Source organism: Megasphaera sp. UBA4382 (assembly GCF_002391155.1).
In the GTDB taxonomy this organism is placed as follows: Bacteria; Bacillota; Negativicutes; order Veillonellales; family Megasphaeraceae; genus Megasphaera; species Megasphaera hexanoica.
In genome coordinates this window covers 1-43,571 of the sequence record NZ_DGRS01000071.1, presented here as the reverse complement: position 1 = coordinate 43,571, position 43,571 = coordinate 1, and the positions used below count along the sequence as shown (strand labels likewise).

40 protein-coding genes and 2 riboswitches are annotated in these 43,571 nt (G+C 48.9%); of the genes, 23 read left to right on the top strand and 17 right to left on the bottom strand.

Features of this window, described 5'->3' with window-relative positions:
• The coding region (locus B4H10_RS08600; RefSeq protein WP_292018644.1) for a hydratase at positions 1-1,964 on the bottom strand (1,964 nt) is incomplete at its 3' end.
• A gap of 313 nt (positions 1,965-2,277) precedes the next feature.
• On the opposite strand from B4H10_RS08600, the gene B4H10_RS08595 reads away from it, so the two are divergent.
• Both B4H10_RS08595 and B4H10_RS08590 read left to right on the top strand, forming a co-directional pair.
• On the top strand, positions 2,278-3,618 hold the full coding sequence (locus B4H10_RS08595; protein WP_292018643.1) for a citrate synthase: 1,341 nt from the start codon (positions 2,278-2,280) through the stop codon (positions 3,616-3,618).
• A gap of 2 nt (positions 3,619-3,620) precedes the next feature.
• Positions 3,621-4,616, top strand: coding sequence for an isocitrate/isopropylmalate dehydrogenase family protein (locus tag B4H10_RS08590; RefSeq protein ID WP_292018642.1), 996 nt, complete (start codon positions 3,621-3,623; stop codon positions 4,614-4,616).
• Positions 4,617-4,697: 81 nt separating this feature from the next.
• Here the strand turns inward: B4H10_RS08590 and B4H10_RS08585 are convergent, their stop codons facing one another.
• The gene (locus tag B4H10_RS08585) at positions 4,698-5,012 is read right to left on the bottom strand and encodes an MGMT family protein (RefSeq protein WP_236699646.1); all 315 of its coding nucleotides are present in this window, start codon (positions 5,010-5,012) and stop codon (positions 4,698-4,700) included.
• Positions 5,013-5,040: 28 nt separating this feature from the next.
• Positions 5,041-5,748: a purine-nucleoside phosphorylase gene (gene deoD / locus B4H10_RS08580; RefSeq protein WP_059076215.1), complete on the bottom strand. Its 708-nt coding sequence runs from the start codon at positions 5,746-5,748 to the stop codon at positions 5,041-5,043.
• A gap of 163 nt (positions 5,749-5,911) precedes the next feature.
• On the opposite strand from deoD, the gene B4H10_RS08575 reads away from it, so the two are divergent.
• A complete protein-coding gene (locus B4H10_RS08575; RefSeq protein ID WP_059076216.1) occupies positions 5,912-6,868 on the top strand; it encodes an NAD(P)H-dependent glycerol-3-phosphate dehydrogenase in 957 nt (318 codons plus the stop codon).
• A gap of 111 nt (positions 6,869-6,979) precedes the next feature.
• Here the strand turns inward: B4H10_RS08575 and B4H10_RS08570 are convergent, their stop codons facing one another.
• Both B4H10_RS08570 and B4H10_RS08565 read right to left on the bottom strand, forming a co-directional pair.
• Positions 6,980-7,729 (bottom strand): hypothetical protein, encoded by a 750-nt coding sequence (locus B4H10_RS08570; protein WP_059076217.1) that lies wholly within the window; start codon positions 7,727-7,729, stop codon positions 6,980-6,982.
• Between the two features lie 82 nt (positions 7,730-7,811).
• On the bottom strand, positions 7,812-8,345 hold the full coding sequence (locus B4H10_RS08565) for a DUF2148 domain-containing protein (protein ID WP_075581707.1): 534 nt from the start codon (positions 8,343-8,345) through the stop codon (positions 7,812-7,814).
• 213 nt (positions 8,346-8,558) lie between these two features.
• Between B4H10_RS08565 and B4H10_RS08560 the strand changes: the two genes are divergently transcribed.
• Entirely contained in the window at positions 8,559-9,881 is a 1,323-nt protein-coding gene (locus B4H10_RS08560; protein WP_234995433.1) for a hemolysin family protein, read from the top strand.
• A gap of 19 nt (positions 9,882-9,900) precedes the next feature.
• Here the strand turns inward: B4H10_RS08560 and B4H10_RS08555 are convergent, their stop codons facing one another.
• The 8 genes from B4H10_RS08555 to dnaA form a co-directional block, all read right to left on the bottom strand.
• Entirely contained in the window at positions 9,901-10,722 is an 822-nt protein-coding gene (locus B4H10_RS08555) for a hypothetical protein (protein ID WP_292018640.1), read from the bottom strand.
• A gap of 26 nt (positions 10,723-10,748) precedes the next feature.
• On the bottom strand, positions 10,749-12,668 hold the full coding sequence (gyrB, locus tag B4H10_RS08550) for a DNA topoisomerase (ATP-hydrolyzing) subunit B (protein WP_075581709.1): 1,920 nt from the start codon (positions 12,666-12,668) through the stop codon (positions 10,749-10,751).
• A gap of 75 nt (positions 12,669-12,743) precedes the next feature.
• Positions 12,744-12,989, bottom strand: coding sequence for an extracellular matrix regulator RemB (gene remB, locus B4H10_RS08545; protein ID WP_292018639.1), 246 nt, complete (start codon positions 12,987-12,989; stop codon positions 12,744-12,746).
• Positions 12,990-12,991: 2 nt separating this feature from the next.
• Positions 12,992-13,870 (bottom strand): DUF721 domain-containing protein, encoded by an 879-nt coding sequence (locus B4H10_RS08540; RefSeq protein WP_292018638.1) that lies wholly within the window; start codon positions 13,868-13,870, stop codon positions 12,992-12,994.
• The gene (recF, locus tag B4H10_RS08535; protein WP_292018637.1) at positions 13,863-14,951 is read right to left on the bottom strand and encodes a DNA replication/repair protein RecF; all 1,089 of its coding nucleotides are present in this window, start codon (positions 14,949-14,951) and stop codon (positions 13,863-13,865) included. Before recF ends, B4H10_RS08540 begins: the two co-directional genes overlap by 8 nt.
• 4 nt (positions 14,952-14,955) lie before the next feature.
• Positions 14,956-15,174 carry an RNA-binding S4 domain-containing protein gene (locus tag B4H10_RS08530; RefSeq protein ID WP_206084919.1) on the bottom strand — a complete coding sequence of 73 codons (219 nt, stop codon included), beginning with the start codon at positions 15,172-15,174 and terminating at the stop codon, positions 14,956-14,958.
• Complete coding sequence (gene dnaN / locus B4H10_RS08525) at positions 15,171-16,286, bottom strand: DNA polymerase III subunit beta (RefSeq protein ID WP_059076225.1); 1,116 nt, start codon at positions 16,284-16,286, stop codon at positions 15,171-15,173. Before dnaN ends, B4H10_RS08530 begins: the two co-directional genes overlap by 4 nt.
• A 221-nt stretch (positions 16,287-16,507) precedes the next feature.
• Positions 16,508-18,118 (bottom strand): chromosomal replication initiator protein DnaA, encoded by a 1,611-nt coding sequence (dnaA, locus tag B4H10_RS08520; RefSeq protein ID WP_292017677.1) that lies wholly within the window; start codon positions 18,116-18,118, stop codon positions 16,508-16,510.
• 430 nt (positions 18,119-18,548) lie between these two features.
• Here dnaA and rpmH point away from each other — a divergent pair, with 430 nt between their 5' ends.
• The 16 genes from rpmH to B4H10_RS08440 all read left to right on the top strand — a co-directional run bounded on the left by rpmH (position 18,549) and on the right by B4H10_RS08440 (position 35,028).
• Positions 18,549-18,683, top strand: a complete 135-nt coding sequence (gene rpmH, locus B4H10_RS08515) for a 50S ribosomal protein L34 (protein ID WP_059076227.1) — start codon at positions 18,549-18,551, stop codon at positions 18,681-18,683.
• Between the two features lie 87 nt (positions 18,684-18,770).
• Positions 18,771-19,130: a ribonuclease P protein component gene (gene rnpA, locus B4H10_RS08510; RefSeq protein WP_059076228.1), complete on the top strand. Its 360-nt coding sequence runs from the start codon at positions 18,771-18,773 to the stop codon at positions 19,128-19,130.
• Positions 19,127-19,336: a membrane protein insertion efficiency factor YidD gene (gene yidD / locus B4H10_RS08505; protein ID WP_059076229.1), complete on the top strand. Its 210-nt coding sequence runs from the start codon at positions 19,127-19,129 to the stop codon at positions 19,334-19,336. Before rnpA ends, yidD begins: the two co-directional genes overlap by 4 nt.
• 68 nt (positions 19,337-19,404) lie before the next feature.
• Positions 19,405-20,091, top strand: a complete 687-nt coding sequence (locus B4H10_RS08500) for a YidC/Oxa1 family membrane protein insertase (protein WP_369814267.1) — start codon at positions 19,405-19,407, stop codon at positions 20,089-20,091.
• A complete protein-coding gene (gene jag / locus B4H10_RS08495; RefSeq protein ID WP_059076230.1) occupies positions 20,088-20,939 on the top strand; it encodes an RNA-binding cell elongation regulator Jag/EloR in 852 nt (283 codons plus the stop codon). The genes B4H10_RS08500 and jag overlap by 4 nt, the downstream gene beginning before the upstream one ends.
• A 127-nt stretch (positions 20,940-21,066) precedes the next feature.
• On the top strand, positions 21,067-22,446 hold the full coding sequence (gene mnmE / locus B4H10_RS08490) for a tRNA uridine-5-carboxymethylaminomethyl(34) synthesis GTPase MnmE (protein WP_059076231.1): 1,380 nt from the start codon (positions 21,067-21,069) through the stop codon (positions 22,444-22,446).
• Positions 22,447-22,487: 41 nt separating this feature from the next.
• Positions 22,488-24,374, top strand: coding sequence for a tRNA uridine-5-carboxymethylaminomethyl(34) synthesis enzyme MnmG (gene mnmG, locus B4H10_RS08485; protein ID WP_059076232.1), 1,887 nt, complete (start codon positions 22,488-22,490; stop codon positions 24,372-24,374).
• On the top strand, positions 24,361-25,074 hold the full coding sequence (gene rsmG, locus B4H10_RS08480) for a 16S rRNA (guanine(527)-N(7))-methyltransferase RsmG (RefSeq protein ID WP_292017675.1): 714 nt from the start codon (positions 24,361-24,363) through the stop codon (positions 25,072-25,074). The genes mnmG and rsmG overlap by 14 nt, the downstream gene beginning before the upstream one ends.
• Positions 25,075-25,100: 26 nt before the next feature.
• On the top strand, positions 25,101-26,153 hold the full coding sequence (locus B4H10_RS08475; protein ID WP_292017674.1) for a D-alanyl-D-alanine carboxypeptidase family protein: 1,053 nt from the start codon (positions 25,101-25,103) through the stop codon (positions 26,151-26,153).
• A gap of 59 nt (positions 26,154-26,212) precedes the next feature.
• A riboswitch (ZMP/ZTP riboswitch) is annotated at positions 26,213-26,299 on the top strand.
• Between the two features lie 79 nt (positions 26,300-26,378).
• Positions 26,379-27,665: an L-lactate MFS transporter gene (locus B4H10_RS08470; protein ID WP_292018636.1), complete on the top strand. Its 1,287-nt coding sequence runs from the start codon at positions 26,379-26,381 to the stop codon at positions 27,663-27,665.
• A 236-nt stretch (positions 27,666-27,901) separates the two neighbouring features.
• Positions 27,902-28,666 carry a DeoR/GlpR family DNA-binding transcription regulator gene (locus B4H10_RS08465; protein WP_059076236.1) on the top strand — a complete coding sequence of 255 codons (765 nt, stop codon included), beginning with the start codon at positions 27,902-27,904 and terminating at the stop codon, positions 28,664-28,666.
• Positions 28,663-29,568 carry a 1-phosphofructokinase gene (pfkB, locus tag B4H10_RS08460; protein ID WP_292017673.1) on the top strand — a complete coding sequence of 302 codons (906 nt, stop codon included), beginning with the start codon at positions 28,663-28,665 and terminating at the stop codon, positions 29,566-29,568. Before B4H10_RS08465 ends, pfkB begins: the two co-directional genes overlap by 4 nt.
• A 35-nt stretch (positions 29,569-29,603) precedes the next feature.
• Positions 29,604-31,577: a PTS fructose transporter subunit IIABC gene (locus B4H10_RS08455; protein WP_059076380.1), complete on the top strand. Its 1,974-nt coding sequence runs from the start codon at positions 29,604-29,606 to the stop codon at positions 31,575-31,577.
• A 66-nt stretch (positions 31,578-31,643) separates the two neighbouring features.
• A complete protein-coding gene (locus tag B4H10_RS08450) occupies positions 31,644-31,901 on the top strand; it encodes an HPr family phosphocarrier protein (RefSeq protein WP_292018635.1) in 258 nt (85 codons plus the stop codon).
• A 62-nt stretch (positions 31,902-31,963) separates the two neighbouring features.
• Positions 31,964-33,595: a phosphoenolpyruvate--protein phosphotransferase gene (gene ptsP, locus B4H10_RS08445; RefSeq protein WP_292018634.1), complete on the top strand. Its 1,632-nt coding sequence runs from the start codon at positions 31,964-31,966 to the stop codon at positions 33,593-33,595.
• A 91-nt stretch (positions 33,596-33,686) separates the two neighbouring features.
• Positions 33,687-33,864, top strand: a riboswitch (cobalamin riboswitch).
• A 126-nt stretch (positions 33,865-33,990) separates the two neighbouring features.
• A complete protein-coding gene (locus B4H10_RS08440) occupies positions 33,991-35,028 on the top strand; it encodes a sirohydrochlorin cobaltochelatase (protein ID WP_395754073.1) in 1,038 nt (345 codons plus the stop codon).
• Between the two features lie 275 nt (positions 35,029-35,303).
• On the opposite strand, the gene B4H10_RS08435 is transcribed toward B4H10_RS08440, so the two are convergent.
• Positions 35,304-36,257, bottom strand: a complete 954-nt coding sequence (locus tag B4H10_RS08435; protein ID WP_113855163.1) for a LysR family transcriptional regulator — start codon at positions 36,255-36,257, stop codon at positions 35,304-35,306.
• Between the two features lie 159 nt (positions 36,258-36,416).
• Here B4H10_RS08435 and B4H10_RS08430 point away from each other — a divergent pair, with 159 nt between their 5' ends.
• Both B4H10_RS08430 and B4H10_RS08425 read left to right on the top strand, forming a co-directional pair.
• On the top strand, positions 36,417-37,670 hold the full coding sequence (locus B4H10_RS08430; RefSeq protein WP_292018633.1) for an NAD(P)-dependent malic enzyme: 1,254 nt from the start codon (positions 36,417-36,419) through the stop codon (positions 37,668-37,670).
• A gap of 219 nt (positions 37,671-37,889) precedes the next feature.
• Complete coding sequence (locus tag B4H10_RS08425; protein WP_059076243.1) at positions 37,890-38,696, top strand: basic amino acid ABC transporter substrate-binding protein; 807 nt, start codon at positions 37,890-37,892, stop codon at positions 38,694-38,696.
• Positions 38,697-38,779: 83 nt separating this feature from the next.
• On the opposite strand, the gene B4H10_RS08420 is transcribed toward B4H10_RS08425, so the two are convergent.
• The 3 genes from B4H10_RS08420 to B4H10_RS08410 all read right to left on the bottom strand — a co-directional run bounded on the left by B4H10_RS08420 (position 38,780) and on the right by B4H10_RS08410 (position 42,749).
• Positions 38,780-40,186, bottom strand: coding sequence for a sodium:solute symporter family protein (locus B4H10_RS08420; protein ID WP_170087335.1), 1,407 nt, complete (start codon positions 40,184-40,186; stop codon positions 38,780-38,782).
• A 250-nt stretch (positions 40,187-40,436) separates the two neighbouring features.
• Complete coding sequence (locus B4H10_RS08415) at positions 40,437-41,582, bottom strand: hypothetical protein (RefSeq protein WP_240937112.1); 1,146 nt, start codon at positions 41,580-41,582, stop codon at positions 40,437-40,439.
• A 60-nt stretch (positions 41,583-41,642) separates the two neighbouring features.
• Positions 41,643-42,749, bottom strand: a complete 1,107-nt coding sequence (locus tag B4H10_RS08410; protein ID WP_059076245.1) for a pyridoxal phosphate-dependent aminotransferase — start codon at positions 42,747-42,749, stop codon at positions 41,643-41,645.
• A 322-nt stretch (positions 42,750-43,071) separates the two neighbouring features.
• Here B4H10_RS08410 and B4H10_RS08405 point away from each other — a divergent pair.
• Positions 43,072-43,571: DUF6803 family protein (locus tag B4H10_RS08405; RefSeq protein WP_292018632.1), on the top strand; the 500-nt coding region annotated here is incomplete at its 3' end.

The window sequence follows — 43,571 nt, the reverse complement described above, 5'->3', positions numbered from 1 at the left end:
TCACGGGCAGAACCGTCACCGGGACGGGTACAGTAAATCATACTGCCGATTTCCGTCGTCTTCATGGAAGCTTTCGGAAAGTGCTGACCGATTTTTTCATAAACAGCTTTTATATCAGAATCTACTCCTGCCGGGCATTGTCCGGAAAGACGTGCCAGTTCCAGTTTCCGGACCTCTTTGGCCCGTCCTACGTATGCCGGATCCCGGCGGGATAAAGTAAATTCAGCCAGTCCCAGAGGATTGGAACGGTATGAACTCGTTTCGCCAGACGGAATCAGTTCGTCTGTCGTCGTGACCGCATCGGTGATTTTGGAACATACCCTGAGAAGGATATCATCAGCAAGCGGTTCCATAGCCGGCCAGTCTTTGATGTTCGGGCCATAAATGAGATCTGCACTGGTTTCCGCTTTGCCAAATCCGTGGTATACGCGGGCTGCATAGGCACTGTCATCATAGTCATAAGGAGGTACTTCATAGTCATCGGCATACACTTCAGCTGATGTGAGGACACCGCCATTGGCAGCTGTTGCCGCAATAGAACGGGCATCCATCAGCGCCACGGCAGAAAACTGTCCCTGACCGGGCTTACTGCCTTCACGGTTCGGGAAATTCCGCGTCGTATGACGGATACTGAGTGTATTATTAGCTGGCGTATCGCCTGCGCCAAAGCAGGGACCGCAGAACGCTGTCTTAAAGACAGCCCCCGCTGCCAGAAGTTCTGAAACGGCGCCTTTTTTTACGAGGTCCATATAGACCGGCTGGCTGGACGGATACACATCGAGAGAAAATACGCCATTGCCACACGACGCGTTTTTCAAAATGTGAGCTGCTGCCATGACATTGACATAGTTGCCTCCGGCACAACCGGCTATGACGCCCTGCTGGACATGCAACCGGCCATCGACGAGCTTATCGGTCAGACTGAAGGGAATATCCCTGTCTCCGATGAGTTCCTGTGCCCGTTTTTCTGCTTCCCGCAGAATATCACCGGCATTCTGATTGAATTCGTCGATTTCATAGGCATTGCTCGGATGGAATGGAAGGGCAATCATCGGTTTGATCGTTGAAAGATCTACTTCGACAAACCCATCATAATATGCCACATCAGACGGATTTAATTCTTTATACGCATCGGGACGCCCATGCTGGGTAAGATAGGCTTTCGTATCGTCGTCAGTACGCCATACGGATGACAGACACGTCGTTTCTGTCGTCATGACATCGACACTGTTGCGGTAATCCGTCGTCATAGAAGCGACACCCGGTCCGACAAATTCCATGACCTTATTTTTGACATAGCCGTTTTTGAACACGGCACCGACAATGGCAATCGCAATATCATGGGGCCCTACGCCGGGACGGGGACGGCCCGTCAGATATACGCCGACGACACCGGGATAGGCAATATCATAGGTGTCACAGAGAAGCTGTTTGACCAGTTCACCGCCACCTTCCCCCATAGCCATCGTCCCCAGGGCACCATACCGGGTATGGCTGTCTGAGCCCAGGATCATGCGGCCGCAGCCGGCCATTTTTTCCCGCATATACTGATGGATGACGGCAATATGGGGCGGTACATAGATTCCACCGTATTTTTTAGCCGCTGACAGTCCAAAGAGATGATCATCTTCATTGATCGTGCCACCGACTGCACAGAGGGAATTATGACAGTTGGTCATGACATACGGCAGTGGAAACTTCGTCATGCCCGATGCCTTTGCAGTCTGGATAATCCCTACGAAGGTAATGTCATGGGAAGCCATGGCATCAAATTTTATTTTCAGATGATCCATATCCGGAGCCGTATTATGCTGTTTTAAAATAGAATAGGCAATAGTCCCTTTCTTTCCTTCTTTTTTAGAAAGAGCATGACCGGCCAAAGTCTCTGCCCTTTTTTCTTCTTGTTCCGGAACGACTTCTGTCCCATGGATGAGCCAGGCACCACCGTCAAATAGCTTTATCATCGCCTTGATTCCTCCCTTATTGTACAATTGTTTGTGTTTGCTGATATTGAAATTAACGTAAATAATTTTCATATAGTGAAAATATTATTCGTTACGTCCATATTATATCATAATTATTCTTATCCTGCCTAGTGTCAGAAATGGGAAAATTATTTTCGTCATTCGTTTTACTTTTCCCGTAATTATGCTATAATAACTTATACTCTCAGAGAGCTTGGCGGAGTAAATCTATGAATGTATAAATATAAAAAATGATAAATATTTAAAAATTTTCATTTCGTTATTTATACCGTATCGGAAAGAGAGGAATTTCATGGATAAGAATATTTATCTGGCGCAATTTTATGGCAAATCACAAAACTACACACAGATTCCGCGTGACTGGTTCCCTAAATTTGGCGTCAAACGGGGTCTGCGTAATGAAGACCATACAGGCGTATTAGTCGGTCTGACCCGGGTTGCCGATGTCGTTGGCTATAAACGCGACGCCGAAGGCAATAAAATAGATTGTGACGGCATCCTGTACTATCGGGGCATCGATGTGCGTACTCTCATCGAACGGGAAGATTATCACGGTTTTCTCTATGAGGAAGCCTGTTTTCTCCTCCTTTTCGGCTATCTGCCGACACGGGAAGAACTCGATGCTTTCTGTAAAGTCCTGCAGAGCGGCTATGACCTGCCTGATGAATTTCTGGAAATGAACCTCCTGCGTCTGCCCGGCAAAAACCTGATGAATAAATTGCAGCATGCACTCATCACATTGTACAATTATGACCCCGATCCAGACAATATCGATGTCTATCAGACCTTGCGAAAAGGGCTCAATATTATGAGTAAACTGCCCTCTATTGCGGTTTACGCCTATATGTCCAAAGTACACTATTACAACAGGCAGAGTCTGGTCATCCACTATCCCCGCAAGGATTACTCGACGGCTCAGAATATTCTTTCCATGCTCCGCCTGGATGGCAGATTTACCGAAGAAGAAGCGCATCTTCTCGATATTCTCCTCTTTCTCCACGCCGATCACGGCGGTGGTACCAACTCGACCTTTGCCAACCTCGTCGTATCCTCTACCAATACGGATATCTATTCTGCCATGGCCGCTTCTGTGGCAGCCCTCAAGGGGCCCCGTCACGGTGGTGCCAATGTCAAAGTTTCCATCATGATGGAGCGCATCATCGATGCCATCGGCATTAAAGCGACCGATGCCCAGATGGAAGATGTCGTACATAAAATTCTGCAGAAAAAATTCAAGAATCACAGCGGTCTGGTCTACGGGTTTGGTCATGCCGTCTATACTCTTTCCGATCCCCGTGCGGAAATCATGCGTCACTTCTGCGGCATCGTCGCCAAAGAAAAGGGCATGGATGAAATATACAATTTCTACCGCCGCTTTGAAAAGGTAGCCATAAAGACTCTTTCCGAAGCAAAAGGGACCCATATGTGCAGCAATGTCGATTACTACAGCGGCTTTGCCTATCAGCTTTTGGGCATCCCCCGTGATTTGTACACGCCGCTCTTTGTCATCAGCCGTTTCGTCGGCTGGCTGGCTCATAATATCGAACACAAACAGTACGACGACCGCATCGTCCGCCCGGCTGCCAAGTACGTCGGCGAAATCTGCGAATACATTCCTATGGAGGATCGATAACCATGAAAACTATTACTGTATTTAAAGGCGATGGCATCGGCCCTGAAATCACTGATGCTGTCATAGATATCTTGAAAGCTGCCAAGGCACCGCTGGAATATGAATGTTTCAACGTAGGAGCTGCTGAATACGAACGGCACGGTGCCCTCGTACCAGATGACGCATTCCAGTCGTTTGAAAAAACACATATCCTGCTCAAATCACCAATTACGACACCTATTGGCACGGGATTCCGTTCCATCAATGTCATGCTGCGCAAAAAATACGATCTCTTTGCCAATATCCGTCCGGCAAAGTCCAATACGGCCGTCAAGACGCCATTTCCCAACGTTGATCTGGTAACATTCCGTGAAAATACAGAAGATTTGTATGCCGGCGTGGAAGAAAAGATAAGTGATGATGAAATGCATTCCATCAAGATCATTACCCGTCATGCCAGCAGCCGCATCATCCGCGCCGCTTTTGAATATGCTCTGTCCCACAACCGCCATAAAGTGACCTGTGTCCACAAGGCCAATATCATGAAACTCAGCGATGGCATGTTCCTGTCTATTTTCCGCGAAATTGCCAAAGAATATCCCCAGATTGAAAGTGATGACAAAATCGTAGATAACACGTGCATGCAGCTGGTCATGCATCCGGAAAATTTCGATGTCATGGTCATGCCCAATCTATACGGCGATATCATTTCCGACCTGACAAGCGGCCTCATCGGCGGACTGGGACTTCTTCCGTCCATGAATATCGGTAGTGACTATGCCATGTTCGAAGCCGTCCATGGCAGTGCTCCCGATATTGCCGGCAAACACATCGCCAATCCGACAGCCCTTCTCTGGTCGGCCTGCATGCTTCTCGAATACATAGGCGAAACAGACACGGCCAAAGCTATCCGCCGTGCCGTTGACGACGTGCTGGCCGAAAAGAAATGCCTTACTCCTGACCTGGGTGGAACAGCTAAAACGGAAGAATACCGCGACGCTATCATCGCCAAGTTCTAAAACAGAAGATATGATAAAAGCGATGTATCTGTAATGGCTATCATGACAGATACATCGCTTTTTTATATCGTGATTTTCTTTTTAAGTCATACCTTCATTCCATTGAAATATTTTCATATCTACACAGCCATTTTTCTTAAATACAACGCCTTCTTTCTCCAAAAGTTTCCTTTGTGATGAAAAAGAAGGTGCCAGTCTGCCGGCACTATTGACAACCCGATGACAGGGATATCTGCCATAATATTCCGCCATACTCAGGACTTTTCCTACCAGACGGGCATTATTATCTCTGCCAATGAGCCGTGCAATCTGTCCGTAAGAAGCGACCCGTCCTTCCGGTATTTCGCTGACCACAGAAAGGATTTCATAAATCAGGTCATCATGTAACATAGTCATATCACTGCCTTCTGCCGGACTAATCATCTCATTCGCTTACTGCCGTATCGAGGGCAATGCGGATCATGTCATTGAAGGAAGTCTGCCGTTCTTCTGCCGTGCAGGCAGCTCCCGTCAGGAGATGGTCACTGACCGTAAAAATACCCAGGGCATGGGCTTTATATTTTGCCGCCAGGATATACAGAGCTGCCGTTTCCATTTCTACGGCCATGATGCCATAATCGGTGAGTTTTTTATTATCGATTTCTTCATCATAAAACCGGTCTACGGAGACGATATTGCCGACGCGGACCGAAAGGTTATGTTCCCTGGCTTTTTCATAGGCTGTGCGGAGAAGGTCAAAATCAGCCAGAGGAGCATAGTTGATAGACGGGCCAAAGATATTCCGGATAATCGATGAGTCCGTCGTCGCTCCCTGGGCGATGAGAACATCGCGAAGCTGGATATCTTCCCGCATGGCACCGCATGTACCGACGCGGATCAGTTTCGTTACACCATAACTTTCCAGGAGTTCATGGACGTAAATAGAAATAGACGGAATCCCCATACCCGTTCCCATGACAGAAACACGCTGCCCTTTATAGGTGCCGGTATATCCCAGGATATTTCGCACCCTGTTAAAGCACCGGGCGCCTTCCAAAAAGGTTTCAGCAATATATTTTGCCCGCAAAGGATCTCCGGGAAGTAATATACGGTCTGCAATCTCTCCATCTCTGGCTTCAATATGTAAACTCATAATAAGGACTCCTTTCGTCGTTCAGAAATGTCTACATACGTATTGTATCATGAATCCTATGCCCTGCCTAATTTTAACCTGCTTATGATTCATGGTATAATATAAAAGCACAGGGATATATCCTGTTATGTCGAATATTGTATCATCCGGAGGTTTTCTCTTTATGAATATTACTGTCTTAGGCTGTGGCCGCTGGGGAACTTTTCATGCCTGGTATGCTCACCGCATTGGCCATAATGTCACTCTCTGGGGCCGTCCCGGTTCTCCCCATCTGGCAGAACTTATTTCACAACGTCAGAATGAATACCTTCATATGCCTCTTGACATTGCTCTTACGGCCGACCTAACCGCCGCCCTGGCCGGTGCCGATATCGTCATTATCAGTATCAGCGCCCAACAGCTGCGCAGTCTAGCCAAACAGATCAGGGCTACGCGCCTGACCCACATGCCCTTCGTCCTTTGCATGAAAGGATTGGAAACAGGGTCAGGTAAGAGACTTTCTACAATCATGAAAGAAGAACTGGGCGAAGACGCACGTACTGTCGTATGGGTGGGTCCGGGTCATGTACAGGATTTCCTTTCCGGTATGCCGAATTGCATGGTCATGGCATCAGATAATAAAGAACGGACACGGCGCATTGCCGATATTTTTAGCAGTCCCCTGATCCGCTTTTATTATGGCACGGATCTATTAGGCACGGAAATCGGTGCAGCCGCTAAAAATGTCTATGGCATCGCTGCCGGCATGCTCGACGGGTTCCACTACAGCAGCCTCAAAGGCGCTCTCATGGCCAGAGGTACCCATGAATTATCCCGGCTCGTCGCCGCTATGGGAGGCAGTGCCATGACCGTATACGGCCTGAGCCACCTGGGAGACTACGAAGCGACTCTTTTTTCCCAGCACAGCAATAACCGGCGGTTCGGTGAAGATTTTATTTTACAGAAACCATTTCATAAATTAGCCGAAGGAGTATATACCTGTGAAGCACTCATGGATTTATCGGCTCAATGGCAGGTAGAGCTGCCTATTACACAGGCTATTTATGATATCCTTTTCCAGCACAAAGATCCGGCAGAAGAACTGCGTACGCTCTTCCTTCGTTCCCAGAAAGAAGAATAAGTCCCGGATTACGGTCATAAAGAACAGGCTGTCGCATAAAGCAGTATTTGCTTCATGCAGCAGCCTGTTTTTATAATGCACAGAAACTATATCCAACGGTATACAAATATCTTATTCCGTCTTTTCTATAGTGACTGTCGTGCCATTGTCTGTTGTAACTTTGGATGTCGTATCCGGAGCCGTTTCTTTCTGTTCCGGCGCATTATGTTCCGCTATCGTCTTGGCATCAGCCGGACTGACAGGAGCAACGACCGGTGTAGGTGCTGGTTCCTGTGTAGAGGTATTCTGTGAAGCCTGTGCTGTTCCATCCACGGTAGTTGCTGTACCGCCTGCTACTGCCGCCGCTGCCGCCGCTCCATTGTCATCGGCTACGACACCAGCCCAGATAGAAATGATTTTGCCATTTTCTACACCGAAACTATATCCGCCAAACGCATTGGGCAGGGACGGATTGGGTTCCATAGCGTAATGATAGTAGGTGACGCCATTGACTTCCCCTTTTCTTTCGCAGGGGCCGTATTTTTCTGTAATGACGGCTTCATCCATACCGACGCCGACGCCAGCTGGTGTATTCAGTCCATTATGCCCTGAAGAAAGGACAGTAAAAACAGTGCTGACATCAGAAGGATTCGATGTAACGACAAAAGAATTGCCATAGGTGTAGGTTGCCTGCGTCGGCGTATCAAAATTCGTTGAATCAGGCTGGCCATAAAGGCTCTTCATATAACTGACAGCCGAGCCGGGACCGATGCCACCGACAAGGACCTGGTCATATGGTATAGCAGCCAGACAGACCGAGGCGCTCATAACGGCTCCTGTAACGAGAATACATACTTTTTTCAAAATCTGCTGAAACTTCATGATACTTCCTTCTTTCCCTGTATTTCAATCCGTATCTAGTATAGCAGATACAGAAAAAATGTGAACTATCAGTTTATACTTTTTACCGGTCAAAAAAGGGATCCTTTCCAGAAACGGATATGGCAATACCCAGCCACTTATATTCACAACCATAGGGCATTTCACCTGCCGCTTTTCCAATAGACGCATAAATCCGGCTGTCGGTCAGCTCCCGGTGTGCCGCCAGCGCAGCGGAAGACAAGGCAATGCCCAGATCGACATAGATATACGCACAATTGCCACCGGCTTCCCGGCAGCTGCTGCAATCGCCAAAATCACAGAAATTACAGTGAGCCAGGCCGCGGTAGCTTTTTTCAATACCGATGAGAACTACGGCGTCGGCCTGCCGTACATTGCCTGCATCCCGTCCATACCAGTGCTGCCAGGAATCACCAAAATATTTCTTTCCGATTTCTTCCATTTTATCAGCCAGCGCATCCTTTTCTTCTCCCGTAACGACCAGCGTATGGATACCATCAATATGCCGCGTTTTCGGCGCTGTCCTGGCTGCTGCACACATGCGGGCCGCCGTTTCCAGAACGGCTTTTTTTTCCATTTCATCCCCTGTATAAATCATCGCCTATCATCCTCCTTGAAATAATGTTTCTTTTTCTATCATACCAGAGTCTGCCCCGGCCTGCCAGTATAGACCAGAATAATGAAACGGAATGTTTCCGCTATCACCTTGCCTAAACAGAATAAACACGTTATAATACTCATCAAATACCCATATTTTGAATTTAAAAAGGAGTTGCTATCAGATTTGGATGTCTCGCTAGGGGAACAATTTATGGTCATCGTATTGCTCATCATCGGGAATGGCATTTTTTCTATGCTGGAAATGTCCATCGTCAGCTGTAGTCAGGCCCGTCTGGAGGCTTTGGTAGAGGAAGGAAACAATTCTGCCCGTATTGTCATCCGGTTGCGGGAAAACCCGAATAAAATGTTTTCTACCGTACAATTCGGCATGACTCTGGTCAGCCTGCTCACCGGTGTCTATGGCGGTACAGCCATGGCAGAGCCCATGTCCCACTCTCTCATAGACCTCTATCCGCCTATAGCTCCTTATGCCTACTCAGTTAGCCTGACAACGCTGGTCATTGCCATTACCTATCTGACATTGATTCTGGGAGAACTGGTTCCTAAACGTCTGGCTATTGATAATCCAGAACGGATTGCCTGTTTTCTGGCCCGCCCCATGTTATATTTTTCTTCTCTCTGTACACCGCTGGTATGGTTTCTGTCTGCTTCGACGGCAGCCGTTATGAAACTCATGGGGGCCGGTCATCCACAAAAGAAACCCGTCACAGAAGACGAAATCAAGCTGCTCCTCGAACAGGGAGCCGAGCTGGGTGCCTTTGCCAAAGAAGAGCCGGAACTGGTAGACCGCGTATTCCGTCTCGGCGATATGGATGTAAGCGATATCATGACTAACCGTACCCAGGTGGACTGGATTGATTTGGAAGATCCGGAAGAAACGGTCATCAGAGAAATGTTAGACTGCCATCATCTAATCATGCCGGTAGGGCGTGGGTCACTCGACGATTTTGTCGGCGTCGTATCCATTACCGATGTTTTTGGCAAATATCACGCTTCCGTCCTTAAACAGCATACACCGTCGATGATACAGATTCTGGAGGACAGCCTGCGCCGGCCTATCTATGTTCCCGAATCGATGGATATTATGAAAGTCGTCCAGACTTTCCGCGAACACGGTGTCCATGAAGCGGTGGTCCTCGATGAATATGGCAGCCTGAGCGGCATCGTCACGCTCCATGATATTCTGGAAGAACTACTGGGAATCATGCCTGCCGGTGAAGAGGAAAAGCAGGAAGAAGCCAACCGCATCATCCGCCGGGGCCCCGGCGAATGGCTCATGGAAGGTCTGCTCACAATCGAAGAATTTAAAGATTTCTTTGACCTCGATGAAGACCTTCCCGGAGAAGAAGACGATCTATACAAAACACTGGCCGGATTCGTTACGTATAAAATAGGCCGTATCCCTACCGAAACGGATACATGCAGTTGGAAAAACTTCACTTTTGAAGTCATGGATATGGATAATCTCCGCGTCGATAAAATTCTGGTAACAAAAAAAGAGACCGCTGAATGAGCGGTCTCAATTTTTTTTATCATACCCAGATTCCAATGCCGCCGTGGCCATGGTGATGCCATCCGCCGCCCCATCCGACACCGATACCGATGCCAATCGGCCTGCGTCCGGAATCGTGATTCGATGAATCAGCAGACTCAATGACTTTAACGGTCCGGGTAATGGTACGTACCGTGTTACCCATGCGTAAATCGATAACAAGGTCTGCCTTCCCTTCCGATTTAGACACGATATTCATTTTTTCAGAAATATCGGCTACAGAAGGATTCAGACTGGTAATTTTGATATCATAGGGCAGTCGTCCCGGCATGCGGACGCGCAGGATGCCATAGCTTCCCATCGGTATTTTACCTGGATATACCGTCACTTCTGCCTTATCGAGCAACTTTTCCGGCGTTCCCAGAATGAGTACGGCATCATCATTATCCTGTAATTTCCAGACACAGGAATCATCTTTAGCAACAAAATAACTGCCTATAAGGATGTGACTGTCCGTATCATATGCTTTGACACTATAGAAATAGTCACCGGTAAGATTTTTTTCTACCCGGTAATAGTATCGTCCCGTATCTTGTGGGAGTCCTGTCTTTTCACGGGAAATTCCCTCAACAGCTCCTGTGACGGCATCATATACGCGGCCTGATGTAACATAATACTTGTTTGTATTTTTCATATGTACAGCCGGATCGGTAATGACGACCGGCTGTATCTGTTCTGCCACAGACGGTGCTGCCACAGACGGTGCCGCCTCAGCCGGCAACACCGTACCAGACGCCAGCACAGAAAGCGTACAGGCGCACCACAGCGCTGTGCAAAGACTTACATGCCAAATTCGTTTCATCAGACATCCCCCCTCAAGGAAATCTCTTACAAATCCAGATTGCGGACTTTCTTTGCATTTTCTTCAATAAATTTACGACGCGGTTCCACCTTATCTCCCATGAGGACGGAGAAAATCTTATCGGCTTCTACAGCGTCTTCCAGGTGTACCTTGAGCATAGTGCGATTCGCCGGATCCATCGTCGTTTCCCAGAGCTGTTCCGGATTCATTTCACCCAACCCTTTGTACCGCTGTACGACAACCGAGCTGTCTTTTCCCAATTCTTCCAACTTGGCATTCATCGCTTCATCCGTATAGAGATACCATACCTGTTTTCCCTTGCGTACCTGGTATAACGGCGGCTGGGCAATATATACATGGCCCTGTTCAATCAGCGGTTTCATAAACCGGTAGAAAAATGTCAGAAGCAGTGTACGGATGTGGGCACCATCGACATCGGCATCGGTCATGATGATGATTTTATCGTACCGGCGCTTGGTAATATCGAATTCTTCGCCAATACCCGTTCCAAAAGCAGTAATCATAGACCGGATTTCATCATTGGCCAGTATCTTATCGAGCCTTGCCTTTTCCACATTGATAATTTTGCCACGGAGCGGCAGGATAGCCTGGAAACGGCGATCCCGGCCCTGCTTTGCACTGCCGCCGGCAGAATCACCTTCGACCAGATAAATTTCCGTCTGATCCGGATTCTTTTCCGAGCAATCGGCTAACTTGCCGGGAAGACTACTGATTTCCAATGCATTCTTGCGCCGTGTCAGTTCCCGTGCCCGGCGTGCAGCCTGACGGGCCCTCGATGCAGAAATCGTCTTATTGATGATATTTTTAGCTTCTGCAGGATGTTCTTCCAGATATTCCCGCAGTCCGTCTGATACGATGTTATCAACAATCCCCTTGACTTCACTGTTGCCCAGTTTCGTCTTAGTCTGTCCTTCAAACTGCGGTTCCCGCACTTTGACACTGATGACAGCCGTGAGACCTTCCCGGACATCGTCTCCGGACAGATTATCTTCATTATCCTTGATGAGTCCGGCCTGCCGGCCATAATCGTTGATCGTACGTGTCAGACCGGAACGGAATCCTGAAAGATGAGTTCCCCCTTCTTCAGTAAAGATGTCATTGACAAAGCTCAAGATATTTTCACTGTACCCGTCATTATACTGCATGGCGATATCGACAATGACTTTATTCTTTTCACCATCAATCTGGACAACGGTCGGATTAACAGCCGTACGGTTTTCGTTCAGGAATTCTACGAACGAGACCAGCCCGCCTTCATAGCAGTATACTTCCTGTTTTCCGTCACCGCGTTTATCCGTCAGGGTAATATGCAATCCCTTATTGAGGAAGGCCAGTTCCCGCAGACGTGTTTTAAGCGTATCAAAATCATAGACCGTATCAGGGAATATCTCCTTATCCGGTTTAAATGTGACGTGGGTACCTGTTTCTTCACCGGGGCGCAAGGGACGAACTTTCATCAGCGGCTGGTCGGTCACGCCACGCTTAAAGGAAATAGTATACAAATATCCATCCCGTTTGACTTCCACGCGGGTCCATTCACTCAATGCATTGACAACACTGATGCCGACACCATGAAGCCCACCGGAAATAGGATAACCGTCTCCGCCAAATTTGCCACCGGCATGGAGCACAGTCAGAACGACTTCGACAGCTGGTTTCCCCACTTTATGCATAGCAACGGGAATACCACGGCCATTGTCAATGACGCTGATGCTATTGTCTTCCCCGATTTCCACTTCGATATGTGTGCAATAACCGGCCAATGCTTCATCAATACTATTATCTACCACTTCATATACGAGATGGTGCAGTCCACGCAGACTCGTACTGCCGATATACATACCCGGCCGTTTGCGTACGGCTTCCAGCCCTTCCAGGACCTGGATTTGTTCCGCACCATACTTTATTTTCTTGTCTTCCGACATGCAATGCTCCTCCTCTTCTGTCCTCCTGTGATGACACAGGACCTGTAACATCTTATTATACCAGATTTCAGCCGTTCAATCCACACTAAACAGCTCTTCATACCGTTTGACCAGCGTAGAAAGAGACAGGGGTGAACCATACACAGCATCTTCCGTGACTACATATGTACCAATCTTTTCTGTACTATTTCCCACATATTCATACGGTTTATAGTACTGTATGAGCGGATTAGCTTTACTGGCACGGCTGGGATGAGCCTTGAACAGGGCGACGAGACGGCGTACATCGATCATCCGGTTTCCGCCGATATGAAGATACATAATCACTCCTTCTTTCTATAACGGTTAGCCAGGTTGCGGACATAATCATCGGTTAGTTCCACCGGCGTTTTCCTCGTGATGAACAAAGCCAGGAATAAATCATCTTCCGGTGTATCGCTATCGTAGTGGATCCGTTCAATGAGCTTATAAATACAGTCCCGCCGTACTTCATTGTACAGTTCTACGTACAGCCGGTCACTGCGTACGGCTCCTATCTCATGAACGAACTGATCCAGTGACAGCCATGGCATCTGGATCAACAGGTCGTGTACCAGCTTTTTCTTGTGCTGCCTGTCTTCGAGACGGCACAGGAGACATATCGTTTCTCCTTTTGCCAGCCAGCGGCCACAGCGCGGGCAATGGCGGAATCCTTCGGCTTCCATGGACAGGCGCCGTTTTTCCTGGGCAAAGCGCAGGGCTGCCATCTTTCCGCGGATGCGTTCCGGCAGGCGGCATGTTTCCTGCCTCACCATCTGCACATAATCATCGGATAAGACCACATCACGGATACGGCCCCGGGGATAGTCTGACTCCTCTTCTCCTTCAAGGGTTTCATACACGACCGGGGCCGGCTTTTTTCCACTGCGTACAAACCGCACCGACTGGACGAAATCTTCACCGATATAATCGTTAAGTTTCTTTTGTATTTCCTGACTGTACATAAAAAGCTGATTCATCCACACAGGATTGAGAACGCCTATTATTACGCAATTTTTATCTACGTCTTTAATATAAGAATATTTCGCAATTTGTTTACCTATAATCTTAGGCCAGTCCCGCTTTGCCTGAAAAAAGCGGAACGGTGTAAGCAGTTTATTTTCTTTGAGGACAGCCGGTATAGAAAGTCCGGCTTTTCCCATTTCATGGGTCCGCTTAACCATTGGCAGCCACCCTGCCTTGTTCAATACAGATAAAAGAACAATCAGCAACAGACCGGAACATATCCGGTTCCGTCGTCGTGATAAATGTCTGGATACGTCCTTTAACAAAGGATAATAACGCCTGACGGCGCTGACTATCCAGTTCACTCATGACATCATCCAAAAGAAGTACCGGATATTCCCCTGTTTCCGATTTCATATATTCCAGTTCGGACAGCTTCAATGCCAGAACAGCCGTGCGCTGCTGTCCCTGGGAGCCATATTTCTTTAAGTTGGCTCCGGCAATGGAAAATTCCAAATCGTCCCGGTGGGGCCCGACCGATGTAGACATGCGGTACCGGTCCTGTTCCAGATGGGACTGCAGCATATCATAATACCACTGGGCATCCCTTTCCCTACCGTCACCATAAGGCTGCACATAGTCAATGTCCAGTCCTTCCCCTCCGCTGAGGCGCTTGTGGGTAATCCGGGCCAGAAGGCGGATTTTATGCAAGGCCTGAAGGCGGCGCTGTACGATATCGGCTGCCAGGCTGGCAATCTGGCGGTCCCACTCTTCCAGGGACTGGACCTTTTCATACTTCATTCGCTTAAGCAGCAGATTCCTCTGGGCAACAGCCCGGTGATACCGGAGAAGAGTCTGACAGTACACCGGACTGACCTGTGATAATTCACGATCGAGAAACCGGCGGCGAAGAGCCGGTCCCGCCTTGATAAGCTGCAAATCTTCTGGTGAAAACAGGACCTCATTTAACGTACCGATCAGCTCTCTGCGCGATACTCTCGTCTTATTGACCCATAGTTCTTTCTTTGCTTCTTTGGAAAGAATCATTTTAATCTGCTGTATGACACCGCTGCGGCTGAAATTAAGGATCAGACTTGCCGTCTGCTGCTTCCATTGGATGAGGTCCGCATCGGCAAGTCCCCGGTACGATTTACCAATACTTGCCATATACAGCGCTTCCAGGAGATTCGTTTTTCCCTGGCCGTTTTTTCCGTGCAGCACGACAATCGATGGTGGAAATGTCACTCGTTCATCATCATAATTGCGGAAATGCAGCAGGCGGATATCATGAATCAGCATAGTTTTATTCCCCAATAAGTTTATACGTACCGATACCCTTTATCTCAACGATGTCACCGGAATGGAGCTGCTTCCGCTTGGCCTGGCATAATGCGCCATTGACAAAAATCCTCTTTTCATCCAGAAGCGGACGGATCTGTCCTCCGCTTTCTATGACATCAGCCCATTTTAAGAATTGGTCTAACTGTATCATATTAGTTTTAATTTCGATATTTTTTATCATTTTGCCCTCATTGGTGTAACGACAAATACACAATTCTGTTCATCTTTATCTTGTACCAGCATCGGACTACTTGTCTTCAGCTGGAGTACAATTTCTTCACTATGGCAGTGTTTCAGGATATCCAGGACAAATTTTCCATTAAAAGCGATGCGGATGGGTTCGCCTTTAATCTGGCAGGAAACACTGTCTTCAATCGTACCGTAATCGGGATGCTGGCTGGTCAGGCTGATCTGTCCGTCCTGAATAGCAAAATTAATGACATTATACTGGGCATCTTTTGCCACGATAGAAGCGCGTTCGACGGCTGCTGTAAATTCCTGGCGGTTCAGCGTCACCGTACTGGTAAACTGTGTCGGGATAACCCGGCGGTAATTTGGGAATTCCCCTTCAATCAGCCGGGTACGGATAAAGATATTGCCAAACCGGACAGTCATAAAATTGCGAAGCGCTACAATCTGTACATCCTGCGGTATATCCGTCGGCAGCTGACGGGCAATTTCCATGAGCAGCCGGCTCGGAATGACGGCTTTGAAAGGCTGTTCGACCGGCTGGGCCAGTTCGGCTGATTTGAGAGCCAGGCGATGAGTGTCTGTAGCCACCATATTGAGAGTCGTCCCGCTTACATCGATATGTGTACCGGTGAAAATGGGACGGGCCGTATCGGTAGAACAGGCATATGATGTATGGTCGATGAGGTCTTTCAGAGTAATACTGTCTGTCGTGAAAGAAGAAGTACCATTTTCAACAATGTCTACTTCATTAAAATCATCCGGATTGATTGTCAGGCATTCAAATTTCAGTTTTCCGCCTTTTAACAGGAGCTGGGTATCTCCATCTTCTTTGATCATCTCGATTTCATCACCAGGCAGACGGCGTGTCAGTTCGATGAGAAATGGATTAGCAATAAATACTTCGCCTGGTTCTTCAATGATGCCCGGTACTTCCGTACGGATTCCCATATCGTAATCATTGGCCTGGAATTCGATCATATCGCCGATGGCTTTGATGAGCAGGCCATTTTCATAAGAAATGTTATTACTTTTATCCTGGGCGATTTTTTGTACGGACTGGAGTCCTTTGTTGAGGTCTTCTTTTTTGAATCTGAGTTTCATGGTTGTCCCCTTTTCTATGATGGTGAGGTTAATTGAAAAATGAGTTAAAATCGTAGTAATAGTCATAGGCGCTGTGAAATTGTGCATAAGTCCTGTGAAGGCCTTATTTTATGCTATCCACAGATGTGTATAACTTGTGGATAAACAGGATTTTTCCATCCACAAATCCACTGTTTTCCGGAAGATGTGGATAAACGGATTTTTTTCCACATTTTTTCCGCTCATTTGTCCACGCTCATGATGCGCGTCTTTAATTGTTCTATCATGGTGCGAAAATTTTTATCTTTTTCCATTGCCTTGGCCACTTTATCACAGGCATGCATAACCGTAGAATGGTCTCTGCCATTGAATGCCGTTCCTATATGAGGATACGTGTTTTCCGTCAGTTCCCGGCAGAGATACATGGCTATCTGGCGGGGAAAAGCAATCGACTTGGTTTTCTTCTTGCTCATCAGGTCTTCATATTTTACTTTATAGAACTGACAAACGGCTTTTGTGATTTCATCAATGGTAATATATTTTTTCTTGTCACTGGCCTGTACTAAATCTTGTAATGCCCGCTGGGCTATGTCGAGCGTAACCGGTGAATGTTCCTCTGCAGCCTGTAGCGTGACGCGGACAAAAGCTCCTTCCAGTTCACGGATATTTTCACTGACATTAGCAGCGATGAAATTAATGGCATCATTCTGGAATTCAATGTGTTCAGACTGGGAACGGCGGCGGAGAATGGCTGTCCTCATTTCCAGATCCGGTGGCGTTATGCGGGCGACGGCGCTGGCCTGAAATCGGGAACGGAGCCTGTTTTCCAGTTTTTTCAGATTTTGTGGTGGCCGGTCGCTGGTGAATACCATTTGTTTGTGATCCTGGTATAACTTATTAAAAGTATGGAAAAATTCTTCCTGTGTATGTTCTTTATTTTCCAGGAACTGTATATCATCGACGAGGAGTACATCGACGTTGCGATACCGCTGTCGGAAGCTTTCCGGATTTTTATCCTGGATAGACTGGATGAGCTCATTGGCAAAGTCTTCGCTGGTAATGCAGCGCAAACTCATGTTAGGGAAATTTTCCCGGATTTTATGACCGATGGCGTGCATTAGATGAGTTTTTCCCAGTCCGGAATCGCCATAAATAAAGAAAGGATTGTATTTTTGGGCCGGTGCACCAGCTACGGACAATGCGACGGCGTTAGCCATACGGTTACTGTTGCCAACGATGAACGTATCGAACGTATAGTTGCTGTTCAATCCGTCAGAAACGGGAACCTGTGCGGCCGGGACCGGTTCTGGTTTTTCTGCTGCTGGCGGTGGCGTGATATCTTTGGCTGAGCGGATTTCTGGAAGAGAAATACTTTCGTATTCATACGTATCAGGATTTTCCGTATCTACCGGTTCCAGTGTCGTTTGTGCCCATTCGGGTTCATCATATTCCTGGTTTTCCCGGATCGTGTCTTCTTCCAGTACTTTAAAAGACGAAGCTGGTGCTGCAGATACCGTTTTTTCCGGATGATATGCTGCAGGTGTTGAAGACGCCGATGATGGTGCTGCCGGAGATACAGACGGGTCGGGGGTCGTTTCCCCTCCCGTGCTGTAGATAAGGCGTACCTGTGTAGGACGGCCTGTTACATGGCTGGCTGCCGTTTCCAGGAGATCTGTATATTTTTTGCTGATGAAAGAACAGACGAAACGACTCGTCGTATCCAGTGTCAGGACATCGTTTTCATACATACAGGGAATCAGGGCTGCTTCAAACCAGTTGTCGTAAATTTGCGGGGATACCTGAGGCCGTATATCGGTCAGTATACCGATCCAGAGTTCAGTCAGGTCTATCATGTCATGCATTCCTTTCCAATCGGGTGATGTGTGGATATGTTCATAAAAGATTGTGGATAAAGTGGATAAAATAGGCTGAAAAAAGCGGAAAGCCGATAAATATCGAGTTTCCGACCTATTAAATTATCCACAATCTGTGGATAAACTGTGTATAACTTGGTGAATATTTGTATGAAGACCACATCTGTATTGTACATCAAAAGTAAGTTGTGCACAAATAGAAGTTAGAAATTGGTTATATATATGTTAGGCTTTGATTATATTTAATAAAGCATCTATATACTCCGTCTATATCTCTGCTTTTTTGGATAACCCAGTCTTTTCAAATTTTTCCAATAAACAATTGACATCGGCAGGGGGATTGTCTATAATTACACTGTTATGGTGTAAATTCAATATACGTTGTATCGATAAGAAGGAGGTGTCTATCTTGAAACAGACATATCAGCCGAATGTATTGTGGAAGAAAAGAACTCATGGCTTCCGTGAAAGAATGAAGACTAAAGGTGGCCGTATGGTTTTGAAAAAACGCCGCATGAAAGGCAGAAAGAAGCTTTCTGCTTAATTTTTACGAGATGAACAGAAAAGTTCCTGGAAGGAATTTTTCTGTTCTTCTGCCATTTTTAGGAATTACAAGCTTAGGAACTATACGATGTACGAGTTAAACAAAGAGAAGAGGCTGTGCAAAAACCGGGAATACCAGCTCGTATACCGCCATGGCAGATCTGTTGTCAACCGCCTGGCCGTATTGTATGTACTGCCCCGTTCTCCCAAACAGCCAACCCGTATCGGTTTTGTAACTGGCAAAAAAATCGGTTGTGCCGTAGAACGCAACCGGTGCCGCCGGCTGATGAAGGAAGTATACCGCCTCCATCAATACGAGCTGAAAGACGGTTATGATCTGGTACTGATTGGGCGCGGCTATTTAAAACAGGTTGGATATCAAGAAGCTGAGCGGAGCATCCTGCAATTGTTCCGCCGGGCGAACGTATGGAAGAAGCGATGTGAATGAAATCCTTATTCATATTCCTGATACGTTTTTATCAGATGTGCATATCTCCGCTGCATCTGCCGTGCTGCCGTTTTTATCCTACATGTTCTGCTTATGCCATTGAAGCGTTGCAGAAGTACGGCGCACTGAAAGGGAGTTATTTAGCAATCAGGCGCATTTTAAAATGCCATCCCTTTCATGAAGGCGGATATGATCCTGTACCCTAGGTATCAGGCAGATGAAATGAAGGCTGTCTGATTTTTTCATTTTTAATCTTCGACAGGAGTTGAGAGTATTGAGTTTTTTTAGCGGAATCATGGACGTGCTGTCTGGCATTATGTCCGTTTTTCTCGATTACTGCTACCAGTTTACCCATATGGTCGGGTATCCGAGTTATGGCATTGCCATCATTTTGCTGACGGTTATCATCAAGCTGATACTGGCGCCTCTGACGGCTAAACAAATCCGTTCTATGGAAGGCATGCAGAAAATTCAGCCGAAAGTCAAGGAATTACAGAAAAAGTATAAGGGCGACCAAAGAAAAATGCAGATGGCCCTGCAGAAATTGTATAAAGAAGAAAAAGTCAGTCCGTTTTCAGGCTGTCTGCCTATCCTTATCCAGATGCCGTTCCTTATTTCCATATTTTATGCCCTGCGTGAATATCCCTATGATGAAGCATACAAGAGTTTTCTCTGGATGCCCAGTCTCGGCGATGCCGATCCTACTTATATTCTGCCTATTCTTTCAGCTATCTCCACTTTTGCTATCCAGAAACAGATGAGCGGTGCCCAGGTAGCGATGAATGAAGCCCAGGCCAAACAGCAGAAAATCATGCAGATTGTCATGCCTCTTTTCATTGGCTGGATCAGCATCAGTTTCCCCAGTGGCCTTGTCATTTACTGGGTTGTATCCAACGTATTCCAGTGGCTGCAGCAGATCATCATGTTCCGCGGCAAAAAGAAAGGAGCTGCTAACGCATGAATCATGTAGAAGCGACAGGAAAAACGATAGAAGATGCTGTCCGTTCCGGTCTGGTACAGCTGGGATTGACCCGTGATGAAGTGACGGTAGAAGTGCTGGCCGAACCGAAAAGCGGCTTTCTCGGCATTGGCAGCAAGCCTGCCGTCGTCCGCGTGACAGCCAAAGAAGAAGCAGAACACGTGCTGCAGCGGCAGCAGGAAGATGTGCGCAAGGCAGAAGAAGCAGAAAAACAGACCGCCGCTACGGAAACAAAAGCAGTGGCAGAACCACAGTCTGCGTCTGAACCAGCTGCTGATCCGGCCGAACCGGAAACAGCTAGTCCTGCCGATGACGGGGAAGATTCCGTAACAGATTCTCCTGCAGAAGAATCAGCAGATTCCGTAGAAGATTTTACCGCTGAAGAAGCGGCTGCCAAAGCACGGGAATTTCTCCAGGAAGTCCTGAAGAATATGGGCATGCAGGTCATGATTGAAAAAATGATCAAGCCGGACAAAATTATCCTTCATCTCCATGGAAAAAATCTCGGTATCCTCATTGGCAAACATGGACAGACGCTGGATGCACTCCAGTATCTTACCAATCTGACAACCAATCAGGGAAAAGAAACGCGGCATTTCATCATGCTCGACGTCGAAAATTACCGCCACCGCCGGGAAGAAACGCTGAAGCAGCTGGCTTTGCGCCTTTCTGGACGGGTGAAAAAGAAAGGTGATAAAGTCGTCCTGGAACCGATGAACGGCTATGAACGGAAAATTATCCACGTAGCACTTCAGGACGCCGAACATGTCCGTACGGAAAGTGAAGGTCAGGATCCGTACCGTCATGTCGTCATTTATTACGCTGAATAAGGCTAACGGAGCAAGTGACCAGTGGTCAGTGTCAGTTGGTTAGTGAATCTTTCACGGACCGCTGGTATCTGGCCATTTTTGTTATCTGACCGGTCCGCCTGTAGTCCTGTCAGAAAGGAGTGTTTGTATGTACGATACGGCAGATACCATTGCGGCGATTACGACACCGCTGGGAGAAAGCGGTATCGGTGCAATCCGTATCAGCGGACCCGATGCCTATGCTGTAGGAGATAAAATATTTAAAAGTAAATCGGCAGTTCCCCTGAAGGAACGCCGTGATCGTTCTATTCAGTACGGGACTATTGTCGATGAAAATGGGACCTGTATCGATGAAGTCCTGGCCCTTATCATGAAAGGCCCTCACTCCTATACGGCAGAAGACGTATTGGAAATCCAGTGCCATGGCGGCCGGGAAGCATTGGAATCTATCTTGCAGCTCATATTGCGCAGTGGTGCCCGCATGGCCAATCCCGGTGAATTTACGGAACGGGCCTTTGTCAATGGCCGTATCGACCTGGCCCAGGCTGAGGCCGTCATGGATGTGATTCAGGCTAAAAGCAGGGCCGGTCTCACCAGTGCTGTAAGCCAGCTGGAGGGCCGGCTCTCCAAGGTCATCAATAAGACCCGCAAAGAACTGACCGAGCTGGTGACGCGGCTGGAAGTCATGATTGATTATCCGGAAGAAGATCTGGAAGATATTGCTGTGCCGGACGTATCCGGTGCTTTGCAGGAAATGCAGGAAAAACTGCAGCATATGCTGGAAGAATCCCAGAACGGGCGCATGATCCGCGACGGCGTCATGGCCGCTATTGCCGGTACGCCCAATGCCGGTAAGTCGAGTCTCCTGAACCGTCTTCTTCAGGAAGAACGGGCCATCGTTACGGACGTGCCGGGTACGACACGGGATGTATTAGAAGAATGGATTACCCTGCGCGGCGTTCCCGTATGCCTCGTCGATACAGCCGGTATCAGGGAAACGGATGATACAGTCGAAAAAATTGGCGTCAGCCGGGCCCGTCGGTATCTGGACCAGGCAGACATCATCCTGGCTGTCATAGATGGTTCCCGTCCCCTTACGGATGAAGACAAAGATATCCTCCAGTCTGCGGCAGATAAAAATGTCATTATTGTCCTAAATAAGACGGATCTGCCGTCTGTCATGACCAGCCAGGACCTGAGCACCTATGGCTTCCCAATCTGCCCCATTTCGGCCAGTACCGGGGACGGTCTGGAAGAGTTGAAGGACAGACTCCTGCAGGAAGTGCTGAAAGGCGGCTTTACCGATGGCCCCAGCGCTCTTCTGACCAATACCCGCCATATAGAACTGGTACGGCAGAGTGCAGAAGCTCTGGAACGGGCACGGCAGTCGTTGCAGGATGGAATGCCTCTGGATTGTGCTGTCATCGATATCCGTCAGGCGTGGGATACGCTGGGCTCGATTACAGGCGATACGGTTCACGATGATATTGTTGAAGAAATATTCAGCCGGTTCTGTCTGGGTAAATGATAAATAGATTGCAAATGTATTGCGAAAGGGAAGGAAATTCCATGTATGTAGTAGATACGTATGATGTTATCGTCATCGGTGCCGGCCATGCCGGCTGTGAAGCAGCCCTTGCCAGTGCCCGTCTGGGTGCCAGAACCTTGATGGCGACATTGAATCTTGATAATATTGCTCTTATGCCCTGTAATCCTGCTGTAGGAGGGCCGGGAAAGAGCCACCTCGTACGGGAAATCGATGCCCTGGGTGGCCAGATGGGAATCAATACGGACCTGACGTGCCTGCAGATGCGTATGCTCAATACGGGCAAGGGGCCAGCCGTATATTCCCTGCGTGCCCAGTCAGATAAAAAACTGTATCAGATGACCATGACAAAAACACTGGAAAATCAGGATCATCTCGATGTCAAGCAGCTCATGATTACGGACCTCCTTACAAAAGACGGAAAAGTAACCGGCGTACAGACCGAACTGGGGGAAGTCTATGGCGCATCCTGTGTCATCCTGGCGACCGGGACATATCTGAAAGGTAAAATCATCATCGGCGAATGCACCTATTCCGGAGGTCCTATCGGCCAGCGCTCGGCAGAAGATCTGTCCGGGTCGCTGATAAAAGCAGGATTGAAACTCATGCGTTTCAAGACGGGGACACCAGCCCGGGTAGACCGGCGTACGCTTCGTACGGATGAAATGGCTGTGCAGGAAGGTGATACGGATGGTCATGCCTTTTCGTTCCTGTCAGAACGGAAAAACCGGAATAAAGAATGCTGCTGGCTGACGTTTACCAACGAAAAAACGCACAAAATTATCCGCGATAATCTTGACCGGGCACCCATGTGCAATGGCATCATACAAGGTATCGGTCCCCGGTACTGCCCTTCCATTGAATCAAAAATCGTCCGCTTCGCCGATAAAAAGCGGCATCAGCTCTTTATCGAACCAGAAGGACAATCTACGGAAGAAATGTACGTCCAGGGCATGAGTACCAGTATGCCTATCGATGTCCAATACGAATTCCTGCGCACCATTCCCGGGCTGGAAGATGTGAAAATCATGCGGCCCGGATATGCTATTGAATATGACTGCCTCGACCCGTTGCAGCTGACACCGTCCCTGGAAACGAAAAAAGTGAGCGGCCTGTTTTCTGCCGGCCAGTCCAATGGTACCAGCGGCTATGAAGAAGCAGCAGCCCAGGGCCTGATTGCCGGTATCAATGCTGCCCGCAAGGTGCAGGGAAAAAATCCTTTTATCCTTACCCGTTCGGAAGCGTATATTGGCGTACTCATTGACGATTTGGTTACGAAAGGAACGCAGGAACCATATCGCATGATGACCAGCCGCAGTGAATACCGCCTCGTCCTCCGTCAGGATAATGCCGATCTGCGTCTGACCCAGAAAGGCTATGATATCGGTCTGGTCAGTCAGGAACGGTACGACGTATTTTGTGCCAAAAAGAAAGCTATTGCTGATGGCATCGCCGCTTTGCGATCCATTTCCATTACACCGAGCAAAGCGATGGCGGAAAAACTGGATGCTCTCGGCACGGCTCCGGTCCATACGGGCATAACGGCCTATGAATTACTGCGCCGTCAGGATCTGTCGTATGACAAACTGTGCCAGACTTTTGATCTTCCCGAACTGGATGCCGATGTCAAAGAAGAAATCGAAATCATGATCAAGTACGAAGGATATATTGGCCGCCAGATGGAACAAGTAGAAAAAATGAACCGTCTGGAACAAAAACTCATGCCGGACGACATTGTGTATGCCGATATTGATACGCTGTCCGGTGAAGCGCGGCAGAAACTTGATGAAATCCGGCCCCGGTCGCTTGGGCAGGCCAGCCGTATTTCCGGCGTTTCTCCGGCAGATATTACGGCCCTTCTCATTTATCTGGAACAGTATCAGCGGGAGGGCGGCCATGTTTCAAAATGACCTCATCCATGCTATGGAAGCTATGGGACTTGTACTGGAAGACTATCAGATACGACAGTTCTGCCGGTTTGAAGAACTGCTCCTGGAAACGAATAAAGTCATGAATCTGACAGCCATTACCGATCCGGGTGAAGTAGCAGTCAAACACATGGCTGACAGCTTGTCCTGTTATGATGAAAGGTATTTTCCAAAGGATGCCTCCCTGCTGGATCTCGGTACGGGTGCCGGTTTTCCCGGTATTCCCCTGGCTATTTTCCGGCCGGATCTTACGGTGACTTTTTTTGATTCCCTGCAGAAGCGATTGAACTTCCTGAATGAAGTATGCCGGGAAACGGGCCTCCGGAAGGTGGCGTTCCTTCACGGGCGGGCTGAAGAAATGGCCCATCAGGAAGCATACCGGGAACAGTTTGATCTGGTGACCAGCCGGGCGGTGGCCCGCCTTTCCATTCTCTGTGAATGGGCGCTGCCTTACGTGCGGAACAATGGCTTATTCATTGCTCTTAAAGGAGCGCAATATGAGGAAGAAATCAAAGAGGCTTCCAATGCCCTGCGCATATTGGGAGGGACACTGGAAGAAGTCCGCCCGGTAACGCTTCCCGGGCTTTCCGATAAACGGGCGGTCCTCTATATCCGCAAGAGTGGCACGAGTCCGGCTAAATACCCGCGCAAACCCAAAATGGCGGCAAAACATCCATTATAAAATAAAAACTTCAGGAGAAAGGGTGTATGATTATGTCTTTGAAAACGTCTATAGCTGTCGTCCTGGCAGCCTGCTTTACGATGTTCAGTGCATCGGCACTGGCAGAAGAACCGCAGATCGATGCTCAGTCAGCCTGCGTCATCGATTCTGCGACGGGCAATGAACTGTATGCCAAAAATGCAGATCAGCGCATGTATCCTGGCGGTACGACTATGATGATGACCAGCATCCTTGGCGTCGAATCGGGAAAACTCGATACGGTCATGACCGTATCCGATGCATCCCAGCAGCTGGCCGGCGATGTGAGCCGTCTCGGCATTTATCCCGGTGACAAGGTGACGTTGCGCAATGCCCTGACGGGCATGATGACGGTCGGGGGCTGTGATGTGGCATATGATGCGGCTGTTACGGTTTCGCCGTCTCTGGACAGCTTTGTTCAGTCTATGAATGAAAAAGCGGCATCTATTGGGGCCAGTCATACGCACTTCACCAATCCGGCCGGACTTCCTGATGAAAATCATTATTCTACGGCGAGAGACCTGGCAAAAATTGGCGCCTATGCCATGAAATCAGCCGATTTCCGGGGACTCGTCAATCATGCTTCCTTTGACATGCCCTATGCAGACAGTGGTACGAAGCATTGCGAAACGACGAATGAATTTCTCACCAGCGGTTTTGCGGGAGCTGACGGCATCAAGACCGGTGCGACTAACGATGGCGGCCCTTGTCTGGTAGCTTCTGCTACGCGTAATGGTCATACCCTGGTTGCGTCCATACTCAACAGCGGTGACCGTGCTGGTGATGCGGCAGCTCTCCTGACCTATGGCTTTGAACGCCTGTCGGCCCCAGAAGCTGCTGTAAAGAATGTAACGACGGCAACGACGGCGACAGCTGCCGAAAAAGCAGCGGTTACCGCTTCCCAGGCTGTAACACAGACTGGCCGTGCATCTAATGCACCGGCTGATGCCGATGAAGCCTATGTCCTGCGCGATGCGCCGGCAGGACAGACCTTATCCCAGATAGCAGCCCAGCAGAAACAGGCGGCCCGGATTGCTGCGGAAAATCAGAATGAAAAATAAGACAGGCTCCCTATTGACAGACAGATGTTTCCTGATATAATGAAAGAATATCAAGAAAATATGCGATGCAGGCCTGACGGAATCAAGTGGAATAACCACGTGGACTGTATCGTTTAGAAAAAGCGCCGACCGTCTGGGCAAAGATATGAAAATATGCTTTGGCCAGCCGGCCGGTGCTTTTTTTGCACTCTCTTTGCCGGCCGACCGCAAAGGAGAGATGGATTCATGAAAAAGAACCGTTGGCTTATTGCGTTGTCTGCTATGGGCATCCACATCTGCATTGGCAGTGTCTATGCCTGGAGTGTCCTTACCCGTCCTATCATGCAGGCTATGGGATTTTCTCTCAAAGATACGACGTGGACCTTTTCCCTGGCTATTTTGTTTTTAGGACTGTCTGCTGGTTTTCTCGGCAGCTTCGTCCAGAAAATCGGACCCCGTAAGTCGGGTCTGCTGGCCATGACCTTTTTCTGCAGTGGCATGTTCGGCACGGCTGCAGCGTTATATTTCCACAGCCTGCCTCTGTTATATCTCTTCTACGGAGTCATTGGCGGTATTGGTCTGGGAACAGGTTACATCACTCCCGTTTCGACACTGGTCAAATGGTTCCCGGACAACCGTGGCTTTGCGACGGGCCTGGCTATCATGGGATTTGGTTTTGCCAGTATGATTGCCGGTCCGGTCATGCAGCTTTTGGTCCAGCATCTGGGCCTGATTCCCAATTTTCTCATCCTGGGCACGGTATATATGGTCATCATGACGGCTTCTTCTCTGTATCTGGCTCCACCCAAACCGGGAGAAGTCCCCGTTTCCGATGCGGCTCTTCGCAAAGCCGGTTCCTGCCATACGCCGGTCTATGCCGATGCCATGCCTCAGTTTAGCGTAAAAAAAGCGATGAAGACGTGGCAGCTCTATACTATCTGGTGGCTCTTCTTTACCAATATTACCTGTGGCATTGCTCTTCTGGCTGTCGCCTCTCCTATGGCTCAGGAAGTCGTCGGCATGTCGCCGATGGCAGCGGCTTCGATGGTCGGCATAATCGGATTCATGAACGGCGCCGGCCGCATTGCCTGGGCTACTGTTTCCGATTACCTGGGCCGTTCTATGACCTATGTCCTGTTCTTTACTATTGAAATCCTGGCATTCTGGCAGCTGTCCCATGTCACGGGAGCTTTCAGTTTCCAGATACTCGTCCTGCTCATCATTACCTGTTATGGTGGCGGTTTCTCCTGCATGCCGGCCTACCTTTCCGATCTTTTTGGGACGCGGGAACTGAGTGCCATCCACGGCCGGATCCTGACGGCCTGGGGAGCTGCTGGCGTTGCTGGTCCCCTGGTCCTGTCGCTCATTAAGGAAACGACCAACAGTTATGCCATTACACTGCAGTTCTTCTCTGGCTGTTTCGTACTGGCTCTGGCCATTATGCTCTTCCTCAAATACAAGACGCGTCATGGTATTGTTACCAGCGACAATGCTGTAGCAGCCAGTGTACAGAAAGAACACAGCATGCAGTAACAGATGTAAATTTTTCAAATAGTTTTTATAAAGGCGAAAAGCATATCAGAAAACGGTTGTCACATGAAATAGTTGCTTCGTGTGGCAGCCGTTTTTTCTATTACCTTCTAGTATAAATGAACGGAAATGATTGCTATTTCAATATAATGATTGAACGTGATTGAAAATGAATGAAAATGTTTGTATAATACGGGGTATAAAAAGTAATTCTGATTGTACAGAGGTAGGTGATATATGTGCTGACAGAAGAACGACAAGATGAGATGGTACGGCTGGTAACGGCCGGCGGTTCTGTTTCCGTACAGGAACTGGTTGATTATTTTCAGGTTTCTGAAGCGACGGTGCGGCGTGATTTGTCGGTCCTGAACCGGGACGGCCGGCTTCGCCGTGTTCATGGCGGGGCAACGGCACTGCCTTCTGAAGAAGGGGTGTATGAAGCCAATATGGAAGAACTGGAACATAAGTATTCTCTCCATATGACGGAAAAACGGCGCATAGCCCAGTATGCTGCTTCCTGCGTGACTGATAGCGATTTTGTGTATCTTGATGCGGGATCGACGGTGGAACAGATGGCAGATTTTCTGACAGGGTCAGGGGCATCCTTTCTGACCAACAGCCTGCCCCTGGCACAAAAACTGGCCCGGAATGGCATATCTGTCCATATGCTGCCAGGCCATGTAAGGGGAACGACTGCATCCGTCGTCGGCAGTGAACTCCTTCAGGCACTGGCGCAGTATCATTTTACCTATGGCTTTTTTGGTACCAATGGTATCAGCCTGGAAGAAGGTTGTACGACGCCGGACGCAGAAGAAGCTGCTGCCAAGGCCGCGGCCTTTTCCCAGTGCCGGCGGGCCTATATACTGGCGGATGGCAGCAAATTCGGCCTGGCTTCCCATATTACATTTGCGCCTCTTACAGGCGTGTCAGTCATAACGGCACGGAGCAGCCGGGATGTCGATTTTGCTCCTTATAAGAAATTGACGGAGGTGCATGTGCTTTGATTTATACCGTTACCTTTAATCCTTCTCTAGATTATGTCGTTCACATGAAAAAATTTGCCGCTAGTGCCATTAACCGGGCTGAAAAGGAAACGATTTATCCCGGTGGCAAGGGCATCAACGTAGCGCTTGTCCTGGGAAATCTCCACATACCGGCACGGATGCTGGGCTTTATGGCCGGATTTACGGGGCAGGAAATTGAACGGCTCTGTGAAGAAAACGGAGGCGATTGTGATTTCATCCGTCTGGACAAGGGGTATTCCCGTATCAATATGAAAATCAGTGCGGAAGAAGAAACGGCTGTCAACGGAATGGGGCCGGTTATTCCGAAGGATAAACTGAAACAGCTCATGAAACAAATTGAAGCTCTGGATGAAGGAGACACGCTGGTACTGGCCGGCAGCATTCCTTCTACTCTTCCGGGCGATATGTATGAACAAATCCTGAAACGCATGGAATTTCGCCATATCCGCACGGTTGTCGATGCCACCGGTGACTTGCTGCGCAACGTCATTGCCTACCGGCCGTTTCTCATCAAGCCCAATCAGGATGAATTGGGTGAACTCTTCAGTGTTGTCCTGCACAGGGATGAAGAAATCATCATGTGTGCCAAACGGCTCCAGACCATGGGAGCACGCAATGTCCTCGTTTCTCTCGGCGGTGACGGGGCCCTGCTTCTCGGTGAAGATGGAAAGATCTACCGCCGTCCGTCTCCCCAGGGCCGGCTGGTGAATTCCGTCGGTGCCGGTGACAGCATGGTAGCCGGTTTCCTGGCTGGTTTTGAAGCATCTGGCGGCAGTCTGGAAGAAGCGCTGAAATGGGGGATTGCTGCCGGCAGTGCTACAGCGTTCCAGGACTGGCTTGCTGGCGAAAAGGAAATAAAGAAATTGTATAAAACACTGTGACCGATGTGCGTTTTCTGGAAAGCGAGGAAAATTCCGTGCGTATTGCAGACTTATTAAAAAAAGAAAGTATTGATTTGCAGGCCCGGGCTGCTGATAAAGCCGGGGCTATCGATCATCTCGTGGGACTGATGGAAAAGGGCGGTCATCTGAAAGATACGGCAGCCTACAAGGCCTGTGTCCTTGCCCGGGAAGAAGAAGGCAGTACGGGAATCGGTGAAGGCATAGCGATTCCCCACGCCAAGACCGACGCCGTAGCGACGCCAGGCCTGGCGTCGATGATTGTCCGTCAGGGCGTCGATTACGAAAGCCTCGATGATGAACCGGCCTATTTGTTCTTCATGATTGCAGCCCCTGCCGGTGGTGCCAATATTCATCTGGAAGTTCTGAGCCGCCTTTCCCGGATGCTCATGGATGATGATTTCCGGGAAAAACTGATGCAGGCTGCATCGGCTGATGAATACCTGCAGATCATCACCGATGCCGAAACGGCCCAGCTGGCTGAAGACGCAGCTGAAGCGGCGGCTGAAGAAACTGCTGTAGACGGCAATGCCGTATCCGATGATGTGACAGATACGGAAACGCAATCTGCCGCACCAGATGCCGGACGCCCTTATGTCATCGGCGTTACGGCCTGCCCGACCGGCATTGCCCATACCTATATGGCAGCGGAAGCACTGGAACAGAAGGCTGCTGAAATGGGTGTCGATATCAAGATTGAAACGAACGGTTCCGGCGGTGTCAAGCATCACCTGACGGCGGATGATATCCGCCGTGCTGCCGGTGTCATCGTCGCTGCCGATAAAGACGTACCGGTGGAACGGTTTGATGGCAAACGCGTCCTCTTCGTCAAAGTGGCGGCAGGAATCAAAGAGCCGCAGGCTCTCATCCGGCAGGTCCTGGACGGGACACCGCCTGTATTCCATGGTACGGCTTCTGAGTCGGAAGCGGTAACAGAGGCGGAAAGCGGCGAAAGTACAGGCCGTCAGATATATAAGCATCTGATGAACGGCGTATCCCACATGCTGCCCTTCGTCATTGGCGGCGGGATTCTCATTGCCCTGGCATTTCTTTTCGATATGGGTAATGCCGGTACGGCCCAGTTTGGTACAGGAACTCCTCTTTCGGCATTCCTGAAAAACGTCGGCGGACTGGCATTCAGTATGATGATGCCTATCCTGGCCGGTTATATTGCTGCCAGTATCGGTGAACGGCCGGCTCTCATGCCGGGTATCGTCGGCGGCTTCCTGGCGACGACTGGTGGTTCTGGTTTCTTCGGGGCCCTCTTTGCCGGATTTATTGCCGGGTATCTCATCATCCTGCTGAAAAAAATATTTTCCCATCTTCCCCAGGCGTTGGAAGGGACTAAGCCGATTCTCATCTACCCCGTACTGGGACTGGTCCTCATCGGCCTTATCATGACGTATATCATTAATCCTCCGACATCGGTGTTCAATCACTGGCTGGCAGATACGCTCTCATCTATGACGACATCCAGCCGCATCATCCTAGGCCTTGTCCTGGGTGGTATGATGTCAATCGATTTCGGCGGTCCTATCAATAAAGCGGCGTATGTTTTTGGTACGGCATCCCTTATGGACGCATCTGGTGCGGCCGTCAGCTCGGGCATCATGGCATCGGTCATGATCGGTGGCATGGTGCCACCCATTGCGATTTCCCTTTCCATGCTGCTCTTCAAGAAAAAATTTACGCCGAAAGAACGGCAGTCTACGATTACCAACTTTATCATGGGACTGTCCTTCATTACAGAAGGAGCTATTCCCTTTGCCGCGTCGGATCCGTTGCACATTATTCCGCCCTGCGCTATCGGATCTGCTGCAGCTGGTGCCCTTTCCATGCTTTTCGGATGTACCGTACCGGCACCGCACGGTGGCATCTTCGTCTTCGGCGTCGTCACCAACTGGCCTATGTATTTTGCATCTTTGGCAGCCGGCGCTGTCATTGCAGCCGTCATCATGGGGATTATCCGCAAAAAACGCCCCCAGTCGTAACGGTTGCCATACTAATGAACATAGAGTAAACTAAACCATAGGATTTCATACAGAGGAGGAATTATCATGAAAGAATTTACTTACACCATTACCGATCCCCAGGGTATCCATGCCCGCCCGGCAGGACTGCTGGTTAAAGAAGCCAAGAAATATGCCTCGTCCCTGACGATTGCCAAAGGCAGTAAAAAAGGCAATTTGAAGAAAATCTTCACCGTCATGGGTCTGGGTGTCAAACAGGGTGAAAGCATAACAGTTCAGGCAGATGGTGCCGATGAAGAAGCAGCAGCTTCTGCTATGGAAACATTTTTCAAAGAAAATTTCTAATGTATGAGGCGGGGAGGACTGCATGGGCAATCCTCCCTTGCCATAACCGGGAGGTGTAAGTCATGCTGACCCTTAAAGGAAAAAGCGTAAGTTCCGGCATCACCATCGGACCGCTGGCACTATTTCACCGCAATACGATTTCTACAGCCGTCCGGCCTATTGACGATGCCGAGGCGGAAGTCAGCCGCTTTCAGGCGGCCCGCGCTGCGTCAATCAGCCAGCTCCAGTCTCTGTATGAAAAGGCTGTAGAAAAAGTTGGTGAAGAACAGGCTGCCGTGTTTGAAGTGCATCAGATGATGCTCGATGATGACGATTATGTCGATGACATCGTATCCCAGATACGGGATGAAAAACTCAACGCCGAAGCCGCTGTAGAACATACGGCACAGAATTTCGCTGCCATGTTCCGTGGCATGGATGATGCTTATATGCAGGCCCGTGCTGCCGATGTCCTGGATATTTCCCGCCGTGTCGAACGGGAATTATGCGGCGGTGAAGGAATTGACTTCAGCGCATACGATCAGGTCATCATCGCCGCTGATGATCTGGCTCCCAGTGAGACATTGCAACTCGATACGGACAAAATCCTGGGATTTGTCACATCCGGTGGCAGTACCAATTCCCATACGGCTATCCTGGCCCGTACACTGGGCATCGCTGCCATTGTCAGCACCGGTACCCAGCTGCATAATGACGTCGATGGCAAAACGGCTATCGTCGATGGGATGACGGGTACAGTGTACATTGACCCTGATGAAGAAACACTGGAACGCATGAAGAAACGGCAGGATTCAGAAATCCGGCGCCGGCAGGAATTGGAATCGGTACGCGGAACCGAATCGATAACCCGTGATGGCCGCCACATTGATGTCTATGCCAATATTGGAAATCCTGACAATCTGCCCCAGGTCCTTTCAAATGATGCCGAAGGAATCGGCCTGTTCCGCAGTGAGTTCCTCTATCTGGGACGGAATACCTATCCGACAGAAGAAGAACAGTTTGAAGCCTATAAAAAGACGGCCCAGACGATGGCAGGAAAAAAAGTCATCATCCGTACTCTCGATATCGGTGCTGATAAAAAAGTCGATTATTTCAATCTGGCCCCGGAAGAAAATCCTGCCATGGGCATGCGGGCCATCCGTATCTGCCTGACCCGGCCGGAGTTGTTCCGGACGCAGTTACGGGCACTCTGCCGGGCATCGGCCTTTGGTACCATTGCCGTCATGTTCCCCATGATTATTTCTACCGGTGAAGTGCGCCGTGCCAAGGCAATCCTCCAGGATGTACAGCGTGAACTGGATGAACAGGGCATGAAATACGATCCTCATATGGAAGTGGGCATCATGATCGAAACGCCGGCTGCGGCCGTCATGAGTGATGAACTGGCTAAGGAAGTGGATTTCTTTAGTATCGGATCCAATGACCTGACCCAGTATACACTGGCTATCGACCGCCAGCAGACTCAGCTCGATGCGTTCTTCGATGCCCATCACCCGGCCGTGCTTCGTCTTATCGGACAGACCATTGCCAACGGCCATAAGGAAGGAATCTGGGTCGGCATCTGCGGGGAACTCGGTGCAGACCTTGCGCTGACGGAGACATTCCTGCGCATGGGCGTCGATGAATTGTCTGTCAGCCCTCCGGCCGTACTGCCCCTCCGGGAAAAAATCCGGTCTCTTGATTTGAAGAAATAAGTACTGTATATGAGAAATTCCACGGCTGTCATGATATATATTCAGTATGGGTTAATTGACAGATAGTAATGGATTGTGGTAGAGTAAAATTAGTTTAATATGCAGGTCAGGTGTCGCAAGACTCAATAGAAAAGCCGGTAGAAGCCGGCGCGGTCCCGCCGCTGTGAGGAAGAGCGATGCTGCAATGATGTCACTGTACGATTCGTATGGGAAGGCGCAGCAAAGCCATGAAGCCAAGCCAGAAGAACTGCCTGACTGATAATCACCGATGGACCTGCGAGCGATGGGAATGGAGATTATAATGCGAATTGGCGCATCAATAAGCCGCAAGGATATCCTTGCGGCTTTTGCATATTAAGGCAGGCCGTTTGTATATTTCTTAAGGAGTGATGGATATGTTCGGTAAGAAACTGAAGACAGTATTGATGTTATCCCTGGCTATTACGGCATTCGGGACTTTTACGGGTATGCCGGCCCAGGCCTCGTATACCCTGAATCCGGAAGTCAAAGATGCGACACCGGCTCTCAAACAGGCCGCAGAAATAGGCGTACGTACGTATAATAACCCGGCTATGCAGGATGCGGCCAATAAAGATGCCATTGTCGTCATGAGTTTTGGTACGACATTTAAAGACAGCCGTAAGGCAACGATTGAAAAAACGGTGGCCGATATCCAGGCTGCCCATCCGGATACGAAAGTCGTCCTGGCCTTCACCTCTCATATTATCGTCGATCGCATCAAAGCCAATGAAGGTCTGGAAATTCCTACACCGGAAAAAGCCATGGCAGACCTCAAAGCCCAGGGATATACGCGGGTGGCCCTGACATCTCTCGATGTCATCCCCGGTATGGAGTACGCCTACGATACGGCTATTTACGACATGTATAAAAAGGATTTCAAAAAAATGACGATGGGTACGTCTCTTCTCTACTGGATGGGACAGGAAAACCAGCGCGACGATGTCAGTGAATTCGTGCAGGCTCTTTCTACACAGTTCCCGAAAATGGGCGAAAAAGACGCCGTCCTGGTTATGGCCCACGGCACGCCCCATCCGGCCAATGCCTACTATTCTGTCTTGCAGAACCGGATTGACGAAGCCCATCTCGGCAATGTCTACGTTTACTCCGTCGAAGGCTGGCCTCATCTGGATACGGTCATTCCTATGCTGAAGGCTAAGGGTATCCAGCACGTGACACTCATGCCCATGATGATGGTCGCCGGCGACCATGCCAACAATGATATGGCCGGTGCTGACGCCGATTCCCACAAGAGTATCCTGGAAAAAGAAGGATTCAAAGTCACACCCTATATTCATGGCCTCGGTGAAAATACAGCCGTGCGCAAGATGTTCGTAGAACGGGCCAATGAAGCCTGGGATGCCCTGGAAAAAGACAACGGAATTCCGGCAAAATCCCATATGATGCGCCATTAAAAAATTAATATACATGTAAAATCCGGGACTGTCGTTATGGGCAGCCCCGGTTTTTACGATTTTAAATGAAACGTGTTAATGTCATATTTCATACCATGCCCAAGTCAAATTATAATCTGAGCATTTTTGATGAAACCTGTGAAGAAACGGCAGCACGGCTTTATATGAGCCGTACGACGTTGTGGAGATTATTGCATAAAAAAGATGGTGTAACAAAATAAATTTTTAAGCTTGCTTTATTACGGCCACTCCTTTGTATGATTCTTTATGATTTTTTACCCTGCTCTCTTCCCCGCACTGGCTGTCCGTTGGGCTTCCTGATGGATGATGTCTATGACGGCCCGCGTTGCCTGGGAGAGATACCGGCCTTTTTTATAGGCGATGGCGACGTTCCAGTCTGGCGTATACTGGCGCAGCGTGTAGTAACGGGGCTGGGCGGGCAGGCGGCTGTAGATAGACCGGCCTTGCGGGATGATTGTCGCTCCTACGCCGACAGAGGCCAGGGTAAGGGCTGTTACCATATCGTTGGATTCCAGGACGACAGGCGGCGAAATAGCGGCTTTCTGGGTAAATTCATAGAAATTCTGACGCAGTTTCTGCCCTTCCTTGATGACAATGAATGGCTCATTACCCAGCAGATGGTAATCAAAGGCGGGATATTGGGAAAAAGGTACAGTGCGGGCCTGGTTTTCATAGTGCCGTGCCTGCTCTTCCGGCAGGGCCAGGAGCAGTTCTTCCCGGAACAGTTCTTCATAAGCAAGGCCGGCATGGAAGAACGGGTGGAGTACAATAGAAAAATCCGTCCTCCCTTCGAGGGCATCTTCTTCCAGTTCCCGCGTCGTTCCTTCCGACAGCTGGATATGGATATGAGGATACGTTTTGTGCAGCTGCGGAAATACGGCGGCCAGAATGGTGGCACTGCGGTAATAGGAGCTGCCGATGCGTACGGTACCGCTTACGGTCTGCTGCAGGTCCTGGATGCGGCTATCACGTTCGCGGTAGATTTCCCGCACTTTTTCTTCTGCTGTGAGATAAATCCGCCCTGCTTCTGTCAGGATGACACCACTTCCGCGGCGTTCAAACAGCGTTGTCCCCATATGTTTTTCAATCCTGCGTATAAACTGGCTCAGTGAAGGCTGGGAGATAAATAATTTTTCCGCAGCCGTTGAGAAACTGCCTGTTTCGGCTATTTTCGTGATATATTCCCATTCCCGTGAATTGCTATGCATGATGTCACCCCTTCGTATTTGTAGTATAAGTCACATGCTATAGATTCTATAATTTTAAAAGACTTTGACTTATAGATAAATCCATTATAAGATAGGCATGTACAGGAAACAAGAAATAAAAATTAGTGTGGTTATGTTCAATACAATGAGGTGAATGTCATGAATTTTGATGAAGCTGCAATGAAGGTACGCCGTGGCAAAAAGGGCATTATTGAAACGATGCCCCGTGCCGTTTTGAAAACCCGCAATGATCTGAGTACACTCTATACGCCGGGTGTAGCCCAGCCGTGCCGGGAAATCGTCAAGAATAAAGACCTTTCCTTTGATCTGACCTGCCGGGGCAATATGATTGCCGTCGTATCCGATGGCACCCGTGTCCTGGGCCTTGGCGATATCGGACCAGAAGCGGCCATGCCGGTCATGGAAGGAAAATCTGTCCTGTTCAAAGTATTCGGTGGTGTCAATGCCGTTCCTATCTGCCTGGATACGAAGGACCCAAAGAAATTTATTGAAACGGTCAAACTGCTTCAGCCCTCCTTTGCCGGTATCAACCTGGAAGATATTGCTTCACCGAAATGCTATGAAATTGAAAATACATTGAAAAAAGAAATGGACATCCCCGTATTCCATGACGACCAGCACGGTACAGCCATTGCTGCCCTCTCCGGTGCCATCGGAGCTTTCCGCTGCGTCGGCAAAGATTTGAAGACGGCAAAAATCGTCATCAACGGTGCCGGTGCTGCCGGGGCTTCCATCGGCCGTCTCCTCGTCCGGGCCGGTGCTCAGAATGTGACTATGGTAGACCGCTGTGGCGCCCTCTATGAAGGTATGGACGGCCTCAATCCCGTACAGGCGGAACTAGCCGCCGTGACGAACCGGGATAAGGTACAGGGAACACTGGCAGATGTCGTAAAAGGGGCGGACATGCTCCTCGGCGTATCGGCTCCCCATATCTTTACGAAAGAAATCATCCAGTCCATGAATCACGATGCCATCGTCTTTGCTATGGCCAATCCTATCCCGGAAACGGATTATGATTCTGCCAAAGCAGCCGGTGCCCGTGTCGTCGGAACAGGCCGGTCTGATTCACCGAACCAGATCAATAACGTTCTCGTATTCCCCGGCATATTCCGCGGTGCCCTGGCCGTACGGGCACGGCATATCAATGAAGACATGAAAGTAGCTGCCGCCTATGCGATTGCCGGCCTCATCAGTGATGACGAACTTACTGATGAATATGTCATTCCCGATGCGTTTGACCAGCGCGTTGCCCCGGCTGTAGCCGCGGCTGTTGCCAAAGCTGCCATGGAAACCGGGTCGGCCCGTATCCAGCGTGATCCTGAAGATATCCGCCATGAAGCGGCTGAACAGATTGCTGCATTGCATGATATGATTGACAAACTGCACGGCTAAGGCATATCTTATATATTCCTGCATAAAAAATAATAGTACTGTATAAAAAGAGTTATCGTTTCCGTCTTTGCCTGACAATAGGCATGCTCAGAGACCGGGTTAGTTTGCGATAACTCTTTTTTATGCAAATATTTTGTATAAACCATTTACAATCGCCGTAATAATGTGTATAATATCAAAATCAACACAAATTTTTATTCATATGTGGAGGGATATATCATGAAATGGAAAACGATGATGACAGCTTGTCTGGCAGGCATCCTGGCCGTATCGGTACTGGCAGGATGTGGCAGCGAAAAGAAAGAAGATGCGAAGAAACCGCTCCGCGTTGCGACGAATGCTACCTTTGTTCCCTTTGAGTTCAAAGAAAACGATGAATCCAAGGAATATCAGGGCTTTGAAATGGATCTGCTCCGGGCTGTTGCCAAAGAAATGGGCAGGGACGTAGAAATCAATAATATTGCTTTTTCCGGCATTATCCCCATCCTGCAGCAGGGAGATATGGATATTGCTGCTGCCGGTATGACCGTGACAAAAGAACGGGCCCAGAAAGTCAATTTCTCTGCTCCCTTCTATGAATCTAAATTAGTCATCCTGACGCCTAATGAAAGCGGCATTGATTCAGCAGACGCCATTGCAGGTAAACAGGTTGCCGTCCAGATTGGCACGACTGGTGCCCAGTATGCAGAAAATCAGGGATATACGGTCAAACAGTTTGACAATAATTCCGATGTCATCATGGAACTTCAGGTAGGCGGATCGCCGGCGGCTATCCTCGATAAACCCGTCGCCGATTATTTCCTCACCCAGGACGGAAAAGGCAAATTCAAAGTCATCGAAATTCCGAATACAAAATCGGAATACCTGGCCTTTGCCTTTAATAAAAAGGATACTGAATTGATGAAAAAGGTCAACGATGCCATGGCAAAATTGAAAGAAAAAGGCGAATTCCAGAAATTGTATAAAAAATGGTTTAATACCGATATGCCGGATTTGCCGAAATCGGGAGACGATGCTTTGAAATAAGATGCAGATATAGCAGGGACCTGACACATGAATCTATCCAGCTTCATGTGTCAGGTCCTTTTTGTATGGTGGCATAGGATAAATTATTTTTTTACTTCTGGTGTCCGGATTGGCCTTTTGTCAATCAGCCACACCAGGAAAAAGGTGATCAGGCATATTAGCCATTCAAAATAAATGACGTGAGGCAGGAATCGGATCTGCGGGCATAGCTGCCACAGGAATAATCCGATGATACCTACCAAAGTAGTGGCAAAAGCCGTATTTTTCCGGCACAGAGATGGACAGAACATAGTGGCCAGAAAAACCAGTGTAAAGGCCGTCGTAAGAGACAAACCGATAAGCATGATTTTGACGATGCCGACGGCATTGAAGGCCAGCCAGAGTGTTCCAGCCCCGATAATCAGGATGATGAGACGATTGGCCCGGACATATCCTTTTTCAGAGATAGACGGATTGAAAAAACGTTTGTAAATATCCTGGGCTACGAGAGTACCGGCCCCAAGCAGAATTGTACAGGCGGTTGATACATCGGCGGCCCAGAGTGCGGCCAGGGTCATTCCGGAAGAAAACGGGTCCAGACTCATGATAATCTGTGGCAGAGCCATGGTTGGATTCAGACCCGGAAACTGGGCTTTGGCAGCCAGACCCAGGATGGCAGACAGGAAGCCGACAGGAAAAATGAGCAGGCCGCCCAGGATAAATCCTTTACGGGCCGCTGTGGCATTTTTAGCGCCACAGGCAATCTGGACCGGCCCCTGGGCAGTAATGGCCTGGGTAGTCATGACAATGATCCAGCCCAGGAGTACGGCCAGAGACAGTCCGCCAAAAGGACTGAACCAGTCAAAATCAGAAGGGGGAAGTGCGGCATTGATACCGGATATGCCGCCATCCCGCAATAGGATACGTATCATGGAATAAACGATGCCGGCATAGATAATAGCGACACTGAGCACATTGGAAAGGCCGCTCGACCATAGACCACCGATGGCAGTGATGCCGATGAAGACGATGGCACTAGTAATCATCCCGCCATGAAGAGAAAAGATATCTGGCATGAGCGCGTGCAGTATAGATCCGCCGGCGACATACTGGAGAGATGTAATGCATATCATGATCAGAGACAGGCCGATGACACTGATGACACGGGCTTTTTTATCATAACACCGTTCGAAGAGTTCCGGGATGGTCGTGCAGTCCAGTGAACGGTATCTGCCGGCAGCGACGATCCCCATAATGATGGCACCGATGGACCAGGCTCCATTATACCAGCCGGCTGACAACCCGATCTTTGTGGCACTTTCGGCGACACCTACCGTGGAAGCAGCTCCGACGGCCATACCGGTGATACTGACAGCGACGAGCCCTGCAGAAAACTTGCGGCCGGCAAACAGGTATTCTGTTGGATTCTGTCCGGCCCGGCGTTTTACATACAAAGAAATACCAAATAATAGCAGGATGTACAAAATAACGATACTGAGCTGAATTGACATGAAAAACTCCCCTCTTTCCTGCCGGGCAGTACGGTTTCCCCCTGTAGCTGCCGGTATTGATATATGGATTCATTGTATGGGAAAATGAATAAAAAATCAATTCATTCAGGTGAAAGAGTTTGTTATACCTGCTTTACGTATTTAAAGGCATCTGCCTGCAGAAACTCATAGGTAATATAAAACAGGTCCCTCCTATGACAACAGGATAGTCATGGGAGGGACCCGTTTATGATGTGATGGATATAGCCGGTTAATTATCTGAATCTTCCCGTTCCAGGCCGATTTCTTTATCTTTCATGAAATATACTTTGATGAAGACGACAATGATCATGATGATGCCGACCTGTCCCAGAAGTGGATACAGGAAGCCAATCAGTTTGCCGAAACCAATCTGTGCACCGAAAAATGCGACGATGCCCAGAATGACGGAGACGGCCATTTTGGCGGTTTTATTGGGAAGCCATTGTTCCAGTTTGTTGATGACGACCCAGAACATAGGAGCGCCGGTACTGTAAATACCCATAAGAAGGATAATCGAAAAGACGGCTGCCAGCGCCGGAGCGAACTGCTGGGCCAGGAACAGATTAGGAACCTGCAGCTTGGCGACCTGTTCCGGGAAGCAGAGCATGGCAGCCGTCATGAGGCCGCCGGCCAACATGAGGGCGACGCCGCCTATGAAGCCGCCGAGAAATGCTTCTTTGCGGTTATTGGCCTTGCCGCCCAGCCCGGTCAGGAACGGGATAGAGCCAAATACCATGCAGGATGCATAAAGGACGCCACTGAACCAGGCGGAATCCAGGAAGGCGTACTTGGCGAACCACCAGGATTTAGTGGCACGCAGGTCATACAGGACTTCCCAGTTCTGTGCCCAGCCGCCATGGAAGCTGATGAGCGTCATGAGGCCGATGCCCAGTGTAAAGACGATGATGACAGGACCGATGGCACCGATGATATCGGCCAGCTTCATCAGTCCCAGCATGACCGTAAGGACGCAGAGAGCGGCCATGAAGACACGGCCGGCATCGGCAGGAATGCCTACGAATTCAGAAGCAATGGCTCCTGTTCCGGCAATCATGATAGAGACGACTGAAAACAGGAACAGGACAGTCACCCATTCTAAGATGGTTCCTACATATTTTCCACAATAATAACGAAAAGCCTGGGTGTGATATTTTAATTTTAAATCATAGCCCTTTTGCATCAGTGCGCCACCAAAAAATGCAAATATGAGCATACTGATGGCTGCGCCAATGAAACCGTCCGGTCCGTACGCGCCAAAGAACTGCAGGACTTCCTGTCCTGTAGCATAGCCAGAACCTATCATAAAAGCACAATAGGCACCGGCAAAAATAATAATGTTTTTCAAACTTGTCTTGCCTGTCTTATTGATATCCAATGTTTTTTCCCCCAGTTTTATTTAAATTTGGACAGGATCCGGCCATAGGTATCCCCCACCCTATGCCTGGAGCTCGCTTTCTATAGCGGCAATACGTGTAAGCAGCGGTTTTACATCATCGGGGACGCGCAGACGGACGTGGCGTTTTCCGATTCCTTCAAAATCGACACCATATTCGACGCGGATGCCATGTTTCCAGAATATGGCGCCCAAGTCCGTATCGGCATCTGTGTAATACAGTCCGATAGGCACATCGGGGCGTGTTTTTGAAACATGCAGGACGTGCAGACTATCTATGAGGGCTTTTTTATTGTTTGCAATGGTTTCTCTGGACATTTTCAAAAAGCCCGGATCTTGAAGCACAATGGGAATCAGTTTGTCTGCTGGTGTCGTGATGGTCATTTCGCCGGGATCTTTAGCCAGGACCGGGACCATTGCCTTAGGCAGGACTATGTAACCGGCACGGAGTGCACCCAGTCCGAATCCTTTGGAAAAGGTACGGGCGATGACCAGATTGTCATAGTCGTTGATGAGCGAAACGGCCGATTCTTCTTTTTCAAGAAAATCGCCGTAGGCTTCGTCGATGACGACGACAATTTCTTTTTCTCGTGCCGCGTCGAGAATACGGCGGATGTCAGCCAGCGGTAGTGCCTGCCCTGTCGGATTATTGGGATTGTCGATATAAGCCAGCCGCTGACCTGGTTTCAGTGCCGCAATATAGCGGTCTGTGTCAAAGGCGAATTTCTCTTCTTCTTTCAGCGGGACGGATACGATGGCTGCTCCGCAGGAGCGGGCATTGGACGTATACGACGAGAAACACGGCATCGGTGCTACAACAGTCGTCCCTTCTTCCAGAAAGATACTGTTGATGCGGCACAAGGCACTCATAGATCCGCTTTGCATGGATATCTGGGATATGTCCAGATCGGCGATATCTGAAAAATACTGGCAGATATGGCGGCGGGTTTCCGTAAAAGGATGGGCCGGATACGAATGAAGCAGATCGAACGTATCGGCATAGGCTTCTTTTGTCAGAGTCGGTGTAACACCGCAGGGATTGACTCCCAGTGAGCAATCGATGATATCCTTTTCCAGAGATGTGCCTTCATCTTTCAAATAACTGTATACGGTCACGTTTTCCAGAGCGTGACGGATATGGTAATGCATGGTATCACCTCCATAATATATTCAGCTGATACTTATACTGATAATGAGTACAAACAGCCTATAATAACCCTATTCTACCGTTATGGGACGGGTTTGTAAAGCGATTCTCAAGGCATTAGACAGGCCATCAGAATTAAAACGTTTTACTCGTGGGCGGTATAGCTGAGGTGCATCTGGCAGGTAATTTAGATGTTGATACAGAAAATTTGTTTCACGTGAAACAAATAAATTTTTTTATCTTCATAGTTTCTTCATACTTTCTACATGATTTCTCTATATGCATCGTGTATAGTATGGATATGTTCAAAAGGAGGAATAATATATGACTATGGTAATGACTCACTACATGGAGCTGTTGTCTCTGCACCAGCCCTGGTTTTTAATTTTATTTATGCTCGTACCGATGGTACTGGCAGAAACGATTCTCGCTTCCGGCGCTTTTTCTCTGTTGTACAAAGACGGACGCAGTGCCAAGTGGGATTCTCTCAGTCATGTTTGTGGATTGGTCCTTGGTATTTTCTTTATCTGTGCATCTGTTTACATCGTGGCCTGCTATGTCCCCACGATTGAATGGAGAGGCCCGATTGATTACATTTCTATCTGGTCTTATGTACTGGCCATTATTCCGGCCGTATTGATTCTGCTCCAGGAATTGGGAATTATCTATAAAAAGCTGGATAACACCATGAAAATCAAACGTCATATTGTGCTCATGATACTCTTTGTCTTATTCACTCACCTGGCTATGGTATTCGGCATGGCCGATCCCCAGCTGGCAGGATATCAGCCGCCTATGAATACGATGAACATGCAACAGGGCAG

What these genes read in the sequence shown, in the direction of transcription:
- ptsP (WP_292018634.1), top strand. Translation starts at nt 31,964, where the DNA reads ATGCTGACCCTTAAAGGAAAAAGCGTAAGTTCCGGCATCACCATCGGA.
- B4H10_RS08560 (WP_234995433.1), top strand. Translation starts at nt 8,559, where the DNA reads ATGGTCATCGTATTGCTCATCATCGGGAATGGCATTTTTTCTATGCTG.
- B4H10_RS08410 (WP_059076245.1), bottom strand. Translation starts at nt 42,749, where the DNA reads ATGCATTACCATATCCGTCACGCTCTGGAAAACGTGACCGTATACAGT.
- yidD (WP_059076229.1), top strand. Translation starts at nt 19,127, where the DNA reads ATGAAATCCTTATTCATATTCCTGATACGTTTTTATCAGATGTGCATA.
- mnmG (WP_059076232.1), top strand. Translation starts at nt 22,488, where the DNA reads ATGTATGTAGTAGATACGTATGATGTTATCGTCATCGGTGCCGGCCAT.
- B4H10_RS08420 (WP_170087335.1), bottom strand. Translation starts at nt 40,186, where the DNA reads ATGTCAATTCAGCTCAGTATCGTTATTTTGTACATCCTGCTATTATTT.
- B4H10_RS08470 (WP_292018636.1), top strand. Translation starts at nt 26,379, where the DNA reads ATGAAAAAGAACCGTTGGCTTATTGCGTTGTCTGCTATGGGCATCCAC.
- B4H10_RS08430 (WP_292018633.1), top strand. Translation starts at nt 36,417, where the DNA reads ATGAATTTTGATGAAGCTGCAATGAAGGTACGCCGTGGCAAAAAGGGC.
- jag (WP_059076230.1), top strand. Translation starts at nt 20,088, where the DNA reads ATGAATCATGTAGAAGCGACAGGAAAAACGATAGAAGATGCTGTCCGT.
- mnmE (WP_059076231.1), top strand. Translation starts at nt 21,067, where the DNA reads ATGTACGATACGGCAGATACCATTGCGGCGATTACGACACCGCTGGGA.
- B4H10_RS08540 (WP_292018638.1), bottom strand. Translation starts at nt 13,870, where the DNA reads ATGGTTAAGCGGACCCATGAAATGGGAAAAGCCGGACTTTCTATACCG.
- B4H10_RS08575 (WP_059076216.1), top strand. Translation starts at nt 5,912, where the DNA reads ATGAATATTACTGTCTTAGGCTGTGGCCGCTGGGGAACTTTTCATGCC.
- deoD (WP_059076215.1), bottom strand. Translation starts at nt 5,748, where the DNA reads ATGAGTTTACATATTGAAGCCAGAGATGGAGAGATTGCAGACCGTATA.
- dnaA (WP_292017677.1), bottom strand. Translation starts at nt 18,118, where the DNA reads ATGATAGACCTGACTGAACTCTGGATCGGTATACTGACCGATATACGG.
- B4H10_RS08425 (WP_059076243.1), top strand. Translation starts at nt 37,890, where the DNA reads ATGAAATGGAAAACGATGATGACAGCTTGTCTGGCAGGCATCCTGGCC.
- B4H10_RS08585 (WP_236699646.1), bottom strand. Translation starts at nt 5,012, where the DNA reads ATGACTATGTTACATGATGACCTGATTTATGAAATCCTTTCTGTGGTC.
- B4H10_RS08440 (WP_395754073.1), top strand. Translation starts at nt 33,991, where the DNA reads ATGTTCGGTAAGAAACTGAAGACAGTATTGATGTTATCCCTGGCTATT.
- B4H10_RS08590 (WP_292018642.1), top strand. Translation starts at nt 3,621, where the DNA reads ATGAAAACTATTACTGTATTTAAAGGCGATGGCATCGGCCCTGAAATC.
- recF (WP_292018637.1), bottom strand. Translation starts at nt 14,951, where the DNA reads ATGCTGATTCATGATATCCGCCTGCTGCATTTCCGCAATTATGATGAT.
- B4H10_RS08530 (WP_206084919.1), bottom strand. Translation starts at nt 15,174, where the DNA reads ATGATAAAAAATATCGAAATTAAAACTAATATGATACAGTTAGACCAA.
- B4H10_RS08450 (WP_292018635.1), top strand. Translation starts at nt 31,644, where the DNA reads ATGAAAGAATTTACTTACACCATTACCGATCCCCAGGGTATCCATGCC.
- B4H10_RS08570 (WP_059076217.1), bottom strand. Translation starts at nt 7,729, where the DNA reads ATGAAGTTTCAGCAGATTTTGAAAAAAGTATGTATTCTCGTTACAGGA.
- B4H10_RS08595 (WP_292018643.1), top strand. Translation starts at nt 2,278, where the DNA reads ATGGATAAGAATATTTATCTGGCGCAATTTTATGGCAAATCACAAAAC.
- rsmG (WP_292017675.1), top strand. Translation starts at nt 24,361, where the DNA reads ATGTTTCAAAATGACCTCATCCATGCTATGGAAGCTATGGGACTTGTA.
- B4H10_RS08475 (WP_292017674.1), top strand. Translation starts at nt 25,101, where the DNA reads ATGATTATGTCTTTGAAAACGTCTATAGCTGTCGTCCTGGCAGCCTGC.
- B4H10_RS08555 (WP_292018640.1), bottom strand. Translation starts at nt 10,722, where the DNA reads ATGAAACGAATTTGGCATGTAAGTCTTTGCACAGCGCTGTGGTGCGCC.
- rnpA (WP_059076228.1), top strand. Translation starts at nt 18,771, where the DNA reads ATGTACGAGTTAAACAAAGAGAAGAGGCTGTGCAAAAACCGGGAATAC.
- dnaN (WP_059076225.1), bottom strand. Translation starts at nt 16,286, where the DNA reads ATGAAACTCAGATTCAAAAAAGAAGACCTCAACAAAGGACTCCAGTCC.
- B4H10_RS08565 (WP_075581707.1), bottom strand. Translation starts at nt 8,345, where the DNA reads ATGATTTATACAGGGGATGAAATGGAAAAAAAAGCCGTTCTGGAAACG.
- B4H10_RS08435 (WP_113855163.1), bottom strand. Translation starts at nt 36,257, where the DNA reads ATGCATAGCAATTCACGGGAATGGGAATATATCACGAAAATAGCCGAA.
- remB (WP_292018639.1), bottom strand. Translation starts at nt 12,989, where the DNA reads ATGTATCTTCATATCGGCGGAAACCGGATGATCGATGTACGCCGTCTC.
- gyrB (WP_075581709.1), bottom strand. Translation starts at nt 12,668, where the DNA reads ATGTCGGAAGACAAGAAAATAAAGTATGGTGCGGAACAAATCCAGGTC.